This is a genomic window from Synechococcus sp. CCAP 1479/10 (genome assembly GCF_019038515.1).
Classification (GTDB): Bacteria; Cyanobacteriota; Cyanobacteriia; order PCC-6307; family Cyanobiaceae; genus Cyanobium.
Genome location: NZ_JAFKRJ010000001.1, coordinates 55,585 through 109,709, shown reverse-complemented (window position 1 = coordinate 109,709; position 54,125 = coordinate 55,585). Strand labels below are relative to the sequence as shown.

The 54,125-nt window shown below is 67.9% G+C and carries 38 protein-coding genes and 1 pseudogene; 23 read left to right on the top strand and 16 right to left on the bottom strand.

Annotated elements, in window-relative coordinates; translation table 11 throughout:
• Positions 1-185 precede the first annotated feature (185 nt).
• The gene (locus tag KUG39_RS00480; protein ID WP_216912019.1) at positions 186-617 is read right to left on the bottom strand and encodes an RrF2 family transcriptional regulator; all 432 of its coding nucleotides are present in this window, start codon (positions 615-617) and stop codon (positions 186-188) included.
• Positions 618-824: 207 nt separating this feature from the next.
• Here KUG39_RS00480 and KUG39_RS00475 point away from each other — a divergent pair, with 207 nt between their 5' ends.
• From KUG39_RS00475 to KUG39_RS00465, 3 genes are all read left to right on the top strand, one after another.
• Positions 825-1,841 carry a sulfate ABC transporter substrate-binding protein gene (locus KUG39_RS00475; RefSeq protein WP_106222530.1) on the top strand — a complete coding sequence of 339 codons (1,017 nt, stop codon included), beginning with the start codon at positions 825-827 and terminating at the stop codon, positions 1,839-1,841.
• A 134-nt stretch (positions 1,842-1,975) separates the two neighbouring features.
• Positions 1,976-3,043, top strand: a complete 1,068-nt coding sequence (locus KUG39_RS00470; protein ID WP_353617296.1) for a sulfate ABC transporter substrate-binding protein — start codon at positions 1,976-1,978, stop codon at positions 3,041-3,043.
• A gap of 50 nt (positions 3,044-3,093) precedes the next feature.
• Positions 3,094-3,897, top strand: coding sequence for a class II glutamine amidotransferase (locus KUG39_RS00465; RefSeq protein WP_216912018.1), 804 nt, complete (start codon positions 3,094-3,096; stop codon positions 3,895-3,897).
• Here KUG39_RS00465 and KUG39_RS00460 read toward each other — a convergent pair.
• Positions 3,894-4,328 carry a hypothetical protein gene (locus KUG39_RS00460; RefSeq protein ID WP_216918176.1) on the bottom strand — a complete coding sequence of 145 codons (435 nt, stop codon included), beginning with the start codon at positions 4,326-4,328 and terminating at the stop codon, positions 3,894-3,896. The genes KUG39_RS00465 and KUG39_RS00460 overlap by 4 nt on opposite strands.
• Positions 4,329-4,504: 176 nt before the next feature.
• Here KUG39_RS00460 and KUG39_RS00455 point away from each other — a divergent pair, with 176 nt between their 5' ends.
• Entirely contained in the window at positions 4,505-4,960 is a 456-nt protein-coding gene (locus KUG39_RS00455) for a rhodanese-like domain-containing protein (RefSeq protein WP_216912015.1), read from the top strand.
• A 2-nt stretch (positions 4,961-4,962) separates the two neighbouring features.
• A complete protein-coding gene (locus KUG39_RS00450) occupies positions 4,963-6,012 on the top strand; it encodes a homoserine O-acetyltransferase family protein (RefSeq protein WP_216912013.1) in 1,050 nt (349 codons plus the stop codon).
• Here the strand turns inward: KUG39_RS00450 and KUG39_RS00445 are convergent.
• The gene (locus tag KUG39_RS00445) at positions 5,976-6,173 is read right to left on the bottom strand and encodes a hypothetical protein (protein ID WP_216912011.1); all 198 of its coding nucleotides are present in this window, start codon (positions 6,171-6,173) and stop codon (positions 5,976-5,978) included. The genes KUG39_RS00450 and KUG39_RS00445 overlap by 37 nt on opposite strands.
• 539 nt (positions 6,174-6,712) lie before the next feature.
• Here KUG39_RS00445 and chrA point away from each other — a divergent pair.
• The gene (gene chrA / locus KUG39_RS00440) at positions 6,713-8,029 is read left to right on the top strand and encodes a chromate efflux transporter (RefSeq protein WP_353617295.1); all 1,317 of its coding nucleotides are present in this window, start codon (positions 6,713-6,715) and stop codon (positions 8,027-8,029) included.
• Between the two features lie 9 nt (positions 8,030-8,038).
• Here the strand turns inward: chrA and KUG39_RS00435 are convergent, their stop codons facing one another.
• The gene (locus KUG39_RS00435) at positions 8,039-8,326 is read right to left on the bottom strand and encodes a hypothetical protein (protein ID WP_094583999.1); all 288 of its coding nucleotides are present in this window, start codon (positions 8,324-8,326) and stop codon (positions 8,039-8,041) included.
• A 47-nt stretch (positions 8,327-8,373) separates the two neighbouring features.
• Positions 8,374-9,855 (bottom strand): FAD-linked oxidase C-terminal domain-containing protein, encoded by a 1,482-nt coding sequence (locus KUG39_RS00430; RefSeq protein ID WP_286192817.1) that lies wholly within the window; start codon positions 9,853-9,855, stop codon positions 8,374-8,376.
• A 145-nt stretch (positions 9,856-10,000) separates the two neighbouring features.
• Between KUG39_RS00430 and hemL the strand changes: the two genes are divergently transcribed.
• From hemL to KUG39_RS00380, 10 genes are all read left to right on the top strand, one after another.
• Positions 10,001-11,329: a glutamate-1-semialdehyde 2,1-aminomutase gene (hemL, locus tag KUG39_RS00425; protein ID WP_254949112.1), complete on the top strand. Its 1,329-nt coding sequence runs from the start codon at positions 10,001-10,003 to the stop codon at positions 11,327-11,329.
• Positions 11,326-12,522 carry an ABC transporter substrate-binding protein gene (locus KUG39_RS00420; protein WP_216912007.1) on the top strand — a complete coding sequence of 399 codons (1,197 nt, stop codon included), beginning with the start codon at positions 11,326-11,328 and terminating at the stop codon, positions 12,520-12,522. Before hemL ends, KUG39_RS00420 begins: the two co-directional genes overlap by 4 nt.
• A gap of 7 nt (positions 12,523-12,529) precedes the next feature.
• Positions 12,530-13,459, top strand: coding sequence for a branched-chain amino acid ABC transporter permease (locus KUG39_RS00415; RefSeq protein ID WP_094583995.1), 930 nt, complete (start codon positions 12,530-12,532; stop codon positions 13,457-13,459).
• Between the two features lie 5 nt (positions 13,460-13,464).
• Entirely contained in the window at positions 13,465-14,376 is a 912-nt protein-coding gene (locus tag KUG39_RS00410; RefSeq protein WP_094583994.1) for a branched-chain amino acid ABC transporter permease, read from the top strand.
• Positions 14,373-15,212: an ABC transporter ATP-binding protein gene (locus KUG39_RS00405; RefSeq protein WP_216912005.1), complete on the top strand. Its 840-nt coding sequence runs from the start codon at positions 14,373-14,375 to the stop codon at positions 15,210-15,212. The genes KUG39_RS00410 and KUG39_RS00405 overlap by 4 nt, the downstream gene beginning before the upstream one ends.
• Positions 15,209-15,928: an ABC transporter ATP-binding protein gene (locus tag KUG39_RS00400; protein WP_216912003.1), complete on the top strand. Its 720-nt coding sequence runs from the start codon at positions 15,209-15,211 to the stop codon at positions 15,926-15,928. The genes KUG39_RS00405 and KUG39_RS00400 overlap by 4 nt, the downstream gene beginning before the upstream one ends.
• A gap of 2 nt (positions 15,929-15,930) precedes the next feature.
• Positions 15,931-16,827 carry an ion transporter gene (locus tag KUG39_RS00395; RefSeq protein ID WP_190612092.1) on the top strand — a complete coding sequence of 299 codons (897 nt, stop codon included), beginning with the start codon at positions 15,931-15,933 and terminating at the stop codon, positions 16,825-16,827.
• 309 nt (positions 16,828-17,136) lie between these two features.
• On the top strand, positions 17,137-17,454 hold the full coding sequence (locus KUG39_RS00390) for a hypothetical protein (protein ID WP_094583991.1): 318 nt from the start codon (positions 17,137-17,139) through the stop codon (positions 17,452-17,454).
• A gap of 349 nt (positions 17,455-17,803) precedes the next feature.
• The gene (locus KUG39_RS00385) at positions 17,804-21,157 is read left to right on the top strand and encodes an autotransporter family protein (protein ID WP_216912001.1); all 3,354 of its coding nucleotides are present in this window, start codon (positions 17,804-17,806) and stop codon (positions 21,155-21,157) included.
• Positions 21,158-21,226: 69 nt separating this feature from the next.
• On the top strand, positions 21,227-21,874 hold the full coding sequence (locus KUG39_RS00380; protein WP_286192811.1) for a 3'-5' exonuclease: 648 nt from the start codon (positions 21,227-21,229) through the stop codon (positions 21,872-21,874).
• On the opposite strand, the gene KUG39_RS00375 is transcribed toward KUG39_RS00380, so the two are convergent.
• From KUG39_RS00375 to KUG39_RS00355, 5 genes are read right to left on the bottom strand one after another with little or no spacing between them, the layout of a single operon-like run.
• Positions 21,838-22,695 (bottom strand): metal ABC transporter permease, encoded by an 858-nt coding sequence (locus tag KUG39_RS00375; protein WP_216911999.1) that lies wholly within the window; start codon positions 22,693-22,695, stop codon positions 21,838-21,840. The two genes, KUG39_RS00380 and KUG39_RS00375, sit on opposite strands and share 37 nt — an antisense overlap.
• Positions 22,692-23,480 (bottom strand): metal ABC transporter ATP-binding protein, encoded by a 789-nt coding sequence (locus KUG39_RS00370; RefSeq protein WP_216911997.1) that lies wholly within the window; start codon positions 23,478-23,480, stop codon positions 22,692-22,694. Before KUG39_RS00370 ends, KUG39_RS00375 begins: the two co-directional genes overlap by 4 nt.
• The gene (locus KUG39_RS00365; protein ID WP_216911995.1) at positions 23,480-24,475 is read right to left on the bottom strand and encodes a metal ABC transporter solute-binding protein, Zn/Mn family; all 996 of its coding nucleotides are present in this window, start codon (positions 24,473-24,475) and stop codon (positions 23,480-23,482) included. The genes KUG39_RS00370 and KUG39_RS00365 overlap by 1 nt, the downstream gene beginning before the upstream one ends.
• On the bottom strand, positions 24,472-25,617 hold the full coding sequence (locus KUG39_RS00360) for a WD40 repeat domain-containing protein (protein WP_216911993.1): 1,146 nt from the start codon (positions 25,615-25,617) through the stop codon (positions 24,472-24,474). Before KUG39_RS00360 ends, KUG39_RS00365 begins: the two co-directional genes overlap by 4 nt.
• A gap of 7 nt (positions 25,618-25,624) precedes the next feature.
• Positions 25,625-26,611: a CobW family GTP-binding protein gene (locus KUG39_RS00355; protein ID WP_216911991.1), complete on the bottom strand. Its 987-nt coding sequence runs from the start codon at positions 26,609-26,611 to the stop codon at positions 25,625-25,627.
• Between the two features lie 119 nt (positions 26,612-26,730).
• Here KUG39_RS00355 and KUG39_RS00350 point away from each other — a divergent pair.
• A pseudogene (locus KUG39_RS00350) lies at positions 26,731-26,907 on the top strand (FAD-dependent oxidoreductase); the annotation flags it as partial.
• Positions 26,908-27,269: 362 nt separating this feature from the next.
• On the opposite strand, the gene KUG39_RS00345 reads toward KUG39_RS00350, so the two are convergent.
• Positions 27,270-29,387 (bottom strand): hypothetical protein, encoded by a 2,118-nt coding sequence (locus tag KUG39_RS00345; RefSeq protein ID WP_216911989.1) that lies wholly within the window; start codon positions 29,385-29,387, stop codon positions 27,270-27,272.
• Between the two features lie 550 nt (positions 29,388-29,937).
• On the opposite strand from KUG39_RS00345, the gene KUG39_RS00340 reads away from it, so the two are divergent.
• Positions 29,938-31,419, top strand: a complete 1,482-nt coding sequence (locus KUG39_RS00340; protein ID WP_216911987.1) for an NAD(P)/FAD-dependent oxidoreductase — start codon at positions 29,938-29,940, stop codon at positions 31,417-31,419.
• On the opposite strand, the gene KUG39_RS00335 is transcribed toward KUG39_RS00340, so the two are convergent.
• Positions 31,347-32,114 carry a potassium channel family protein gene (locus KUG39_RS00335; RefSeq protein ID WP_353617293.1) on the bottom strand — a complete coding sequence of 256 codons (768 nt, stop codon included), beginning with the start codon at positions 32,112-32,114 and terminating at the stop codon, positions 31,347-31,349. The genes KUG39_RS00340 and KUG39_RS00335 overlap by 73 nt on opposite strands.
• Before the next feature lie 112 nt (positions 32,115-32,226).
• Between KUG39_RS00335 and KUG39_RS00330 the strand changes: the two genes are divergently transcribed.
• Positions 32,227-32,613: a hypothetical protein gene (locus KUG39_RS00330; RefSeq protein ID WP_198960035.1), complete on the top strand. Its 387-nt coding sequence runs from the start codon at positions 32,227-32,229 to the stop codon at positions 32,611-32,613.
• Positions 32,614-32,669: 56 nt separating this feature from the next.
• On the top strand, positions 32,670-33,185 hold the full coding sequence (locus KUG39_RS00325) for an HdeD family acid-resistance protein (RefSeq protein WP_094583980.1): 516 nt from the start codon (positions 32,670-32,672) through the stop codon (positions 33,183-33,185).
• A gap of 10 nt (positions 33,186-33,195) precedes the next feature.
• Here the strand turns inward: KUG39_RS00325 and ggt are convergent, their stop codons facing one another.
• Both ggt and KUG39_RS00315 read right to left on the bottom strand, forming a co-directional pair.
• Positions 33,196-35,028, bottom strand: a complete 1,833-nt coding sequence (gene ggt / locus KUG39_RS00320; protein WP_216911985.1) for a gamma-glutamyltransferase — start codon at positions 35,026-35,028, stop codon at positions 33,196-33,198.
• Positions 35,025-38,774 carry a hydantoinase B/oxoprolinase family protein gene (locus tag KUG39_RS00315; protein WP_216912031.1) on the bottom strand — a complete coding sequence of 1,250 codons (3,750 nt, stop codon included), beginning with the start codon at positions 38,772-38,774 and terminating at the stop codon, positions 35,025-35,027. Before KUG39_RS00315 ends, ggt begins: the two co-directional genes overlap by 4 nt.
• Before the next feature lie 334 nt (positions 38,775-39,108).
• Here KUG39_RS00315 and KUG39_RS00310 point away from each other — a divergent pair, with 334 nt between their 5' ends.
• Complete coding sequence (locus KUG39_RS00310) at positions 39,109-50,637, top strand: beta strand repeat-containing protein (RefSeq protein ID WP_216918174.1); 11,529 nt, start codon at positions 39,109-39,111, stop codon at positions 50,635-50,637.
• Between the two features lie 139 nt (positions 50,638-50,776).
• Complete coding sequence (locus KUG39_RS00305) at positions 50,777-51,334, top strand: hypothetical protein (protein WP_094583978.1); 558 nt, start codon at positions 50,777-50,779, stop codon at positions 51,332-51,334.
• Between the two features lie 768 nt (positions 51,335-52,102).
• On the opposite strand, the gene KUG39_RS00300 is transcribed toward KUG39_RS00305, so the two are convergent.
• Positions 52,103-52,594, bottom strand: coding sequence for a YajQ family cyclic di-GMP-binding protein (locus tag KUG39_RS00300; RefSeq protein WP_216911965.1), 492 nt, complete (start codon positions 52,592-52,594; stop codon positions 52,103-52,105).
• A gap of 60 nt (positions 52,595-52,654) precedes the next feature.
• Here KUG39_RS00300 and KUG39_RS00295 point away from each other — a divergent pair, with 60 nt between their 5' ends.
• Positions 52,655-53,143 (top strand): MAPEG family protein, encoded by a 489-nt coding sequence (locus tag KUG39_RS00295; protein ID WP_286191168.1) that lies wholly within the window; start codon positions 52,655-52,657, stop codon positions 53,141-53,143.
• Positions 53,144-53,165: 22 nt separating this feature from the next.
• Here KUG39_RS00295 and KUG39_RS00290 read toward each other — a convergent pair whose 3' ends face one another.
• Positions 53,166-54,080 (bottom strand): SPFH domain-containing protein, encoded by a 915-nt coding sequence (locus tag KUG39_RS00290; protein ID WP_216911963.1) that lies wholly within the window; start codon positions 54,078-54,080, stop codon positions 53,166-53,168.
• Positions 54,081-54,125: the final 45 nt, after the last annotated feature.

Here is a 54,125-nt window from a genome sequence, read left to right as displayed (position 1 = left end):
AACGCTTTGGGGGGGGGGGGTTCAGGGCAGAGCGGACGGCCAGCCTTCGGCTGGCGACAGGCATTCGCCGACAACAGCACATGGGGAGCCTGCGGGGACCCCAGAACCATACCTCACATTCCCCATCGGCAATGTGGTCTATTTAACGGTCCGGCGCGGTCCGACCGGAGTCAGGGCCGGTCCGCTCAGATGAAGTACATCGCCTGGGCCTGGGCCAGGTGATCCCGCTGGTCCAGCAGGTCCTGCAGGGTGGTGCCCGAGAGGATGGCGCGACGCGCCTCTTCGAGCCGTTCCTCCAGCCGGCCCAGCACCTCGAATTCCGGGGTGGCGCTCTCGCCGCCGGCGCGGGGCGAGACATCCCCCTCCAGACAACTGACGATGTCATCGACACGGATCTCGGCCGGCGGCCGGGCCAGCTGGTAGCCCCCCTTCGGCCCGCGGATGCTGCGCAGGATCTGGCCCCGGCGCAGGCTGGCGAGCATCTGCTCCAGGTAGCGGTCAGGGATGCCCTGGCGCTGGGCGATCTCCGCCACCTGCAGCACGCCGCCGCGGGAATGGATGGCGGCCAGCTCCATGAGCGAGACGAGGCCGTATCCGGTTTTCGCGCTGAAGGCCAAGGGAATCCACGGTTGTCTTACGGGGATTGTGGCAGCCACCACCCCCGGACCAGCCAACGGCCAGGCACCGGGGGGATGTCATCCGCCCTACATCGCCGCGGCGGCGCTACGGATAGGTTTCACCAGTTCACCCATCGGACAACCGTGCTTCATCCCTTCTCCTCGCCGGTCCCGCCAGCCGCTCGCCGCCCCTGGCATCCCGGCCTGGTGGCCGCCCCCCTGGCCGTCGCCGTCGCCCTGGGGGGTTCCGGCACCCTGCTGCCCCTGAACGCCCAGGCCCAGCAACCGGCGCCACGGCAGGAACTGCTGCTCGTGTCCTATGCCGTCACCAAGGCGGCCTACGACAAGATCATTCCCCGGTTCACGGCCGACTGGAAGAAGCGGACCGGCCAGACCGTCGTCGTCCGCACCAGCTACGGCGGCTCCGGCTCCCAGACCCGGGCGGTGATTGACGGCCTGGCGGCGGATGTGGTGGGCCTGGCCCTGACGGCCGACACCCTGAAGCTCGAGGAGGCGGGCCTGATCCGTCCCGGCTGGGAGAAGGAGAACCCCAACAACAGCATCATCACCAACTCGGTGGTCGCCTTCTTCGTGCGTCCCGGCAACCCGAAGAAGATCCGCACCTGGAACGATCTCGACAACAAGAACGTGGAGGTGATCACCGCCAATCCCAAAACCTCCGGCGGCGCCCGCTGGAACTTCCTGGGCCTGTGGGGTTCGGTGACGGAGACCGGCGGCAATGAGGCCAAGGCCCGCGCCTTCGTGACCAACGTGTACCGCAACGTGGACACCCTGCCCAAGGATGCACGCGAGGCGACCGACGTGTTCGTCAAACGCAACCAGGGTGATGTGCTGCTGAACTATGAGAACGAGGCGATCCTGGCCAGGAAGAGCGGCACCTGGAAAACCCCCTACATCGTGCCCACCACCAACATCCTGATCGAGGGGCCGATCGCCGTGGTCGACAGGAACGTGGACCGCAAGGGAACCCGCCGGGTGGCCGAGGCTTTCGCCAGGTACCTGTACAGCGAACCGGCCCAGCGGGCCTTTGCCGAGGAGGGATTCCGACCCGTCAACGCCAAGGTGAAGGCCGAGACGAGATCCCGATTCGCTCCGGTCTCGAAGCTGTTCACCGCCCGGGACTTCGGCGGCTGGGACACCATCAACAAGCGCTTCTTCGGCAAGGGAGGGCTCTGGGATTCGATCTTCTCGAAGTCCCGCTGAGCCAGCAGCAGGCCCCCTGAGCGGGGGAGCCGCAGACCAGAGGGGGAGGGAGGGGGCCGGCCACGGGCAAAGGGGGACTGGATAGCCGATCGGGATACCGGTGTATGCTCTGCCGGATTGTCGATCAGTGAACCGTGGTTTCCCCCTTCGCCCGCTCCGCCGCCCCCCTCGCCATCACCGGCCTCCTGCTGGGGGGCCTGACCCTGACCAGCTGCAGCCCCCGGCCCGAGGGTGGCGGCGGTGCCGGTGCCGATGCCGATGCCGGCGGCGCTCCCCAGGAGCTGCTGCTGGTGAGCTACGCCGTGACCAAGGGGGCCTACGACCGGATCCTGCCCAAGTTCGAAGCCGACTGGAAGGCCAGAACCGGCCAGGCCATCAACGTCAAGACCAGCTACGGCGGCTCCGGCTCCCAGACCCGGGCGATCATCGACGGGCTCGATGCCGACGTGGCCACCCTCGCCCTGGCCGGTGACGTGCTCAAGCTCCAGGAAGCGGGCCTGGTGCAGCCGGGCTGGGAAAAGGACCTGCCCGGCGGCGCGATCATCACCCATTCGGTGGTGGCCTTCATCACCCGCGACGGCAACCCCAAAGGGGTCCGGACCTGGGCCGACCTGGCCAAGCCCGACGTCACCGTGGTGACGGCCAATCCCAAGACCTCCGGTGGTGCCCGCTGGAACTTCCTGGGGCTATGGGGCTCGATCAGCCAGACCGGCGGCAGCGAGGCCCAGGCCAAGGCCTACGTCAGTTCGGTCTACCGCAACGTGGAGAACCTGCCCAAGGACGCCCGCGAAGCCAGTGACGTGTTCCTCAAACGCGGCCAGGGCGACGTGCTGCTGAACTACGAGAACGAGGCGATCCTCGCCAAGCGCAGCGGCGACCTCAAAGCCCCCTTCATCGTGCCCGAGGTCAACATCCGCATCGAGGGCCCGGTGACCGTCATCGACCGCAACGTGGATCGCAAGGGCACCCGCAAGGCCGCCGAGGCCCTGGCCACCTATCTCCAAAGCGAGCCGGCCCAGGAGATCTTCGCCGAGGAGGGCTTCCGTCCGGTCAGCCCCGGGGTCTGGAGCCGGGTGAAGGGCCGCTTCGCGCCGGTGAAGCAGCTGTTCTCGGCCGGCGACTTCGGCGGCTGGAAGCAGATCAATGACACCTTCTTCGGCAAGGACGGGGTCTGGGACCAGCTGTTCAGCAGCTCCCGCTGATCCACAGTCGCCGGGACGGGGACAATGGGGGCCTCGGTGGACCTCGGGTGATGTGTGAACTGCTGGCCCTCAGCGCCAACACCCCCACCGACATGCGCTTCTCCTTCCATGGCCTCACCCGCCGGGGGGGCGCCACCGGCTGCCACGGGGATGGCTGGGGGGTGGCCAGCTTCGACCCCGATGGCCGCGGGGTGCATCTGTACCGGGAGGACGCCCCGGCCGCCTTCTCGCCGATCGCCGCCCAGGTGGCCAGCCTGGATCTGCGCTCCCACTGCTCGATCGCCCACATCCGCAAGGCGACCCAGGGGGTGGTGGCCCTGGAGAACTGCCACCCCTTCCACCGGCGCTGGCAAGGGCGGGAATGGGTGTTCGCCCACAACGGCAACCTGCTGGGGCCTCTGCCGCGGACGCAGCTGTTCGTTCCGGAGGGATCCACCGACAGCGAAGTGGCCTTCTGCTGGATCCTGGAGCAACTGAACGCCGCCGGTGCCGATCCGGCGGACCTGGACGCCATCTTCGGCACGCTGGTGCAGTGCTCCCGGCAGCTGGAACAGCAGGGCACCTTCAACTGTCTGATCAGCAACGGCAGCTGGCTGTTCGCCCACGCCAGCAGCCGCCTGCACCGCATCACCCGCCGGGCCCCGTTCGGCCGGGCCACCCTGGCCGATGACGACCTGAGCGTCGACTTCTCCGAGCTGGCCGGCGTCGACGACGTCGTGACGATCGTCAGCACCGAACCGCTGACCAGGGATGAGGAATGGCTGGCGCTTCAGGCCGGCGAGGCCGTCCTGCTGGTGGGGGGTGAAGTGGTGCGGCACCAGCCCCCTGGAGCGCCTGTCGCCCCCATCCCCTAAGCCAGGCAGAACACGTGGCGGTAACCCAGGTCGAGCAGGTCCTCCGCCAGCTGAACGGCTGACGCCTGCATCGAGCCGCCACTGCCCCGTCCGAGACAAAGCAGGGGCCAGGCCACGTCGGGCAGCAGGGCGCGGATCCGATCCGGCTCCATGTCCGCCTCCAGCTGGACGGCTCCCTGGAGGGGATCACTGAGCGGATGCTTTCGTTGCACCAGGGTGGCTCCCTCCCAGAGCAGACGGCGCACCTCCAGGGGCTGAAGATCCTGGCGCTTGGCGCGTGTGAGGTACTCCCGATCGCAGAGGGAGTCCTGACGCTCCCGGAACCCATCGTGGTCGTGGTGATAGCCCATGCAGAACGGAGGCAGAGTCCTTTTCGCCTGCAGCATGGCCTGCATCAGGGGAGCAGCCTGTGCGTTCAGGCCTTCGGCCATGTGTTCACAACCACGAAGGAGTGCGAGTAAGGGACTTCAGGAATCCTGCCGAACAGCAGGATCCTTTTTCATGGGTGGCGCCCTGGCGGAAAGCCTGTTTTCAACGGTTTGTTGCCCGGATTACCGTAGTTAAGACCTTCGGGCCTGAAGATTGGGGCACCGCAGCAAGGATCTCCATGGCAACCGCCCTCCAAAAAGCAGAATCCACAGGCCATTCCGGTGATCTCCTCTCCCCCCGGCAACTCCTGCGCCTGCTGGCCGGCTCAGGCCCCAACGGCCCGGATGCACCGGAAGTGATCATCGATCTTCGCCCCAGGAGCCGCTATCGCCACAGCCATGTTCCCGGGAGTCACAACATTCCCAGCGGCTGGCTGATCAGCGGCGAGCTCCCCGACGGTGACCTGATCCTGGTGGGCGACAGCACCCAGCATTCGGCATCGACGATCGACCATCTCCAGGCGCTGGGCCATGCCCGCCGCATCCGCCATCTCGCCGGCGGCTTCGGGGCCTGGCAACACCAGCACCTGCCCGTGACCGGACGGCAACGTCAGGGGTGGCCCCAGCTCTTCCGGGGGATCCCGGGGCTCCGCCCGAGCCGCCTGCTCCGCCCGGCCTCGCCGCAGGAGGCCTGACCTTGACGACCACCCGAACGACCCCTCGCGCCGTCCATCGGCAGGTCCTCGAGCTGTTCGGCGAGCAGCCGTTGCGGCTGGAATCCGGGGAGACCCTAGGGCCGATCACCATGGCCCATGAGAGCTGGGGGCGGCCCGATGCCGCCCGCAGCAACGGGGTGCTGCTCCTGCATGGATTCAGCGGCGACAGCCACGCCGCCGGTCCGGCGGGCCCCGGCCACCCCAGCCGTGGCTGGTGGGATGGGCTGATCGGCCCGGGCCGGGCGATCGACACCGACCGGTTCTTCGTGGTCTGCCCGAACGTGCTGGGGGGCTGCCAGGGCAGCACCGGCCCCGGCAGCCCGGCCCCCGACGGCAGGCCTTGGGGGAGTCGGTTCCCCGCCCTCACGATCCGCGATCAGGTGGAGGCGGAGGTGGCCTTCAGCGACAGGCTCCAGATCCGGCGGTGGCGGGCGGTGATCGGGGGCTCCATGGGCGGCATGCGCGCCATGGAATGGGCGATCGCCCATCCCGGGCGGCTGGAGCGGCTGGTGCTGCTGGCCACGACAGCCCGCTGCTCCGAGCGGACCAACGCCTGCCACCGCAGCCAGATCGACGCCATCCAGCGGGATCCGGCCTTCCTGGGCGGCGACTACTACGACCATCCCGGCGGCGGGCCCCGGACGGGACTGGCCCGGGCCCGGACCATCGCCCGGCTCACCTACGGGGGCATCGAGGAAGGAGGCGCCGAGAGCGGGGGCGTCGAGGAAGGTGGCGGGTTTGTGGAGCGCTTCGATGCCAACAGCTACCTCGTTCTCACCCAGGCCATGGCCGGCCATGACGTGGGCCGCGGGCGCGGCGGGGTGGCCGCGGCCCTGGCCCGGATCAGCGTCCCCGCCCTCGTGGTGTCGGTGAGCTCCGACCGGCTCTTCCCGCCCCACAGCCAGCGGGAGCTGGCCCGGGCGATCGGTGGGCCCGTCCGCTTCAGCGCGATCGACAGCCACCACGGCCACGACGGCTTCCTGACGGAACAGGATCAGCTGGCGTCGATCCTGCGCCAGTCGCTGGCCTGACGCCAGCGGGCCAGCGAGCGGGAGAGGGACGGCAGCGCCGGGTTTCCATCGGCCGAGCGCAGCAGGGCCAGGCCCAGGACAAGCAGTGGCACCCCGATCAGCAGTGGGGCCGTCAGCAGACCCAGGGCCAGCAGCAGGGTCGGGCCGAAGTTGTTGGGCACCGGAGGGAGGCTCTGGGGGTGAACGACAGGGGCCTCAGGAGAACCCTGTGAGAAGAATGACTGTGACACGAATTGTGATCAGCGACAACATCGTCCTACCGACAATCGACCGAGGGGAACGTCACTCGAACCACAGCGTGATGTGGGCCTGGATCATCGATCGAACAGCCAGCCGCAAAGCAGACAGAACGCCGCGATGAGGACGAACAACTGGGGGGAGAAGCCGATCACCTGGCCAACCAGCACACCCGCCAGCATCACCATCCAGGCCCGCCAGTTCGTCCACGGACTGAAGAAGGAGCCCCCACGGACTGGCTCGGCCGGCGGGTTCTGCAGCTTCCTTTCGCCAGTCTGTTCACCAGCCCTTACACCAGCCCTTTCGTCAGTCCTCTCGCTGGGACCATCGCTCCCTGCCATCGCCAAACCTTTCCCTCCATCCTGCTGCCCATCGATGGGCGGGATGTAAGTGGAAACACATCCGCTCAGTGACGCCGGGGATATCCCGCTGACTACGTTGTGAGCCTTCGCGGTGCCGATCGGTGCTGAAGGATCCGTTCAGCCTCGCCACCGCCGCCCGCTTCTGGCTGCGGCTGGGACTGGTCAGCTTCGGCGGGCCGGCCGGCCAGATCGCCCTGCTCCATGCCGAACTGGTGGAGCGCCGGCGCTGGCTGTCGGAGCGGCGCTTTCTGCACGCGCTGAACTACTGCATGCTGCTGCCGGGGCCGGAGGCCACCCAGCTGGCCACCTACCTGGGCTGGCTGATGCACGGTCTGGGCGGCGCCCTGATCGCCGGCGGCCTGTTCCTGCTGCCCTCGGTGGTGGTGCTGCTGAGCCTTTCGGCGATCTACGCCCTCTGGGGCCAGCTGCCTTTGCTGGCGGCGGTGTTCTGGGCCCTCAAGCCGGCGGTGCTCGGGATCGTCCTCCAGGCCGCCTGGCGGCTGGGGCGGCGCACGCTGCACAACCCCGCCCTGGTGCTGATCGCGGCGGCGGCCTGTCTGGCCCTGGCCGTGGGCCGGGTGCCCTACCCCGCCCTGATCATCGCCACGGCCCTGGTGGGTTGGATCGGCGGTCGGCTGCAGCCGGCCCTGTTCCGGGGCCGCTCACCCCATGCCCCCGGCGCGCTCGGGGACGCCACCCCACCGGAGGCTGCCCTCCACGGCGACGACACCCCCACCCCCACCCACGCCCGCTTCCACTGGCGCCGCCTCGCCCTCACGCTGCTCGGGGGCGGGGTGGCCCTCGGCCTGCCCCTGACCCTGCTGACGCTGGCGGGGGGCTGGGACGGCCAGCTGGCCACCATGGCCCGGTTCTTCACCAAGGTGGCCCTGGTCAGTTTCGGGGGCGCCTATGCGGTGCTCCCCTTTGTGGCCCAGGGGGCGGTGGACACCTACGGCTGGCTGGACGCCGCCCAGATGGTGGACGGCCTGGCCCTGGGCGAGACCACACCGGGGCCCCTGATCATGGTGGTGGCCTTCGTGGGCTTCATGGGCGGCTGGAACGGCAGCGGCACCCTGTCGGCCGGCGTGGCGGCCGCCCTGGTGGTGGTGTGGTTCACCTTTCTGCCCTCCTTCCTGTTCATCCTGGCCGGCGGCCCCCTGGTGGAGGCGAGCCGCGAGGACCTGCGCGTCGGCGCCCCCCTCACCGCCATCACCGCCGCCGTGGTGGGGGTGATCCTGAGCCTGGCGCTCTACCTGGCCGGACCGGCCCTGGCCCCCGGCGGCAGACTCGACGGCGGCGCCGTGCTGGTGCTGCTGGCGGCGGTGGTGCTGCTGGGCCGGGGACTGGGGGCCCTGCCCGTGATCGGCGCCGCCACCGCGGTGGGCCTGGGGCGCTGGTGGCTCAGTGGGGGCGGCTGAAGCCGGCGATCAGGGGATCATCCCGCAGACGAACAGCTTGTTCACCACCGGGCCGGCGACCTGGTCGATGAAGCCCTGACGCAGCTGGGGATCGTCGTTGAGCATGTCGAGCACGCGCTGCTCCTGGGACCCACGCCGCTCGCTGCGGGCGGCCCAGAGCTGCTCGCAGCTGGATTTCTGATAGCGCTCGATCACCTTCTTGGCCACCAGGTTGACGACCGGGGACTGGGCCTGGGCGGGGGTGGCAGCAGCCAGCACGGCCGCCACACCCAGGCTGGCTATCCGACGGATCTTCATGGATTGGGGGAGGCGGAGTGCCCTGCAACGTAGGTCCGCCGCCCCGCTCAGAAGACGTCGAGGGGCTCCAGGCTCGGCGACTCCACGCCACCGGCGGGGAGGGCATCGAGATGCACGGTGAGGGACGACGCCTGGCGCCGGGCCGATTCGCCGCAGCTGCGCGGGGTGGGGAAGATCTTGCCGGGGTTGGCCAGGCCCGCCGGGTCGAAGGCCTCGCGCACCAGGCGCATGGTGGCCAGGTCGTCGGGGGCGAACATCCAGTCGAGGTAGCAGCGCTTGTCGCTGCCCACCCCGTGCTCGCCGGTGATGCTGCCGCCCGCGTCGATGCAGAGGCGCAGGATGTCGGCCCCCAGTGCCTGCACCCGGTCGGTCACGCCGGGCTCATCGGCCCGGTACAGGATCAGGGGGTGGAGATTGCCGTCGCCGGCATGGAAGACGTTGGCCACCGGCAGGTCGTAGCGGCGGCTGAGCTCCTCGATCGCCGCCAGCACCCCGGGCAGGGCGCTGCGGGGCACGACGCCGTCCTGCACGTAATAGGTGGGGGTGATGCGGCCGACGGCGGCGAAGGCGGACTTGCGCCCCTTCCACAGCAGGGCGCGGTCGGCCTCGCTGGAGGCGCGCCGGATCGTGCGGGCCCCGGCCTGGCGGCAGAGCTCACCGGCGATCTCCACGGCGGCCGTCACCTCCCGCTCCTGGCCGTCCAGTTCGATCAGCAGCACGGCGGCCGCATCGCGGGGGTACTCATCGCGGCCGAACAGATCGTCGACGGCGTTGATCGTGAAGTTGTCCATGATCTCCATCCCGGCGGGCAGCACACCGGCCGCCGTCACCAGACGCACCGCCTCACCGGCGGCCTCCATGGCGGTGAAATCGGCCAGCAGCACCGCCACGCTCTGGGGCGCCCGCAGCAGCCGCAGGGTGATGGCGGTGGCGATGCCGAGGGTGCCCTCGCTGCCGATGAACACCCCGCGCAGGTCCAGCTCGGGGGTCTCGGCCAGGCCGCTGCCCAGGGTGGTGACCGTGCCGTCGGGGAGCACCACCTCCATCTCCAGCACGTGGTTGCTGGTGACGCCGTACTTGAGGCAGTGCACGCCGCCGGAGTTCTCGGCCACGTTGCCGCCGATCGAGCAGACCACCTGGCTGGAGGGATCCGGGGCGTAGTAGAACCCGTCGCCGGCCACCGCCCGGGTGACCCAGCCGTTGATCACCCCCGGCTGGACGGTGATGCGCCGGTTGGCCAGATCGATATCCAGGATCGAGCGCATGCGGGTGGTGGCGATCACCAGCGCTCCGTTCTCCGCCAGGGCGCCGCCCGAGAGGCCGGTGCCGCTGCCGCGGGCCAGGAAGGGCACGCCGCGGCGGTGGCAGAGCCGCAGGATGGCGGCCACCTGCTCGGTGGTTTCCGGAAGCACCACCAGCGGGGGCTGGGCCCGGTGCAGGGTGAGTCCGTCGCAGTCGTAGGCCAGCAGCTCCTGGGGCGCCGCCACCACGGCCCGCGCCGGCAGCAGGGCGCGGCAGTCACGCTCCATCGCGGCCCAGTCGATCGTCACGGAAGGGGTCCGGTGGGCCGGTGAAGGGGGTGCCATTGCTTCCGAACTTACCGACGCCCGGCACCCCGGCACCCTTCTGGGTCAGGATGGGAAACGAATGCGTCCACCTTCCGCGGATCCCGCCTTGAGTTCGGCCACCCCTTCAGCGCCCGCCTCGGCCCCTTCCCTCCTCACCACCCGATCCGAGGAGATCTTCGCCGCCGCCCAGACCCTGATGCCCGGGGGCGTCAGTTCCCCCGTGCGGGCCTTCAAGTCGGTGGGCGGCCAGCCGATCGTCTTCGACCGCGTCAAGGGGGCCTACGCCTGGGACGTCGACGGCAACCGCTACATCGACTACGTCGGCAGCTGGGGGCCCGCCATCTGCGGCCACAGCCACCCGGAGGTGATCGCCGCCCTCCACCAGGCCCTGGAGAAGGGCACCAGCTTCGGCGCCCCCTGCGTGCTCGAAAACGAGCTGGCCGAACTGGTCATCGCCGCCGTGCCGTCGGTGGAGATGGTGCGCTTCGTGAACTCCGGCACCGAGGCCTGCATGGCGGTGCTGCGGCTGATGCGCGCCTTCACCGGCCGGGAGAAGGTGATCAAGTTCGAGGGCTGCTACCACGGCCACGCCGACATGTTCCTGGTGAAGGCGGGCTCCGGGGTGGCCACCCTCGGCCTGCCCGACTCCCCCGGTGTGCCCCGCGCCGTCACCGCCGGCACCCTCACCGCCCCCTACAACTGCCTGGAGTCGGTCAAGCAGCTGTTCGCCAACAACCCCGGTGAGATCGCCGGGGTGATCCTGGAGCCGGTGGTGGGCAATGCGGGCTTCATCACCCCCGAGCCCGGCTTCCTCGAAGGCCTGCGCGAACTGACCAAGGAGAACGGCGCCCTGCTGGTGTTCGACGAAGTCATGACCGGCTTCCGCATCAGCTACGGCGGCGCCCAGGCCCGCTTCGGCGTCACCCCGGACCTCACCACCATGGGCAAGGTGATCGGCGGCGGCCTGCCGGTGGGGGCCTACGGCGGCCGGGCCGACATCATGGCGATGGTGGCCCCCGCCGGCCCCATGTATCAGGCGGGCACCCTGAGCGGCAATCCCCTGGCCATGACCGCCGGCATCAAGACCCTGCAGCTGCTCAGCCAGCCCGGCACCTACGAGCGGCTGGAGACGATCACCAAACGGCTCATCGACGGCATCCGCGCCGCCGCCGCCGAGGCGGGCATCCCCTTCTGCGGCGGCAGCATCAGCGCCATGTTCGGCTTCTTCCTCTGCGAGGGGCCGGTGCACAACTTCGAGCAGGCCAAGGCCGCCGACACGGTCCGCTTCGGCCGCCTCCACCGCGGCATGCTCGAGCGCGGCGTCTACCTGGCACCGAGCGCCTTCGAGGCCGGCTTCACCTCCCTGGCCCACAGCGACGCCGACATCGACGCCACCATCGACGCCTTCCGCGACGTCTTCCTGTCGCTGGCGTGAGCGTCGGTCGTCTCCTGGGGGTCGGCACCGGGCTGCTGACCCTGACCCTGCTGGCGGGCTGCGCCGCTGACCCCGGCAGCAAGCGCGTCGACGTGGCCGGCGGCGTGCCGGTGGGGGCGGTGCTGGCCCTGACGGGCAACGCCAACGTCTACGGCCAGGACCAGAAGATCGGCCTGGAGCTGGCGCTGCAGCACCGCAACGGTGCCGGCGGCATCAACGGCAACCCCCTGAAGCTGGCGCTGGAGGACAGCGGCAGCGACGAACCGGGGGCCAACGCAGCCTTCACCCTGCAGATCAACCGGGGCGTGCTGGCCCTGATCGGCCCCACCCTCTCCCAGCAGGCCTTCTCCGCCGACCCGATCGCCCAGCGCCGCGGCGTGCCGGTGGTGGCCCCCTCCAACACCGCCACCGGCATCCCGGAGATCGGTTTCTTCATCAGCCGGGTCTCGGCCCAGAGCTCGGTGATCGCACCCCTGGCCATCGAGCGGGCCCTGAAGATCAAGCCGGGCCTGAAGCGGGCGGCGGTGTTCTACGCCCAGGACGACGCCTACAGCACCGCCGAGACCACCATCTTCCAGAAGGCCCTCAAGGACAAGGGCCTCGATCCGGTGACGGTGCAGCGCACCCAGCTCAACGACCAGGACTTCCAGAACCAGATCAGCGCGGCCCTGCGGGAGAAGCCCGACCTGATCGTGCTGTCGCTCCAGGCGGTGGACGGCGGCAACCTGATCCGCCAGCTGCGGGAGCTGGGTTACAAGGGCCTGATCGTGGCCGGCAACGGCATGAACACCCCCAACATCTATCCGATCTGCCAGAAGTACTGCGACGGTCTGCTGATCGCCCAGGCCTACAGCCCCGAACTCGACACCCCCGCCAACACGGCCTTCCTCAAGGCCTTCCAGGCGGCCAAGGGCGGCGCCATCCCGCCCCAGCTCACGGCCCAGGCCTACACGGCCCTGCAGGTGATCGGCGACGCCCTGGTGCGACTGGACAAACGCCAGCCCCTGAAAGGCGCCACCCTGACGGCGGCGCGCAAGGCCCTGATGGAGGAGATCCTGGCCGGCACCTACGCCACCCCCCTGGGGGAGATCCGCTTCACCCCGGAGGGTGAGGTGATCCAGAGCCAGTTCTTCGTGGCCCAGGTGCGCATGGATCCGGGCGGGCGCAGCGGTCGCTTCGCCCTGCTGAAGTGATCGCCGGGTGGACCTGCTCCAGATCCTGGTCAACGGTCTGTCGGTGGGGGCGGTCTACGGGCTGTTCGCCCTCGGCTACACCCTGGTGTTCTCGGTCCTGGGGGTGATCAACTTCGCCCATGGGGCGGTGTTCACCCTGGGGGCCTACTTCACCTACCTGCTGATCGGCGGCGCGGTGGGAGCCAACGGTCTGCTGGCCGGCTTCCAGCTGCCCTTCGCCCTGCCCTTCTGGGGCGCCCTGCCCCTGGCGGGGCTGGGGGCGGCCCTGGTGGCCCTGCTGGTGGAGCGGGTGGCCTTCCGCCCCCTGCGCCGCCGCCGGGCCGATCCGCTGCTGGCCCTGATCACCAGCTTGGGGGCCGGGGTGATCCTGGTGAACCTGATCCAGCTGCTGGTGGGGGCGGAGAGCTACGCCATCCCCACCGGCGCCCTCGGCGGCCTGCCGGCCTCCTTTCCCCTGCTGGGCGCCCGGGTGCGCACGGTCCAGGCCCTGCTGCTGGGGATCGCGGTGCTGCTGCTGGCCCTGCTCACCCTGTGGCTGGAGGGCAGCCGCAACGGCAAGGGGCTGCAGGCGGTGGCCGAGGACGCCGAAACCGCCCAGCTCCTCGGCATCGACAGCACAGCCATGGTGCGCCTGGCCTTCGGACTCAGCGGCTTCCTGGCCGGGGTGGCCGGCGGCCTGGTGGGGCTGAGCGTCAGCATCGCCGGGCCCTACTTCGGCATCGGCTACGGCCTCAAGGGGCTGGCGGTGCTGGTGCTGGGGGGGCTGGGCAGCGTGCCGGGGGCGGTGCTGGGCGGGCTGATCGTCGGGCTGGCGGAGGCGTTCGTCCCAGCTGACTGGTCGGGCTACAAGGATGCGGTCAGCTACGGATTCCTGTTCCTGGTGCTGCTGCTGCGGCCCCGGGGGCTGCTGGGCCGGCCGCTGCCCACCAAGGTGTGAGGGCCATGGACGCCGCCCTGCTCGAACAGATGCTGCTCGGCGCCCTGCTGGCGCTCTCGGTGTATCTGCCACTGCGCTGCGGACAGCTGTCGCTGGCCACCCCGGGCTTCTATGCGGTGGGGGGCTACGTGGCCGCCCTGCTCTCCACCGGCGTCCCCGCCTTCGCCGGCAGCGGCGCCACCTCACCGTTGCCGGCCCTGCTGGCGGAGATGGTGCTGGGCGGGGCCCTGGCGGGGCTGATCGCCCTGGCGATCGGCGGACCGGTGCTGCGCTTGCGGGGGATCTACCTGGCCATCGCCACCATCGCCCTGGTGGAGATCCTGCGGGTGCTCAACCTCAACCTGCCCTTCACCGGCGGCGCCATGGGCATCTTCGGCATCCCCCAGCCCTTCGCCCACGCCGAGGGCTACGTGCTGTTCACCCTGGCGCTGCTGGCCCTGGCCTGCTGGCTGTGCCAGCGGCTGGAGGCCCTGCGGCTGGGGAGGGCGATGGCCGCCATCCGCGACGACGAACTGGCGGCCGCCTGCGTGGGCATCGACACCCCCCGCACCAAGCTGATCGCCTTCGTGGCCAGCGCCGTGCTCGCCGGCGTCACCGGCGCCCTGGCGGCCCATTTCTTCAACTCCTGGAACGCCCGGGCCGGCAGCTTCGACGCCAGCATCACCACCCTGGCCTTCGTGGTGTTCGGCGGTTCCCGCCTGTGGCCTGGGCCGGTGCTGGGGGGGCTGGTGCTCACCGCCCTGCCGGAGTTGCTGCGGCCAGTGGGGGACCTGCGCCTGATCCTGTTCGGCGCGGTGATCCTGCTGGGTCCGCTGTTCTTCCCCCAGGGACTGGTGACGGCGGAGCGGCTGCACTGGCTGGCCGCCCGGCTGGGACGAGGGCGCCACCGCGGCCGTCAGGCTCCCCAGGCTCCATGAACCAGACCCCAGACAGCACCGGCCCCGTTCCCCTGCTGCAGGTGGAGGCGGTCAGCTGCCGCTTCGGTGGCCTGCTGGCCCTCGATCAGGTGAGCCTGGAGCTGGAGGAGGGGGAGATCTTCGGCCTGATCGGCCCCAACGGTGCCGGCAAGACCACCCTGTTCAACGTGATCTCCGGCCTAACCCCCCCCAGCGGCGGCCGCTGCCTGTGGCGGGGCGCGCCCACCGCGGGCCTGGGGGCCAGCGGCCTCAACCGCCTCGGCATCGCCCGCACCTTCCAGAACCTGCGCCTGTTCGAGAGTCTCTCGGTGCGGGAGAACGTGCTGGTGGGCCTGCACCACGCCGCCCGTGCCCCCCTGCTGGGGTCCCTGCTCGGCAGCGGCGCCTTCCGCCGGCAGCAGGGGCAGCTGCAGGAGCGGGCGATGGAGCTGCTGACCCTGCTGGAGCTGGAGGCCCTGGCGGAGCAGCGGGCCGGGGACCTGCCCTACGGCGACCGCCGCCGGCTGGAGATCGCCCGGGCCCTGGCGACGGCGCCGCGACTGCTGCTGCTGGATGAACCCGCCGCCGGCATGAACCCGGCCGAAAAGGACGACCTGCGGCGGCTGATTGGCACGATCCGCCAACACTTCACCCTGACGGTGCTGATCATCGAGCACCACGTGCCGCTGATGATGCAGCTCTGCGACCGGCTGGCGGTGCTCAACTTCGGAAGGCGCATCGCCCTGGGCAGCCCCGCCGCGGTGCGCACCGATCCACGGGTGATCGACGCCTATCTGGGCAGTTCGGGTGGCAGTTCGGGTGGCAGTTCGGGCGGTGCCGGCGGAGACGGCCGATGAGCGCGCCGCTGCTGGAGCTGCGTTGCCTCACCGTGCGCTACGGCGCCCTCACCGCCCTGCGGGGCCTCGATCTGCAGGTGCGGGAGGGGGAACTGGTGGCCCTGCTGGGGGCCAACGGCGCCGGCAAGAGCACCACCCTGCGGGCCATCTCCGGGCTGGTGGGCGCCGCCGCCGGCCAGGTGCTGTGGCGCGGCGCCGACCTGGCGGGGGTGAGCACCCACCGCACGGTGCGCCTCGGCATCGGCCACTGCCCGGAGGGCCGCCGGGTGCTGGCCCGCCAGACCGTGGCCACCAACCTGGAGCTGGGGGCCTGGCTGCGCCGCGACAGGGCCGGCATCGCCGCCGACCTGGAGCGCTGCTACGGCCTGTTCCCACGCCTGGCGGAACGGCGCCGCCAGCTGGCCGGCAACCTCTCGGGCGGCGAGCAGCAGATGCTGGCGATCGCCCGGGCCCTGATGGGCCGGCCCAGCCTGCTGCTGCTGGATGAGCCGAGCCTGGGCCTGGCACCGAAGCTGGTGGCCGAGGTGATGGCCGCCCTGGCGGCGCTGCACGCAGGCGGCCTGTCGATGCTGCTGGTGGAACAGAACGCCACCGCCGCCCTGGAGATCGCCGACCGCGGCGTGGTGCTGGAGGGCGGCGCCATCGGCCTGGAGGGCAGCGCCGACGCCCTGCTGGCCGATGCGGGGCTGCGGGCCTCCTACCTGGGGAGCGGCTGACGATGCTGCAGGTGCCGCTGCTGGAGCCCCTGCTGGTCCCGCTCCTGCTGGTCGGGCTGGTTGCCGTGGCCCTGGTCCTGGTGCGGGTGGTCGGGCGCCCCTGGCTGGAGCGCACCATCCTCGAGACGGACACCCCCTCCGGCAAGGCTTTCGACGCCGTGCTGATGCTGGCGATCGCCCTCAGCGTGCTGGCGGTGGTGCTGGAGAGCGATCCGCTGCTGCGGCAGCGCTGGGCCGGCGCCTTCCTGGGGCTGGAGTGGGGCTTCACCCTGCTGTTCAGCCTCGAGTACCTGCTGCGGCTGCGGCTGGTGGCCGAGCCGCGGCGCTACGCCACCAGCTTCTTCGGGCTGGTGGACCTGCTGGCGATCCTGCCCACCTACCTGGGGCTGCTGATCGGTGGCGGCCAGCTGTTCCTGGTGGTGCGGGTGCTGCGGCTGCTGCGGGTGTTCCGGGTGCTGAAGCTGGGGGCCTACCTGCAGGAGGCCGAACTCCTCTGGAGCGCCCTGATCGCCGCCCGCCGCAAGATCACCGTGTTCCTGCTGGCGATGGTGACGCTGGTGATCCTGATCGGCGCCTTCATGTACGTGATCGAGGCCGGCAACGACGGCTTCCGCAGCATCCCGGTGGCCATCTACTGGGCCTGCGTCACCATCACCACGGTGGGCTACGGCGACGTGGCCCCGGTGACGCCGCTGGGGCGCTTCATGGCCTCGGTGGTGATGCTGATCGGCTACAGCATCATCGCCGTGCCCACGGGCATCCTCAGCGCCGAGATCGGCCTGTCGGTGCTGCGGCCGCCGCAGGAGGACCAGACCAGCCCGGTGGTGTGCGGGACCTGCCTCAAGGGCGGGCATGACCCGGATGCGCGCCACTGCAAGTTCTGCGGCGCCGAACTCTGAGTGACGGGGGGTGATGGCGCCGTGATGGTGCCAGGCCATTGTTATGGTGTGATGTCGTGGTAAACGCCGCATTCCGTTGCCGTCCATCCATCCACCCCAGCTCACGCCAGCGGAAGGGCTGGCGTGAGCGATCATCCTTTCTCCCTGTGGCTGAAACGCCTGGGACATTCCCGGAACCAAGGCCGATCAAGCCAGCGCCCTGAGCCTCAACCGCGCCGGAACGACCGCAAGGCCCGGCGCCCGCGCAAAGGGAGCCCCCGAAGTCCGGGGACACCGCGATGGCGCCTGGCGGTGCTCGGCGCTTCGGGGTTGATCCTCGTTGTCACCATCGGACTGCTCGGCAAGCTGGCCTTCTCAAACGAACCCTCCCCCGAGCTGGCCATGAAGGACCGGCGGCCGGAGCAACAGGCGGATTGCGAGCAACTGGTGAAGAACAAGCTGCTGCATCCAGCCAGCTACAAACTGACCAGCCCGTTTACGAAAACCGGCGATGACGGCGCGCAGCGCACCTTCGCATGGACGTTCACCAGCCGGAGCAAGGATGGCGGGACGGGCAGGGGTTCCGCCGTCTGCAAAGCCAGCAACCACCTGCCGATCGCGACCATCGAAGTCCGGCAGGTCGAGTAGGCGGGGCGGATCGGCTTCCTGGAGCGGCTGAAGAGGCTGCTGGTGCCGCTGCTGCTGGTGCCGCTGCGGCGGGGCGGCCACCAGGCCAACGCCCGCCACGGAAAGCACTGCAGGGCCTCCCTGGGGCAAGCCCATCCAGAGACCGCCGCATCCGGAGCCCCGGGCCCGGCCATCACCGCCACCGGCTGCTGGAGCGCAGCTAACCACAACCTGCGTTTTCATTACATCTTGAGCAGCAAGAGATCAACAAAGATCACATCGAACAGGCGAGAGTTGTGGACAACTCGCACCCCGATACGATGCCGGAAGCGGCCATCGGCGGATGAAAAAAGCAGGGAATCAGAGACAGATGGCCAGCGTTCAGGATGAACAACTCGGTCAGCCCATCGGCCAACGCATCGGGCACCCCGGTGCCAGTCATGACAACCGGAAGGCTCCGGATCGACGGCGGGGCTGGCAGGCGCTGATCAAGGACACGGCCCCCGGCGCCCTGGCCCTGCTGGTGGCTTCGGCGTTCCTCAGTCCGGTCGAGCCTGCCGCTGCCGCGCCGCTGGAAGTGACGTTCAACGGCACGATCTACACCGTCGATCTCTCCCAGTGTTTCGCGCCTGGCAGGATCCTGGGCTGCAATGGAGCCACGGACTTTCGGCAGAGTTCCTGGTTCGGCAATTCTCAGCTGGCCCAGAGTCTTTCGGCAGCCACAGGAGACCAGCTGGGACTTCCCAATCCTGCCCTGGGAACTGGCCTGGGGCCCAATTTTGTCTGGCAGTCAGGAAGCCCTGCCCAGTTCAACGAAAGCGCGCTTCCTTTCGATGGATTTGTGTGGGATCCGGTCCTGAACATTTCCTATTCCAGAGGGGGAAGCTGGAACAGCCTCACCGGCGCGTCCACGTACAGCACCGTGTGGCTGGCCAAGGAAGTGGTGGCTCCGCGGCCCCTGGCCGGTCCCATCCTGCCGGGTAACAACGGCACCAGCGTCAACACCACCTCCAGCCTGCTCGCCGGCAGGCTTCTGCCCCAGTTCAAGGGCGGCACCCTGGCGGTGTCGGCCTCCGGCAGGACGGTGGCCAACAATTTCAGTCTGGATGACTCCAGCACCAATGCCATCGATGCCGCTGGCAACAACGCCACCTTCAGTGGTGTGTTCGCGGATCAGGCCGGCCTGCAGGGCAGCATCAACTTCAGAAACTCCGGTGCCAACGGAGCTGTTGTGCTTCTCAGCGGCCAAAGCACCTATCAGGGCCTCACGTCCATCTGGGACAACGCCACCGTGGACATCGGCATCACCAATGCCCTGCCCACCAGCACCGAGCTGATCCTCTTTGGCAATGGACGCCTCCGCCTCAGGGACAACAACCAGACCATTGAGGCCCTCGGTGGTGCCGGTGCCATCGAACTGGGAGCCGGCAACCTCACGCTGAACCTGAATGCCCCGTTCACGCGGAACTCCAGTGTGGACATCAGCGGCAGCGGCAACCTGATCAAGGACGGCAGCTACACCCAGGTGTTCAGTGGCGACTTGGGCCACACCGGACAGACGCTCATCAATGGAGGAAGCCTGATCCTCAACGGCACCAGCACCTCGGATGTGCTGATCCAACCCAATGCGCTGCTCGGAGGCAACGGCGTCATCAGCGCCAATGTCCTCAACTTCGGCACGGTGTCTCCGGGTCAGCAGAGCATCGGCACCCTGACCATCAACGGAGGCTCCTATCTCCAGGACACCTCCGCCACCCTGGCCATCGATGTGGCCGGATCCGGCCAGAGCGATCTGCTGCAACTGACGGGTTCTGGCACCGGGCAGTTTCTCCTTCTGGAGGGAAACCTGCGTCTGACGAGCTTTCAGGGAGCCCCCATCACCCCCGGGATGGTCTACACCGCCGTGACCGTTCCACTTGGCACGGTCGGCGGGGACCCGGGCCTTTTTGCCGATACCGGCGGCGTGGCGGGAACCAGCGGCTTCCGGTTCGTGCGTGATGAGGACGCGGCCTTCACCTTGCTCGCCAATGGCACGGCCGTCGCCGATCCCGACAAACTGCAATTCGGCTGGCTGCAGCTCAGCCCGACGGGCTCGGTGATCCCCACCAACACCCCGCCTGGAATCGCCACGATCGCTGCCGTGAAGCCGACGGGTGGCGCCCTGACCCTGGCCATCACCGGAACCATCCCCACCCTGCTGCAGCAGTGCACGGCGAACACCGGCAATGCCGCTGCCTGTCAATTCAACCTGACCGTGGGTGGTTCCTCAGGAGCCAACGGGCCCAATGGCAACAGCATCCCCACGGCCAAAGCCCTGGATGCCGGCATGTCTTCGGTGTACGCGGCCGCGAGCCAGGGCCTCCGGGGTGGTTTTGCCATCCCCACCATCAATGGCGGCTTCAGTGGCTACAGCAGCAACCAGGCCCTGGCGGCTGCTGTCACACCGGATTTCATCGCGGTCTATGGAGCCCTCTACAGCCTCCCCACCCGGGCCCAGCTGAACCAGGCCCTCCACTCCATCACCGCCGAGCCCTATGCCTCGATGCAGACGGTGGCCCTGGCGGCGCTGGAGCAGTTTCGCCGCCAGACCCTCTCCCTGGGCGACAGCAGCCAGGCCATCCGGCTGTTCACCGAAGCGGAGGTGTGCCGGGCCGCGGACGGCACCTTGATCCCCGCCGACCGCGATCCACGCCCCCTGGACTGCCAGCCCCTGAAGATCCCCCAGGCCAGCCGCTGGTCGCTGCTGATCGATGCCACCAATACCCAGGCGAGCATGACCGGCACCAACGATCTCTCCTCCCTCGACTACAACATCTTCCAGAGCAGCTACGGCCTCCAGTACGACGTCTCCAGGCAATGGAGCGTGGGAGCCAACTTCGGCTATGGCCAGGCGAATCTCTACAACATTCAGTATGCCAACGCCTCCATCAGCTCGGACACCTACAGCGGCAGCCTCTGGGGCCTCTATCGACCGTCCAGACCCTGGAAGATCAAGGGAATGGTCGGTTACACCAACTTCCAGTCCAGCGCCAACCGCAGCATCAACTTCGGCAGCCTTGACCGCATCGCCACCGCCAGCTTTGGCGGTACGGGCTTCACCACGGCCCTGCAGGCCGAATACGACTGGATCCTCTCGGCGGACAAGGCCGATCGCAACGCCGTCCGGCTCAGGCCCAACGCCACGGTGGCCTACAGCCGTTACAACCAGGCGGGCTTCTCCGAATCGGGCGCCCAGTCGCTCAACCTGAGCGTCGACGGTCACAGCGCTGATTCCCTCGTCTTCGGCATCGGCTTCACCCTGGAAACCCCCCTGCAGCTGAGCAGCAGCACCCGCCTGATCCCACGGCTCTCGCTGGGCTACGCGTATGACACCGACGCGGGCACCCATCCCGATCAGGAGCAGCAGCTGACGGCCTCCTTCGCGGAGGTCCCGGCCCTGGGGGCGATCGACGTGCAGGGCCAGAACCGCGGTGCCGACGACCTGACCGTCGGTCTGAACGTGGAACTGGAAACCTCCGACCAGTTCTCCCTCTACGCCGGGGTGGCCGGATCCTTCCGAAGCAACGTCAATGAGCTCAGCTACGGCTGCGGCCTGCGCTGGCGCTTCGGGGGGCCGCCCCGGGCTGCTGTCGCCAAGGGCGGGACCGTTGCCGCACCGGCCCCGGAAGCACCCGTGCCCATGCCCTCCGAACCCGTCACACCGACCATTCGCGGCCTCTGGTGAGCAGGATCGGGAGAACTCCGCCCGTCATGCCGATGGAGGACTCCAGCCGCAGCGAAGAACTCAGGGCCCTTGGCTGGCCGGAGCCGGAGGCGCCGCTACCGCCAGCTCTGGACCCACCGCAGCCGCTGGGGCGCCGCCAACCTGGACCGTGATGAGCGCCGGTTCCTGCGCCGGGGGGAGGACGCCCTGATGGCGGTCTGTCAGGACTGCTTCGTGGCGCTGGATTTCGAGACGGCCGATCAGGGCCGGGACAGCGCCTGCTCGATCGCCCTGGTGCGGGTGGAGGGACGCACCATCGTGCGCCGCGAGCACCACCTGATCCGGCCGCCGCGCCGGACGTTCCAGTTCACGTCCATCCACGGGATCAGCTGGTCGCAGGTGGCCGATGCGCCCAGCTTCGCCGAGCTCTGGCCCCAGCTGGCGGCCTGCCTGGATGGGGCGCAGTTCATCGCCGCCCACAACGCCAGCTTCGATGCCGGTGTGCTGCGGGCCTGCTGCGAGCAGGCCGGCCTGCGCCCCCCGGCCCAGCCCTTCGTCTGCACCGTGCAGGTGGCCAGGCAGGCCTGGAATCTGCGGCCCACCAAGCTGCCGGATGTGTGCCGGCATCTGGGGCTGCCGCTCCAGCACCACGATGCCCTCTCCGATGCCGAGGCCTGCGCCGGCATCGTGCTGGCGGCCGGTCAGGAGGTGACGGCCGGCTTGGCCCGCAGCCGCTGAGGCCGCCCCCTCAGGCTCCAGAGCAGGGCCAGCAGGAAGCCGAAGAACTGCACGATCACCACGCAGGGGCCCGACGGCAGGTTGGTGAGGCCCGAGCCGAGCAGTCCCAGCACCGCGCAGCCGCCGCCGATCACCGAAGAGAGCACCAGGTAGGTGCCGAAGCGCCGGCTCACCAGCCGGGAGGCACAGGCGGGGATCACCACGAAGGCGCTGATCAGCAGCACCCCCACCGCCTTGATCGACACCGCCACCACCACGGCGAGCAGCAGGATGAAGGCGATACGGTGCCACTGGCTGCCGACGCCGAAGGCCCCGGCCAGATCGGCATGCAGGGTGACCAGCACCTGGGCCCGCAGGCTCACCAGCAGGTAGGCCACCGCCGCCACCAGCAGAACCGCGATCAGGGCAAGGTCCAGCCAGGAGATGCCGAGGATGTCGCCGAACAGCAGTTGCTGGATGCCGCCCTTGTAGGTGGTCACCAGGCTGAGGGCCACCACGGCGAAGGCCAGGGAGGTGGAGTAGACGATGTTCAGCAGGGCATCGGTGGGGAGCTGGCTGCGCTGCACCAGCAGGTTCACCAGCAGGGCGAACAGCACCGCGAACGGGATCAGCACCAGGGTGGGGTTGAGCCCCAGCAGGATGCCCAGGCTGATGCCCAGCAGGGCGGAATGGCCCAGGGCATCGCTGAAGAAGGACAGCTGGCGCAGCACCGCGAAGCTGCCCAGCAGGCCGCCCAGGGCCCCGGTGAGCAGCCCGCCGACCAGGGCCCGCTGCATGAACGGCTGGCCGATCACGGCGCTGAACGGGGAGAACTCCGTCATCCGATCCGGGGACGGCCCATGGGTGCCTGGCGCCGGGGATGGCTGGGAAGGTCGGCCGGGTCGTAGAGGCGCTCCAGCTGGGCCCGGGACAGGGCCAGTTCGGGATGGCCGCTGCAGCGCAGCTGGCGGTTGAGGCACAGCACCTGGTCGCAGCTGCGCCGCACCATGTCCAGGTCGTGGGAGACCTGCAGGACGGTCCAGCCCTCACTGCGGCGCAGGTCGAACAGCAGGCTGTGGAACTGCTCGGTGGAGGAGGCGTCCAGGCCGGCCTGGGCCTCATCCAGCACCAGCAGGCGCCGTGGCCGCACAACGCAGAACGCCAGCAGCACCCGCTTCAGCTGCCCCCCCGAGAGCTCGCTCAGCAGGCGCTCGGCCAGGGGACCGCAGCCCGTCTTGGCCAGGGCGGAGTGCACGGCGGAGCGGCGCGCGCCGCCGCCGCTCCAGGGCAGACGCGGGCCAGGCGGATCCCAGCCGAAGCCGACGAACTCGGCCACGGTGAGGGGCAGGCGCCCCTGAAGCGGCAGGGCCTGGGGCAGGAAGGCCAGCTGGGAGCGGACCTGGGCCGGCAGCTGGCCGGCGGGGCCCAGCCGGTGGCCGAGGATCCGCACCTCCCCGGCCTGGCGGGGGATCAGGCCCAGAATCGCCCCCACCAGGGAACTCTTGCCGGCCCCGTTCGGCCCCACCAGGGCCGTGTCGCTCTCGGCCGCGAGCTGGAAGCTGACGTCGTCCACCGCCAGCACCCCATCGCGCAGCACCCGCAGGCCCTCGACCTCCAGCACGGCCATCAGCGGAAGGCGCTCACCAGATCGGTGACATTGCGGCGCATCACTTCGGCGTAGGTGGCCGCGTTGCGGGAGGACTCCTCGGTGCCGGTCTCCATCGGATCGAAGACGCTGATGCGGATCCCCAGATCCCCGGCCAGGGCGTTGAAGGAGCGGTTGCCTTCCTGGGGTTCACTGAGCAGGGCCCGCAGCTGGGTGCGCTTCACCGTCTCCGCCACCCGGGCCAGATCCGCCGGCGAGGGGTTCTGCTCCGGCACATCCACCAGGTAAGCGGCCTTGAGGCCGTAGCGGTCGGCGAAGTAGGGGGCGAAGTCGTGCAGGACCACGAAGGTCTTGCCCCGGAAGGGCGCCAGCTGCTTCTCGAATTCCGTGTTGAGCTGGCGCAGCTGGCCGCTGAAGGCGGCGGCGTTGCGGCGGTAGCCGTCGGCGCAGGCGGGATCGGCGGCGATCAGGCCGTCACGGATGTTGTCCACCTGCTGGGCGGCGCGCACCGGATCGAGCCAGATGTGGGGATTGATCGGGCCGTGGTCATGGCCGTGGCCGTGACCGTGGTCGTCGTGGCCGTGGTCGTCGTGGGCCTTGGCCTTGGCCTCACCGCTCGCCTCCGGGTTCTCCAGGGTGGCGATGCCACGGCTGGAGTCGATCACCTTCAGGTCGGGGTTCTCGGCCCCCTTGACCAGCTTGTCGAGGAAGGACTCCATCTCCAGACCGTTCTTGACCAGCACCTTGGCGTTCTTCAGGGCGGCCACATCCCCAGGCCTGGCCTGGAAATCGTGGGGGCCGCTGGCGGCTGGGATCAGGGCGGTCACCTCGGCGCAGTCGCCGGCCACGGCCCGGGTGAACAGGGTGATCGGCAGGAAGGTGGTCACCACCCGGGGGCGATCGGCCCGGCCGGCCTGGGCTTCCGGCGCCTGCACGGCGGAGCGGCAGCCCAGCAGCAGGGCGGACAGCCCCGCGGCCAGGGCCAGGACGGGACGACGGACGGGGGGCTGGGTCATGGGGCGAAACCTCCGGAACGGGGTGGGCGGGAAGGCTGGGGGCGGGAAGGCTGGGGGCGGGAAGGCTGGGGGCGAGAGCGGACGGATGGGGGCAGGCTGACGGGCCAGAGCCACCACTGCCCCTGGTCGCCGCCGGCGACGAGGTGGCGGCCATCGGGTCGCCAGCTGAGGCAGGTGATCCCCTGGCCGTCGCCCTCGAGCAGCTGCTGCAGGCGGCCGCGGCCATCCCAGAGCGCCACGGTGCCATCGCTGGAGGCGCTGGCCAGCAGGCTGCTGCCGGGGGCGAAGGCCACGGCGTTGACGCGACCCTCGTGCAGCACCAGGGGCTCGGGCTTCCAGCCCTTGGCGCCGCGGTCCTGCTGGCTCCAGAGCACGGCGATGTCGGTGGAGGCCACGGCCAGCAGGGGGGCCAGGCGCCCCGGCTGATCGCACCAGGCCAGGGAGCGCACCTTGCCAGGGAAGCCGCTGAACTGCCAGCCGCGGCCGGCCGCGCCGTCGGGCCAGAGCATCAGCGAGCCGTCGAGCTGGCCACTGGCCAGCAGGGTCCCCTGGTCGGACCAGCCCAGGGCCACGCCGGCCGAGCCGGTGGCGCAGCGCTGGGGCAGGTCGCCGGGATCGTCCGGCCGCCAGAGGAGCATCTCGCCGTGGCAGGCGGCCGCCAGCCGCTGGCCATCGCGGCTCCAGGCCACCGACAGCACCGTACGCTCCAGCTCCTGGCTCTCCTCCCGCAGCGCGCGGGCGTCCCCGTCCCAGAGCCTCAGCCGCCGGCCGGCCCCCAGCGCCAGCAGGGCGCCCTGGGGCCGCCAGGCGGCCGCATCCAGCCAGCCGGCCTGCAGCGGCACCGGATCGAAGGCCATCGGCCGCACCCCCGTGCCGCCCATCTCCCAGAGCAGCAACTCGCCGCTCTGGCCCGCCGCCATCAGAAAACGGCCGTCGGGACTGAAGCCGAGCACATCGAGGCTGCTGTCCCGCTCGCCGCGCAGCAGCTCCTCGCAGCCCGCCCGGAAATCAAGCAGCAGCAGCTCCCCACCGGCCGTGGCCATCGCCAGGAACTCGCCATCGGCCGACCAGGCCTGGGCGGTGATGGCGTTGCCGCAGGTGCCACAGAGACGTTCCTGCACCAGGGCCTGGGGGGGCGCCATGGCCGGATCAGGCGACACAGGCCTCAAAACCGGCCCGCAGGGCGGGTTCATCGAGATCGCGGCCGATGATCACGAACTCGGTTTTTGGGGTTTCATCCGCCCGCCAGGGACGGTCCCGGGCGCTGTCGATGAGCATGTGCACCGACTGGAAGACATAGCGGTGGCTCTCGCCATCGATCTGGAGGATGCCCTTCATGCGGAACAGATCGGGACCCTGCTCGCTCACCAGCCCATCGACCCAGCGTTCCAGCTTCCCGTAACTCATCGGCCGCTCTTCGATGAAGGCCACCGAGCTCACGGCATCGTCGTGTTCGTGGTCATGGTCGGAGGCAAGGAAATCCGGATCGATCTCCAGGGCCCGCTCAAGCTCGAAGGCCCCCACGCCCAGGATCTGGTCCATGGCCGCATCGGCCCGGCAGGTGGGAATCACCCGGGCCAGGGGATTGATGGCCCGGGTGCGCTGGCGGATGGCCTCGAGCGCTTCAGCTTCCACCAGATCGGTCTTGTTGAGCAGCAGCACATCGGCGAAGGCCAGCTGTTCCTGCACCTCCTCGCTCTCCCAGTGCTGCTCCACATGCCGGAGATCGACCAGGGTGACGACGGCGTCGAGCCGAAGCTGGTCCCGCAGGTCCTCATCGACGAAGAAGGTCTGGATCACGGGGGCCGGATCGGCCAGGCCGGTGGTCTCGATCACCAGGTGATCGAAGCGGTCACGGCGCTTCATCAGGTTGCCGATGATACGGATCAGATCGCCGCGAACGGTGCAGCAGATGCAGCCATTGTTCATCTCGAAGATCTCCTCATCGGCATCGATCACCAGCTGGTTGTCGATGCCCACCTCACCGAATTCATTGACGATCACCGCCACCTTGAGACCGTGCTCGTGGGTGAGGATGCGGTTGAGCAGCGTCGTCTTGCCGGAGCCGAGATAGCCGGTGAGGACGGTGACGGGCAGGCGATCCCGATCAGGGGCCGCGGAAGGGGCCGAGCGCATCGGAGCAGAACCCAAAGGGCCGGTCATGGGAATCATTTTCAACCTAGCAGCTTCGGTCTCTCTTGGCCGCCGTGGTGGACTGCCTACGGCTCCGTCCTGAGGTTCAGCCCCAGGGCGCCATGGCCGAATGGCCCCACGTGGTGATCGTGGGCGGTGGCTTCGCCGGGCTCAAGGCCTGCCATGTGCTGGCGGGACAGCCGGTGCGCGTGACCCTGATCGACAGGCGCAACTTCAACCTCTTCCAGCCCCTGCTCTACCAGGTGGCCTCCGGTCAGGTGTCGGAGGCGGATGTGGCGCCTCTCAGCTCGGGTCCCTGCTGGTGGAGCATGGACTGGTCGATGCCGATCCCTGAAGGGGTCCCTGGTACGCCAGGCCGCCTGGGGTGATGATCTTCGCTGGCCAACCCCGAACCGCCAACAGCTCAGACAGATCATCCAGCCGATCGAAGCCTGTCGCTGTGCCCCCTTCACCGCCATCGGCAAGCCCTGAACGCTGGGGGGCAACCTGGCGGGCTGTTGGTCACCCATCCTCAACCACAGCCCCAGGCTCGTTGATCACATCGATAGGAAGTCAAGAAGGAGCTGTTCTTGATATGGCTGGAGAAGCCAGATGGTGTTGCCAGATGACAGGAGTAAAGAGGGCCTGGATAGATGAGGGTCTAGACATCTTTGGTGTCTTTGGATGCCGCTTTGGCCAAAGCCTGCTCTCGTTCACGCGCAAGTTTTCTGGCTCGGGCGCCAGCGAGATCCATGCCAAGAAGAACGATCACACTTGCCACTAGCCCGACAGCAACCATCCAATTCAGGGCGCTGCCAACATTGATCACATGCCCGCCGACGAGGGCGGGAGCAAACCAGATGGCGATAAAGACTGGAGCCAAAGCCATCGCAAAGAAAAACCACATGTCATTCAGAATTTTTGTGTCGGCCGAAGTCGGATTGAAACGCCGAATCCAGGAGGAGACCGGTGCACCTGACTCAACACCTGGACGAACTCCGAAAAAGTTACTCAGCTCATGAGAACCCCACCGCTCCCATAGCCACCGCAACACACGACTTGATGCGTAGATCGTGATAAGGGAACCGCAGGTTGCGAACCAGACTTCTCTGCTAGGCGGCACTGGGGTCGTATGTCGAATCACGCCCGGAAACAGGACATTGACTCCGCTGGTCATCTGCGCAAAAGTCCACATGCACAATGCTCTCCAGGCCCCGGCATGGGACAAAACCACGGCCAGAGCAGAGCCTGTCGCAAGCAAGTTCGCTACGGACAAGGACCTCACACGCCATCTCCGCCGAACCTTCCCGGTAACATAGGAACCCGTAGGCAGAGCACTCAGTGACTTCCACGGCTCACCAGTAACATGCACAAGAGCCCAAGATACAAGGGAAACAAATTCTTCTGTATTCCGCCAATAGGTCGTGTGATCTCTTGCCAGAGAGCGTTCATTCACGATTTCAATTGACTCTGGCCCAATCACGTCAGACTCATGATCCATCAACGAACCATTGGAAACCGGGTCGTCGGTGGCATAGAGATCCACCCACCATAGGCCCTGCGCCCTGAATTGAGACCCGTACCAGTTAATCGCGTGAGCTGGGTACTCGAAGAGATACATGAACACCAAGAAGATAAAAATGCTGATGCCTGCCATTCCAGTAACCATGGCTCCAAACGTCCCAAGGATCTTCGCTCCAGTCAGCGAGAATCCAATCATCAGGACAGCCGCAAAAGTAAGATAGATTCGGCCGAAGAAACCATCATTCTCCTTGGACATCTGCTCCAGCTCCTCAAGCTTTCGCAATCCCGATCCGAACGTCAAAAGCAAAGCAACTTCAGGTGGACGAGCATGGCGCAGCGCTCGGTGGGCAACCGCGCCACCTTGAGAGTGCGCAATCACGGCCACACGCTTGCATCGCTCCGAAAGCCAAACCAGATCACGATGCACCTGAGCGATCATGGCGGCCTGCTGCATCGGACTCGCCACCAACACCAGACTGTCACCGAGAAAACTTGCCAGCAGACCTTCCATCGCGAGCAGCACTCGGCTCAGACCAGGAATGGGCAGCAAACCAAACATCACGACAGCAGCAATGCATAACTCGAGCAATACAGCTAATGGCAAGGAAAACAACAGCATCAAAAAGTTCTTCAGCAGCGACAGCACTGCAGAAACTCGCGCAAAGCCAGATTGAGCTCTGAAAGCCCTGACCGACCGCCTGACACGAACACCGAAGTGCGACCCCATCGTCCAAGGCACGATGGCGATGAGCCACGTGGCCAGCGTACGAAACCTAGGTGCGGCAAACGACTCAGCCCACCACGACTCGGCCATCAGCCATCGCGACTCATGCAGAGTGCCCTCCCTGTCCAACGCATGGAGCTCAAGAAGGGCATGGGATGGCGCATCATTAAACGTGGTGGTTACCTGGGCATCACGCAGGACGGCACGTGCACATACGAAGTTACCGGCGGCATCATTCACCACCTCCTCCAACGGTTTCAACGGACCCTGTGGCGTATCCATCGACAGGCCAGTGATGAGGCAATTCAGGGTCTCGAAGTGTTTGGTGGTATCAATAGAATTCCCTGGTCCGCTCCAACTCGGCGCCTTACGGGCAAGCCAGTCACGCTCCTGGGAAAAGGTAAGGCCAGTAAACGACCAACTGCGAGCAATTCCATCGAAGCGCTCCTGGAACCAGCGATAAAGTGGCTCTCCAAAGCTGACGAGTGTTGATCCCCGTTTCTGCTGTCCAATGCCATGAACGAACAGCACGCCAAGATCTTGCCTTTCGTCCGAGCTTCCCATCGTTGGAGGGGCAACGACCACAGCAGGCCTGTGCAACGAAAGTGCACGGATTCAGGACACGAGTCCCATCCTATGCCCGTCGCGACGTCCAGCCGAGAAGTCGGTTCAGGTGTTGGCTGGATTGGAGTGGTGTGACAAGGTCGGTGCGTAGCTATTCAAGGTACGTCAAAGGCCCTGTGGAGCCAATGACCTCCAGAGATGAACTCCACTCCTTGCATTCCCGCAGAATGGGACTGACCTGGCAGGAGAGATCAACTGAAGATTAACGACTCCCCACAACTTTTCTTGCATCATCAGACAGCTGGCGTAGCCAGGCCAGAGTAAAAGCAGCGCGTCGCAGCCACGGACCCATGGGAACGGGTTAACCAGGGACATGGCGAGGCAGGGGACGTGATTTTTTTCACGATTCGAAGCAACTTCCTGCAGACCACACCTTCCCTTACCAGTCAAACCGCTGCCATTACTACAACCCCTACCCCAGTGATCTGGATACGTTGAGAGACCCTGGAGGCGTGCGATGGCCCCGGAACGCTTCTTCCTCGAGCTGGATCCGCCCCACGGCGCCATGGCCGACTGGCCCCACGTGGTGATCGTGGGCGGTGGCTTCGCCGGGCTCAAGGCCTGTCATGTGCTGGCGGGACAGCCGGTGCGCGTGACCCTGATCGACAAGCGCAACTTCAACCTCTTCCAGCCCCTGCTGTACCAGGTGGCCTCCGGCCTGGTGTCGGAGGCGGATGTGGCGTCCCCCCTGCGCCAGATGGTGGGCCAGGCCCCCAACATCCAGATCCTGCTGGGCGAGGTGATCGACATCGACACCGAGGCCAGGGAGGTGGTGTTCAACGACCACCGCTACGCCTACGACCACCTGGTCCTCGCCAGTGGATCCGGCAGCACCTACTTCGGCCACGAGGAGTGGCGGCCCCTGGCGCCGCCGATGAAGATCCTCGAGCACGCCGATGAGATCCGCCGCCGGCTGCTGATGGCCCTCGAAGAGGCCGAGCAGACCAGGGATCCCGAACGGCGCCGCTTCCTGCAGTCGGTGGTGGTGGTGGGGGCCGGGCCGGCGGGCTGCGAGCTGGCCGGCTCCCTGATCGAGCTGATGCACCGCGCCGTGGAGCGGGACTTCAAGCAGCTCGACCGGGCCCAGTGCCGGGTGATCCTGCTGGATGCGGTGGATCGGGTGCTGCCGGCGATGGCCGCCAATCTCTCCGCCGACGCCGCGGCCTACCTGGAGCGGGCCGGCGTCGAGCTGCGCCTGAACACCATGGTGGCCGCCATCGAACCGGGCCGGGTGCTCCTGCGGCGCCCCCCGGATGCCACCGGCGAGGCGGACACCGGCGGCGTTGGCCTCGGCGACCTGGAGGCCGCCACGATCTGCTGGACCGCCGGGGTGCGCGCCTCCCGCCTGGGCCGGCTGCTGGCCGAACGCACCGGCGCCCCCGTCGACCGGGGCGGACGGCTGCAGGTGGAGGCCGACTTCTCGCTGCCGGGGCACCCGGAGATCCGGGCGGTGGGCGACCTCTGCCATTACGCCCACACCGGCGACGGCCGGGTGCTGCCGGGCATGGCGGGGCCGGCGGTGCAGATGGGCGGCTGGGTGGCGCGCGACATCCTGGCGGGTCTGGAGGGGCGCCGCAGCGCCCCGTTCCGCTGGTTCGACCTCGGCAGCATGGCCGTGATCGGCCCCTGGTACGCGGTCGCGGATCTGCGCGGGCTGCACGTGAGCGGGCTGGCGGGCTGGATCCTGTGGGCCCTGGCCCATCTGGCCTTCATCCCCGACACCGAGAACCGCATCGCCCTGTTCAGCAAGTGGATGTGGCAGATCGCCACCCGCCAGCGCACGGCCCTGCTGATCACCGGCCGTCCCGACCAGCACCTCGGTGTCGATGTGGGGCTGGAGCGGGCCGTGCCGCCCGATGGCCTTTCTCAGTTGCCGGGGGCGCCCCCCTCCGGCCCCTTGAACCGGTTGATCAGCACCCCCAGGATCACGGCGATGTAGAGCGGCCCGGCAATGCCCAGCACCACGCTGGCCATGCGCGCCGGCGGCTTGGCCGGAGTGATGTCGCCGTAGCCGGTGGTGGTCAGGCTGACGAAGGCGAAGTAATTGATGCGGGCGAAATCCAGCTCCCAGACGCTGTGGGCGCGCGCCCCCGCCTGGGGGCGAACGATGGCGGCCTGGCCATCGGCGGTGTTGGCCAGGAAGCTGCCGGGCTGGATCGTTTCCAGCACGCTGAGCACCAGGCCACCACTGAGGCCGAGCAGGAGATAGCCGGCCACCGCCCCGACCACCACCGACCGGGTGGCCCGGGGCTCCCGGCCCAGGCTCCGCACCAGCCGCACCAGGCTCCAGCCGATGAACAGCGTGGTGATCAGCAGCAGGGGCACCCCGGACAGCCGCCGGGACTCAGGGGTCAGCAGCCAGTACAGCTGGAGAAAGGGGTTGGTGCATCCCAGCGCCAGGAACAGACGGTCGCTCCAGGAACGCCCGACCCCGCCGGCCAGGCAGCCGCTCAGTTCCACGGTGGTGAGGACCGTGATCAGGAGGTAGCTCACCGATCCGACCAGGCTCAACGTCTGGGGAAACGCCAGGCTGAGCATCACCAGCACACACAGCACCAGCAGCCGGCGGTAGAAGCGATGCCGCCGGCGCACCAGAACCTCCGGCGTCGCGGGCGCTGCCGAAGGTCGGATCACGGAGGCGATGGATCAGAACCGACAACGTACGTCGGAAGTCTGCGGCGGCCAGCGGCCCCGAGGCGCGGATCCGCCCAGCGCATCGATACTGGACACACCCGCAAGGACCCCGATGGCCTTCCGTTTCCGGCCCGCCGCCCGCCTGCTGCCCGCCGCCGCCGGGCTCCTGCTGGCGGTGGCCCCCCTGGCCCCGGTCCTGGCCCAGGGGATCCCCTTCAACGAGATCCGGGCCCTCAACCTGGCCCGCAACGCGGCCGTGCTCAGCAACGGCGGGCTGACGGTTTACACCCCGGCCAACTGCATGTTCAGCACCTCGGCGGCCAGCAATCCCTGCCTGGTGCGCAACGACGCCGACGGTTTCGTCTACCGCTTCCTCGGAGGCCCCCCCGGCTGGGAGGCCAAGGGCCTGCCGGCCACCACGGAAACGGAGATCAGGATCGCCCCGGACGGTCGCACGGTGGTGGCGATCCTCTACAACGGCCCGCCCCGCACCCGCTGAGCCCGGCGGTCGGCCAGGGGAAAGCGGCCTAACCTCCAGCCAGCCTCTCCAAGCCCTTGTCCGTCCCCGCTTCCCCCACCCTGCGCTGGGTCACCGCCGGCCTGCTGCTGGTGGCGGCCGTCCTCTGCCTGGCGCTTCCCTTCGTGTCGGCCACCCTGCTGACCATCGCCCTGGGCGGGGTGGCCGCGGCGGCGGGCGTCTCCCAGCTGCTGCGGCTCACCTCGGCCGATGACACCCGCAGCAAGGTGTTCCGCGCCATCTCCGGGGTGCTTTATGTGGTAGGCGGCATCGGCCTGGTGGCCTTCCCGGTGGCCAGCACCGTGAGCCTGACCCTGTTCATCGGCGTGCTGCTGGCCGTCGAAGGGGTGATGGAACTGGCGGGCGCCGCCGCCGGCGCCGGGCCGGCCCGGGGCCTGGTGCTGCTCGATGGCATCGTCACCGTGGTGCTGGGGGGGATGCTGATCGCCGAGTGGCCCTCCGACAGCCTCTGGGCCATCGGCACCCTGTTCGGCTTCGGCCTGGCCTTCTCCGCCTTCAACCTGATCACCGCCCCCGCGGCTCCCCAGGCCTGAGGGCTGGGCCTCATTCCGCCACGGCCAGGCCTTCGGCCCGGCGCGGATCCACCGTCCCCAGGCTGCCGCCCCCCGCCAGCACCTCGACGCTGTTGGCTGCCCCCATGGCCGGGGCCCGGCGGACGCTGTGGCCCATGGCCTCCAGCAGGCGGAGGCTGTCGGGGCTGAGACCCTCCTCCGCATCGATCCGATCGGGCCACAGCTGGCTGTGGATGCGGGGGGCGGCCACGGCACCGGCCAGGTTGAGGCCGTGCACGATCCGGTTGAGCAGCACCTGGAGGATGGTGGTGATGATGCGGCTGCCGCCGGGGCTGCCGGTGGCGAGCCAGGGGCGGCCATCGGGGCGGAACACCAGGGTGGGGGCCATCGAGCTGAGCGGGCGCTTGCCCGGCGCGATGGCGTTGGCCGTCCCCTGGCGCAGGCCGAAGGCGTTGGCGCTGCCGGGCAGGGCGGTGAAATCGTCCATCTCGTTGTTGAGCAGGAAACCCATCCCAGGCACGCTGATGCCGTTGCCGTAGGGGAAGTTGAGGGTGGTGGTGAGGGCCGCCAGCCCGCCCTGCCGGTCGGCCACCGAGAGGTGGGTGGTGTTGGTGCCTTCTGTGGCGGCGGCCGCCTCCAGCGCCGGGTCCGGGGTGTGGCGACGGGGATCGATGCGGCGGCGCAGGCCGTCTAGGTGGGCCGGCGACAGCAGCCGTTCCACCGGCACCGGCACCTTGTCGGGGTCGCCGAGCAGGGCGTTGCGGTCGCGGTAGGCCAGGTTCATGGCCTCGGCCGTGGGGTGGAGGCTGGCGGCACCGTTCAGGCCGGTGGCCGCCAGGTCGAAGGGTTCGAGGATCCCCAGCAGCTGCAGCAGGGTGAGTCCGCCCCCGGGCGGCGGCATGGTGAGCACCGGGTGGCCGCGGAACTCGCGCCGCAGGGGCCGCACCAGCTGGGCGCGGTAGGCGCGCAGATCGCTGTGGGTGATCAGGCCGCCACCCCGCTCCATGGCGCCCACCAGGGCGGCGGCCACCGGCCCTGTGTAGAAGCCCCGCTCCCCCTCAGCGGCGATGCGCTGCAGGCTGGCCGCCAGTTCGCCCTGGCGCAACACGGTGCCCGGCACCGGCGGCGGCAGGAACAGGCGGCGGGAGACGGAATCGGCCTGCAGCCGCGGAGCGGCGGCGGCCAGGGAATCGCTCAGCTCACGGCTCACCGGGAAGCCCTGGGCCGCCAGCCGGATCGCCGGCGTCATCACCTGGGCCAGGGGCAGGCGGCCGTAGCAACGCTGGGCCAGGGCCAGGCCGGCGACGCTGCCGGGCACGGCGGTGCTGAGCAGGCTGCGGGTGGCACGGGCCCGGTCCACCTGGCCGTCGGGGCCCAGGAACATGGTGGCCGTGGCCGCCGCCGGGGCCGTCTCGCGGAAATTCACCGCCACCGCCATGCCGCCGCCGATGGCCAGCTCGGGCCCGGCCGCCGGGTTGCCACCAGAGGCCCCGTCCAGGCAGCCCCGCTGGCGGGCCGGCGAGGGGCCGGGCAGCCAGAGCAGCAGGAAGCCGCCGCCGCCCAGGTTGCCGGCCTGGGGCAGGGTGACCGCCAGGGCGAAGGCGGTGGCCACCGCCCCATCCACCGCATTGCCCCCCTGGCGCAGGATCGCCGCCCCCGCCGCCGAGGCCAGCGGCTCCTGGGCCGCCACCAGCCCCCGGGCCGACCACTGGGGCCGGAAGCGCTGCTCCCCCTCCAGCAGCACGTTGCTCTCCGGGGCGGCGGGCGGCGCCGCTGCCTGGGCCCACGCCAGCGGCACCGGCAAAGCACCCAGCCCCAGCAGCAGCAGCACCGACCCGGCGGCTCCCTGGCGAACGGCGCTCACAGTGAGGCTCCCGCGCCACCGGCATCCGGGGCACCGAAGCCACCGCCGCCGGGGGTGGCGATCTCCAGCAGATCGCCCGGCCCCACTTCCACCTGGTCGCAGCCGGCCAGCTCCTCGTGCCGCCCATCGGCCCGCTCCAGCCGGTTGCGCCCCACCGTGCCGTCACCGCCCCCGGCCAGACCGAACGGGGGCACCCGGCGGGAGCCCGAGAGGATGGCGACGGTCATCGGCGCCAGGAAGCGCAGCCGCCGAACCACCCCGTCACCGCCCCTCCAGCGGCCAACGCCACCGCTGCCTCGACGGATGGCGAAGCGCTCCATTCGCACTGGGAAGCGGTCTTCGAGGATCTCCGGATCGGTGAGGCGCGAGTTGGTCATGTGGCTCTGGACGGCATCGGCCCCGGCGAAGCCGTCGCCCCCCGGCCGCACGCCGGCGCCGGTGCCGCCGCAGATGGTCTCGTAGTACTGGCGCTGGGCATCACCGAAGCTGAGGTTGTTCATCGTGCCCTGGGCGGCCGCCATGACCCCCAGGGCCCCGAACAGGGCGTTGGTGACCGCCTGGGAGGTTTCCACGTTGCCGGCCACCACCGCCGCCGGCGGCAACGGGTGCAGCAGGCACCCCTGGGGCACCACCAGCTCGATCGGTTCGAAGCAGCCAGCGTTGAGCGGGATCGGGCGGCCCACCAGGCAGCGGAAGACGTAGAGCACCGCCGCCTTGGTGATCGCCAGCGGGGCGTTGAAGTTGCCCTCCAGCTGGGGGGAGGTGCCGCTGAAGTCGATGCGGGCCCGGCGGGCGGCCCGGTCGATGCGCACGGCCACGACGATGCGGCTGCCGTTGTCGAGCTCGACGCTGTGGTCACCGTCACTGAGGCGGGCGATCGCGTCACGCACAGCCTCGGCCGCATTGGCCAGCACATGGCCCAGGTAGGCGCTCATCTCGCCGGTGCCATCACGGCTAAGCAGCCGCCGCAGTTCGCTCTCCCCCAGCCGGTTGGCGGCCACCTGGGCCTGGAGGTCGGCCAGCAGCTGCTCGGGGTTGCGCACCGGGTGGGGGCCGGCGGCCAGCCGCTCACGCCAGGCGGCCGCATCGAACTGGCCCTGGCGCAGCAGGGGCACGTGGCGCAGCAACAGCCCCTCCTCCTCGATCCGGCGGCTGAAGGGGGGCATCGAGCCCGGGGTGAGGCCGCCCACATCGGCGTGGTGGCCGCGGCAGGCCACGAACAGCAGCGGCGTCGCCCCGCCCTTGGGGGGGAACACCGGCGTGATCACGGTGATGTCGGGCAGGTGGGTGCCACCGTCGAAGGGGTCGTTGGCGGCGTAGGCGTCGCCCGGCGCCAGCGGCGGCAGGCTGCCGGCGGCCACGGCGGCCAGCAGGCTGGCGACGCTGTCCCCCATCGAGCCGAGGTGCACCGGAATGTGGGGGGCGTTGGCCACCAGCCGGCCGGCGCCATCGAACAGGGCGCAGGAGAAGTCGAGCCGCTCGCGGATGTTCACCGAACGGCTGCACTGGCGCAGCCGTTCCCCCATCTGCTCGGCGATGGCGGCAAAACGATGGTTGTAGAGCTCCAGCCGCACCGGATCCACCGCCCCGGCAACGCTGCCGGCCAGCGCCGCACCAGCGGCCGGCGCCTGCCGCTCCAGCAGCAGTTTGCCCCCCGCCAGCACCCGGCCGCCCCAGCCGGGCTCCAGCACCGTGGTGCCCGTGGGCTCCACCACCAGGGCCGGGCCGGCAATGCGCTGACCCGCCGCCAGCTGCTCCCGCCGCCAGAGGGGCACCTGGCGCCAGACCATCCCGGCGCCGGCTCCGTGCTCTTCCGCCAGGCAGAGCGGCACCCATTCGCAGGGCTCGGGCGGATCCGCCGCCTCAGGGAGTTCCGCGGGCCTGATGGCCCCCGCCGAGGTCTCGGGGGCCGGGGCGCCCACCTCCACCTGCAGCCGCTCCACCACCAGCGGCTCATCCGGCACCACGAAACCGAAGCGCTGCCGGTGGCTGGCCTCGAAACCCGTACGCAGCGCCAGCACCCCCTCGGGCGAACCGGCGGACCAGGGCAGTTCCAGCCCCTGGTCGCTGCCGCAGTAGCGCAGCTCCAGGCGGGCCTGCCAGCGCGGCGCCTCGCCGGGCGCCAGATCGCCGCTGGTGCGCAGCTCGGCGGTGGCTTCGACCACCAGCGCCCCGATCTCCCGCTCCAGCAGGGGAAGCAGGGCCGGCTCGAGGGGTTGCCGCAGGGTGCGCTCCCGCAGCAGGGAGGGGCGGGCCAGGCCGATGCCATAGGCCGAGAGCACCCCGGCCAGGGGATGGAGCAGGACCCGGGTGAGACCGAGGGCGTCGGCCAGGGGGCAGGTGAGCTGGCCGCCGGCGCTGCCGAAGGTGACGAGCACGGCGCCGCGCAGGTCGTGGCCGCGCTGGATCGAGATGCGCCGGATCGCCTCGGCCATGCGCTCGATGGCGATCGTCAGCGCCCCCTGGGCCGCCGCCTCCGGCCCCGCCACCCCCAGCTGGCGGGCCAGGGCCTCGAAGCGCTCGACCACCACCCCCCGATCGGCCGGCTGGTCGCCGCCAGGGCCGAACAGCCGCGGCAGCGCGTCCACAGGCAGCCGACCCAGCAGCAGGTTGGCGTCGGTGATCGCCAGGGGACCCCCGCGGCCGTAGCAGGCGGGACCGGGGTTGGCGCCGGCCGAGCGGGGGCCCACCTGCAGGCGCCCGTCCCGCACCTGCAGCACCGAGCCGCCGCCCGCCGCCACCGTGTGGATCGGCAGCATCGGCGCCAGCAACCGCAGGCCGTCGATCTCGGTGTCGTTGCTGCGCTCCCAGGCGGCCTCGCCGCGGCTGCCATCGAAGTGGAAGACGTCACTGGAGGTGCCGCCCATGTCGAAGCCGAGGATCGGGCCATCACCGAATCCGGCCGCCTCCGCCACCGCGACGGCCGCCACCATGCCGCCGGCGGGGCCGGAGAAGATCGTGTCCTTGGCCTGCAGCAGGGCTGGCGCACGCAGGGCTCCGGCGGAGGTCATCACCCGCAGCGGAATGGCCGCCCCGATGGCAGCGCGGACCTGATTGAGATAGGCCCCCAGCACCGGACCCAGGGAGGCCTCGAGCACGCTGGTGTCGAGGCGGGGCACCAGCCGGGGCTGGCGACTGAGCCGGTGGGAGAGCACCACCGGGGCGAAGCCCCGTGAGGCCAGCCAGCTCCCGACGGCCAGCTCATGGACCGGGTGACGGCCGGCGTGGAGCAGGGCCACGGCCACGCTGCCGAAGCCGTCGGAGCGGGCCTGGGCCAGGGAGTGCTCCAGCACTGCATCCAGCTGCAGAGGCTCCAGTTCCACCCCATCCGCCGCCAGCCGGCCGCCTACTTCAATGACCCGCAGGGGCGGGGGCTCGGCCCGCCGGATCTCCAGGGCAAAGAGGTCGGGGCGGTGCTGGTCACCGATGCGCTGCAGGTCGGCGAAGCCGCGCGTCACCAGCAGCAGCACCGTCGCCCCCTGGCGCTCCAGCAGGGCGTTGGTGGCCACGGTGGTGCCAAGCCGCAGCTCCGCCACGAGGCCGGGGGGAATGGGCTGGTCTGGCGACAGCTCCAGCAGCTCCCGCAGGGCGGCCACGGCGGGATCCTGCGGAGCGGTGCCATCAGCCGGGCGAGGCGGATCGGAGAGCCGCTTGCGCACCAGCAACTCGCCCCCGGGCGTGCGGGCCACCACATCGGTGAAGGTGCCGCCCCGGTCAATCCAGAAGCGCCAGCCGGCTCCGGTCACGACGGCCGTCGCGGGCTGGAGGGACAGGCAGACACCGGAGTGCACGGCGGAATGTCTCCCCAAGCATGGGGGCTGGGATGGCCCGATGGGAAGACAGGCCTGGCGATTCGCCCACCCCGACCCAGGCTTCAGGTATGCCCATGGATGGAGTCCGGGGAAGAATGATGTAAGCCTCGATACACGACATGACGCCTCGGTGATAGGCGCATAGACCGGAAGACAGACGATACAGACTATAAATAATAAGAGATGTTACAGAGAAGGAGGTGGGGAATGTCGGATGAAGATTCGGGTTAGGTTTTGGTGAATTTTCTTTGATGGTGGATGAAGGCCCATGGCTAGTTCGTCCTACGCGATCAATTTCAACGGCCTTCTGACGGAGCAGGGAGAACAGCAGGTCTTCACCTTTGATGGTGTCATCGGCGACAGAATCGTCTTCGACGGCATCGATGCCGATCCAGTCTTCGAGAACATCTCCTACAGCCTGATCGACCCTTCCGGGGCCACGATCTTCACCAACTTCGGCCACACCGCCGACACGGCCCCGGCCACCCTCACCCTCAGCGGGACCTACCAGATCGTCATCCGAGGCGACGCCAGCACCACCGGCGACTACAACTTCAGCCTGCTCAAGCTCAATCAGGCCCCCATCCTCCCCCTGGGCGCCACGGTCACCGATGCCCTTACCCCGGGGATCAGGAGCAATGTCTATCGTCTGAATGGCACCAAGGGCCAGCGTCTCCAGTTCGACAGCCTGCTCGCGCCCCCCACCAGCACCACCTGGGTTCTCTACGGCCCCGGCAATCAGGCGCTCAACTCCTCCGGCACCTCCAGCGGCACGGATTTCAGCGTCACGCTGCCCGCCGATGGCGAGTACTACCTGGTCTTCGATGGCACCAATGCCACCGCCAGCGTCAGCTACAGCTTCCAGGTCAACGACATCAGTGATCCACCGCCCGCTTCCCCCACCGCCTTCCCATTCAGCCAATCGGGTTCGGTGAGCGGATCTCCGGTTGATTTCACCTTCACGGCGGCCGCCGGAACCCTGCTCTATATCGACAGCCTCGACCCAGACTTTGACAGCGTCTCCCTCCAGATCCTCGATCAGGGCAACGGCAACGCCTCCATCTACAGCGCCAACGCTACCTCTGATTCCTCAGCCGGTCTCATTCTGCCGCGTTCGGGAAGCTACACCGTCCGCGTCAATGGGTCGGGCGATTACAACTTCCGGATCCTTGATCTGAGCGCCAACGCCACGGCGCTGACCCTGGGCAGCACCGTCACCGAGACCGTGACCCCCACCGCAGGAGCACGGATCTTCAGCTTCAGCGGCGCCGTGGGGCAGCAGCTGTTCTACGACGCCCTCGATTCGGATTTCGACAGCGTTCAGACGTTTCTGATCGGCCCCAGCGGCACCAGTCTCACCAACCTCTTTTTCGTCAACGCCTCCAGCGACAGCGACGTCTTCACCCTCAGCGAATCCGGCACTTACTATCTCGTCCAGCACTCCACCGCGCAGACGGCGACGGATTTCAGTTTCCGGTTGCTGCAGCCACCGGCCACGGATCTGGCCTTCGATACGGTCACCAGCAGCACCTTGGTCCCCCTCGGAACCGAGCTGTACCGCTTCACCGGCACGGCAGGCCAGCGCCTCGTCTTCGACAGCCAGTCACCATCGGCGTCCAGTGCCAGCGTCCTGCTGCGTGGTCCCAACGGTGAGGCGATCACCAGCGGCAACCTCGCGTCAGACTTCGAGATCACGCTGACGCGCACGGGCAGCCACATTCTCTATATCGACAGCACCAGCACGAGCAGCCTTCCCTACAGCTTCCAGCTCGTCACCCCCACCACCACCAGCACACCGCTGACCCTGGGCAGTGCCGTCAGCGGCTCGATCACCGAACTGGGCGAGCAGGACATCTACACCTTCACCGGCACCGCCGGCCAGCGCCTGCTTCTCGACGCCACCGTCAACAACAGCAGGGCCTTCTTTGCCACCCTGCGCAGCCCCAGCGGCGCCCTGGTGATCAATTCTGCCGATACCGATTTCGACAGCAGCCTGGTCACCCTCACCGAAACCGGCACCTATCAGCTGTCCATCGAAGGCCAGGTCGGCAGTGCCACCAGCACGGGCAACTACAACTTCCAGTTGATCGATGCCTCGGCCGCAGCGATCCTCCCGCTGGATACCGTCACCCCAGGCACTCTCACCCCTGGGGCTGAGAGTGAGTTCTACCGCTTCACAGCAGCGGCAGGCCAGCGTTTCGCTTTTGACAGCATCAGCGGAACCGGTCCGACCGTTCGAGTCTTCGATGCCGGCAACACCCAGATCGGCAACGGCTCCCTCGGCTTCGACTTTGAGTTCACGACGCCGGAAGCCGGCTCCTATCTGCTCCAGATCGACGGCAACGGCTTTGCCACCAGTCCCGTCAGTTACAGCTTCAGCCTGGTCACCCCCACCACCACCAGCACGGTGCTGACCCTGGGCAGTGTCGTCAACGGCTCAATCGGTGAACTGGGCGAGCAGGACATCTACACGTTCGCCGGCACCGCGGGCCAACGCCTGCTGTTCGACGCCACCGTCAACAACGCCAGGGTCCTCTTCGCCACCCTGCGCAGCCCCAGCGGCGCCCTGGTGATCAATTCTGCCGATACCGATTTCGACAGCAGCCTGGTCACCCTCACGGAGACCGGCACCTATCAGCTGCTCGTCGAGGGCCTGGTCGGCAATCCCAACAGCACGGGCAGTTACGACTTCCAGCTGATCGATGCCGCTGCCGCACCCATCCTCACGCTCGATAGCGTCACCACAGGAACGCTGACCCCTGGGGCGAAGAGTGAGTTCTACCGCTTCACCGCCGCGGCGGGCCAGCGCTTCGCCTTTGATGCCATCACCGGCAGCGGCCCGAACTTCCGGGTCTTCGATGCCGGCAACACACAGATCTTCTCTGGCTCCATCAACTTCGACTATGAGTTCACCACGCCGGAGGCCGGCACCTACCTGCTCCAGATCGAGGGCAACAGCAACACCGCCACTCCCGTCAGTTACAGCTTCCAGCTCGTCACCCCCACCACCACCAGCACGCCTCTGACCCTGGGCAGTGTCGTCAGCGGCTCGATCACCGAACTGGGCGAGCAGGACATCTACACCTTCAGCGGCACAGCCGGCCAGCGACTCTTCTTCGACGCCACGGTCAACAACACCAGAAGCATCCTGGCCACGCTGCGTAGTCCCAGCGGGACCTCCCTCAGTTTCCTGGACGCCGATTCCGACGGCAGTCTGATCACCCTCACCGAACCTGGCAGCTATCAGCTGATCGTCGAAGGCCAGGTCGGCAATCCCAACAGCACGGGCGACTACGACTTCAAGCTCATCGATGCCAGCAATGCCCCCCTGATCACCCTGGGCACGGCCATCACCGGCACCCTCAGCCCAGGGAGAGAATCGGATTTCTATCGCATCTCCGGCACCGCGGGCCAGCGGCTCACTTTCGACAGCCTGGCCGCCGCGACGGGGGCCAACTGGCGTCTGTTCGACCCCAACAACGTGACGGTGGCGGGATCCAGCGTTGGTGCCGGCACGGATTTCACGGCCTTTCTGGATGCCACCGGCACCTACCTGCTGCAGATCGACGGCAGCAGTGCCAGCGATGTCAGCTACAACTTCAATGTAACGGGCACCATCGACCCGCCGCCCGCCGCACCCACCGCCTTCCCCTTCAGCCAATCGGGGACGGTATCCGGATCTCCGGTCGATTTCACGATCACCGCAGCCGCCGGGAAACTGCTCTATGTCGACAGCCTGGACCCGGATTTTGACAGTGTTTCCCTGCAGATTCTCGATCAGGGCAATGCCAACACCGCCATCTACTCCGCCAATGCCGGAAGTGATTCAAGTGGGGGTTTCGCTCTGCCGCGTTCGGGAAGCTACACCGTCAGGATCAACGGAACCGGTGACTACAACTTCCGGATCCTCGATCTGAGCGCCAATGCCACGCCGCTCACCCTCGGCGCCGCCTCCAGCGGTCCCCTGGCGGCCGCTGCCACACAGATCTTCAGCTTCAGCGGTAGCGCAGGCCAGCGGCTCTACTTTGACGCGCTCGAAGAAGATAACGACTCCCTCAACCTGGTGCTGCTGCGCCCCGATGGAAGCTCGGTGCTCAGCAGCAGTGGGGAAGCGGACAGCTTTCCGACCTTCAGCCTCACGGAACCGGGCGCCTACCACCTTCTGCTGATCAACAATGCAACGACGGCGGCCGACTTCAACTTCGCTCTGAGGGATGTGGCCGCCGCCACGGCTCTGCCCTTCGACACCGTCACCAACGGCAGCCTTTCCCCCGGCCAGGAAACCGACCTCTTCCGCTTCACCGGCACGGCTGGCCAGCGACTCGTGTTCGACAGCCAGACCGCCGGTTTCCCCAGCGCCACCTGGCGGATCATCGGACCGGCCAACCAGTCCGTGGCTAACCAGAACATCAGCACCGACCTGGAGCTGAACCTCACCGCCGATGGCACCTACGTCCTGGCGATCGATGGCTCCAGCACCACCACGGTCAACTACGGCTTCAGCCTGATCACCCCCTCCACCACCACAACCGCCCTCAGCCTCAACAGCCCCGTCTCCAGCTCACTGAGCGAGATGGGAGAGCGGGACATCTACACCTTCACCGGAACGGCGGGCCAGCGGCTCTACTACGACGCCCTCACCAGTGACTTCACCAGGAGCTTCCCCGTTCGCCTGATCGACCCAACCGGCGACATCGGTCTGCTGAACCAGCAGCACTACTTCGACAGCAACACCCCCTTCACCCTCACCGAAACCGGCACCTACCAGCTGCAGCTCGAGAGCACCTCCTCCTTCTCCCTCGACACCGGCGCCTACAGCTTCCAGCTGCTTGATCTGGCCGCCGCCACAGTGCTGCCCTTCGACACCGTCACCAACGGCACCCTTTCCCCCGGCCAGGACACCGATCTCTACCGCTTCAACGGCACGGCCGGCCAGCGACTCGTCTTCGACAGCCAGACCCCCGGATTCCCCTCCGTCAGTTGGCGACTCTTCGGACCGGGCAACCAATCCCTGGCCAACCAGAACATCACCAGCGACCTGGATCTCACCCTGAGCGCCGATGGCACCTACGTCCTGGCGATCGATGGAGCCAGCGCCACCAACGTCAACTACAGCTTCAGTCTGGTCACCCCCACCACCTCCACCACCGCCCTCAGCCTCAACAGCCCCGTCTCCAGCTCGCTCGCCGAAATCGGCGAACGGGACATCTACACCTTCACCGGATCGGTGGGCCAGCGGCTCTACTACGACGCCCTCACCAACGACACCAGCAAGAGCTTCCCCGTTCGCCTGATCGATCCCACCGGCGACATCGTCTTTCTCAACCAGCAGCACTACGCCGACAGCAACACGCCCTTCACGCTCACCGAGGCCGGCACCTACCAGCTGCTGGTTGAGAGCACAGCGACCTTCTCCCTCGACTCGGGCGCCTACAGCTTCCAGCTGCTCGATGTCGCCGCCGCCACTGCTCTCAATTTCGACACCGTCACCAACGGCACCCTTTCCCCCGGCCAGGACACCGATCTCTACCGCTTCACCGGCACGGCCGGCCAGCGGCTCGTCTTCGACAGCTTGACCCCCGGATTTCCCTCCGCCGCCTGGCGTCTCTTCGGACCGACCAACCAATCCCTGGTCAACCAGAACATCACCACCGATCTGGAGCTGAACCTCACCGCCGATGGCACCTACATCCTGGCCATTGATGGGGCCAGCGCCACCAGCGTCAACTACAGCTTCAACCTGATCACCCCGACGTCCGCCCGAACCGGTGCGCCCAACATCATCGTCGCCGACCGCACAGGGAACACCAACACGCCGATTCCGCTCAACATCGCCGCCAGCTTCGCGGCCAGCGATGGCAATGATCAGCGCAGCATCCTGATCTCCGGCGTGCCCAGCGGAGCTCTCCTCTCAGCGGGGACCAACAACAACAACGGCACCTGGACCCTGACGCCCGCCCAGCTCGCAGGGCTGACCATCACGGTGGCCAATGCCGCCAACTTCGCGCTCACCGTGACGGCCACCAGCGCCGAAACGACCGGTGACACGGCCACCACCACGGCCACGTTCTCCGTCATCGTCAACGTCGCCACCGGCATCACCGTCACCCCAACCTCGGGCCTGGTCACGACAGAAGCCGGCGGCAGCGCCACCTTCACCGTGGTGCTCGACAGTCAACCCACGGCGAACGTCACCGTCGGCATCGCCAGTTCCGACGCCACCGAAGGCAGCACCAACGTTTCCTCGCTCACCTTCACGCCGGCTAACTGGAACGTCGCCCAGACAGTGATCGTCACGGGCGCGGATGACAACATCATCGATGGCACGGTGGCCTATTCGATCGTCACCGCGGCGGCCACCAGCAGCGACCCCAACTACAACGGCTTCAACGCCGCTAACGTCAGTGTCTCCAACACGGACAACGACACCGCGGGGGTCACGGTTGCGCCCACCGGTGGGTTGTTCACATCGGAGGGCGGCGGCACGGCCGGCTTCAGCGTGCGCCTCACCAGCCAGCCGTCGGCCAACGTCAGCATCAGTATCGCCAGTTCGGACAGCACCGAAGGCTCCACCAACGCTTCTTCCATCACCTTCACCCCGGCCAACTGGAATGTCTTCCAGTTCGTTACAGTCACAGGCGTCGATGATGGCGTTGTGGATGGAAATATCGTCTACACGATTCTCACTGGGGCGACCACCAGCACTGACACCAACTACAGCGGGCTTGCCGTCGCCGATGTCGGTGTCACCAACGTTGACAACGACGCCGCTTCCTTCTCGATCAGCGACGTCTCCATCACCGAGGGCAACAGCGGCACCACCACCGCCGTCTTCACCGTCACCCTCAGCAATGCCGTCGCCGGTGGGGCTTCGGTTTCCTACGCCACCGCCAACGGTACCGCCATCGCCGGTACTGATTACGTCGCCACCTCCGGCACCCTCAACTTCACCGGCACCGCCGGTGAACAGCGCACCGTCTCCGTCACCATCAACGGCGACACCACGATCGAATCCGACGAGTTCTTCGTCCTCAACCTCTCCGCTCCCACCAACGGCGTCACCCTTGCCGACTCCCAGGGCGTCGGCACCATCACCAATGATGATGCGGCTCCCCTCCCCGTCGTCACCCTAGCTGTGTCTCCGGGCAGCGTCACGGAGAACGGCGCCAGCAACCTTGTCTATACCTTCACCCGCACAGGCGCCACCACCAATCCACTCACCGTCAACTACGCCATCAACGGCACCGCCACCAATGGCACTGATTACGGCCTGATCGGCAACAGCGTCACCTTCGTTGCCGGCTCGGCCACCGCCACCGCCACCGTCACCGTTGATCCGACCGGCGACACCGTCCTTGAGCCCAACGAAACCGTTTCCCTCACCCTCACCGCCGATCCCACCTACACCATCGGCACAGCCGGCGCCGTCATCGGCACCATCACCAACGACGACGCCGCTTCCTTCTCCATCAGCGACGTTTCCATCACCGAGGGCAACAGCGGCACCACCACCGCCGTTTTCACCGTCACCCTCAGCAATGCCGTCGCCGGTGGCGCCTCAGTCAACTACGCCACTGCCGATGGCACCGCCACCGCTGGCTCCGACTACCTCGCCGCCTCCGGCACCCTCAACTTCGCAGGCACCACCGGGGAAACCCAGACCATCTCCGTAACCATCAACGGCGACACCGCCTTCGAGCCCAACGAATCCTTCTTCCTCAACCTCTCGGCCCCCACCAACGGCGTCACCATCGCCGACTCCCAGGGACTCGGCACCATCACCAATGACGATGCCGCTCCACTCCCCGTCGTCACCCTCGCCGTCTCACCTGCCAGCGTCACAGAAAACGGAACAACGAACCTCGTCTATACCTTCACCAGAACCGGCGCCACCACCAACCCCCTCACCGTCAACTACGCCATCAACGGCACCGCCACCAATGGCACTGATTACGGCCTGATCCCCACCTCCGTCACCTTCGCTGCCGGCTCGGCCACCGCCACCGTCACCGTTGATCCCACCGCTGACGCGATCCTCGAGCCCGACGAAACCGTCTCCCTCACCCTCACGGCCGATCCCGCCTACGTCGTCGGTACAACCACCACCATCACCGGCACCATCGCCAACGACGCCGCCGCCTCCCTCTCCATCAGCGATGTCAGCCTCACCGAGGGGGATGCCGGCACCAAGATCGCCGTCTTCACCGTCACCCTGAACCAGGCCGTCGCCGGTGGAACTTCCGTTACCTACGCCACCGCCAACGGCACCGCCACCGCAGGCTCCGACTACGTCGCCACCTCCGGCACGCTCAACTTCACCGGCACCAGCGGTGAAACCCAGACCATCTCCGTCACCATCAACGGGGAGAGCAGGGTCGAACTCAACGAAACGTTCTTCCTCAACCTCTCCACCCCCACCAACGGCGTCACCCTCGCCGACGGTCAAGGCCTCGGCACCATCACCAACGACGATACCGCCAGCCTGAGTATCAACAACGTCAGCAGGGTGGAAGGCAACAGCGGCATCACCAGCTTCGTCTTCGATGTCACCCTCAACAACGCCGTTGATGTTCCTCTCAGCGTTGGCTATGCCACCGCCAATGGCACCGCCACCCTTGCCAACAACGACTACCAGGCCGCCAATGGCACCTTGAACTTCGTCGGCACGGCCAGTGAAACCCAGCAGATCACCGTCAATGCCCTGGGCGACACCACGGTCGAGGCCAACGAAACCTTCGTCGTCAACCTCAGCAACCTGCAGGCCTCCGGACGGAACGTCACCCTCGCCAACGCCCAGGCCACAGGCACCATCACCAACGACGACGGTGCCTCCTTCTCCATCAACGACGTCTCCGTCACCGAGGGCAACAGCGGCACCAAGACCGCCGTTTTCTCCGTCACCCTCAACAACGCCGTCAGCGGTGGCTCCTCCGTCAGCTACGCCACTGCCAACGGAACCGCTACCGCCGGCTCCGACTACCTCGCCACTTCCGGCACCCTCACTTTCGCAGGCACCGCCGGCGAAACCCAGACCATCTCCGTCACCATCAACGGCGACACCGCCTTCGAACCCGACGAGACCTTCTTCCTCAACCTCTCGGCCCCCACCAACGGCGTCACCATCGCCGACTCCCAGGGCCTCGGCACCATCACCAATGACGACCCTGCTCCCCTGCCCGTCGTCACCCTCGCCGTCTCCCCCGCCAGCGTCACTGAGAACGGTGCAACGAACCTCATCTATACCTTCACCAGAACAGGCGCCACCACCAATCCACTCACCGTCAACTACGCCATCAACGGCACCGCCTCCAATGGCACCGATTACGGCCTGATCCCCGCCTCCGTCACCTTCGCTGCCGGTTCCGCCACCGCCTCCGTCACCGTTGATCCCACCGCTGACGCGATCCTCGAACCCAACGAAACCGTCTCCCTCACCCTCACGGCCGATCCCGCCTACGTCGTCGGTACCACCACCGCCGTCACCGGCACCATCACCAACGACGACGCCGCTTCCTTCTCCATCAGCGATGTCTCCATCTCCGAGGGCAACAGCGGCACCAAGACCGCCGTGTTCACCGTCTCCCTGAGCCAGGCCGTCGCCGGTGGGGCTTCCGTCTCCTACGCCACCGCCAACGGCACAGCCACCGCCGGCTCCGATTACCTCGCCGCCTCCGGCACCCTCACCTTCACAGGTACCGCCGGCGAAACCCAGACCGTCTCCGTCACCATCAACGGCGACACCGTCTTCGAGCCCGACGAGACCTTCTTCCTCAACCTCTCCGCCCCCACCAACGGCGTCACCATCGGCGACTCCCAGGGCCTCGGCACCATCACCAATGACGATCCCGCTCCCCTCCCCGTCGTCACCCTCGCCGTCTCCCCCGCCAGCGTCACGGAGAACGGAGCAACGAACCTCATCTATACCTTCACCAGAACCGGCGCCACCACCAATTCCCTCACCGTCAACTACGCCATCAACGGCACCGCCTCCAATGGCACCGATTACGCCCTGATCCCCGCCTCCCTCACCTTCGCCGCCGGCTCGGCCACCGCCACCGTCACCGTTGATCCCACCGGTGACAGTGACGTTGAACCGGATGAAACCGTCAGCCTCACCTTGCTGGCCAATGCGGCCTACGCCATCAGCAACACCGGGGCCGTCACGGGCACCATCACCAATGACGACGTCGGCAACAGAGCTCCGGTGTTCGTCGCCGACCCGGCCAAAACCATCCGGCCCGGCCAGACCGCCACCTTCACCGGCGCCAGCCTCGTGGCCAACGACACCGACCCGGATGGCAATCCCCTCTCGGTGAGCCAGTTCTTCACTGCCACCAGCCAGGGCGGTTCCGTTGCCAACACCGGCTTCGACACCTTCACCTACACCCCGGCCGCCGGCTTCACCGGCACGGACATCTTCTCCTACGTGGTCTCCGACGGTGCCGGCGGCTTCACCAATGCCACCCTCGCCATCAGCGTCGTCAATACCGCTCCGGTGTTCGTCGCCGACCCCGCGATCACCATCCGGCCGGGGCAGACCGCCACCATCAACGGTGCGACGCTCCTGGGTAATGACACCGATCCCAATGGCGATCCCCTCTCGATCAGCCAGTTCTTCACTGCCACCAGCCAGGGCGGTTCCGTCGCCAACACCGCCTTCGACACCTTCACCTATACCCCGGCCGCCGGCTTCACGGGCACCGACACCTTCTCCTACGTGATCTCCGATGGCTTCGGCGGCTTCACCAATGCGTCCCTTGCCATCAACGTCGTCAATGGCGCTCCGGTGTTCGTCGCCGACCCCGCGATCACCATCCAGCCCGGGCAGACCGCCACCATCATCGGCGCCAACCTCCTGGCTAACGACACCGATCCCAATGGCGATCCCCTCTCGGTCAGCCAGTTCTTCGCCAACACCAGCCAGGGCGGTTCCGTCACCAACACCGCCTTCGACACCTTCACCTATACCCCGGCCGCCGGCTTCACGGGCACCGACACGTTCTCCTACGTGATCTCCGACGGCTTCGGCGGCTTCACCAATGCGTCCCTTGCCATCAACGTGCTGGCCAAACCGAGGGTCTCCCTGGCGGTATCTCCAGCCAGCGTTGCCGAGAACGGAGCAACGAACCTCATCTATACCTTCTCCCGCACAGGGGCCACCACCAATCCCCTCACCGTCAACTACACCGTCAACGGCACCGCCACCAACGGCAGCGATTACGGCCTGATCGGCAACAGCGTCACCTTCGCCGCTGGGTCGGCCACCGCCACCGTCACCGTCGATCCCACCGGTGACAGCGTCGTTGAGTCCGATGAAACCGTCTCCCTCACCTTGCTGGCGGATGCGGCCTACACGGTCGGCACGGCTGGGGCCGTCACAGGCACCATCACCAATGACGATGCGGGCCAGGTCATCAACGGAACCCGCAACCGGGAGACCCTTACGGGTACCGATGGCGACGACGTGATCACCGGACGCCAGGGGGCCGACACGATCCGCGGCAATGGCGGTGCCGACCGATTCGTCTACACGAGCATCGTCGACGCCGGTGACACGATCATCGACTTCAACAGGGCCCAGGGCGACAAGGTGGATCTCAAAGGGGCGTTGGCCAGCGTGGGGTACACGGGCTCCACCCCCATCACCGATGGCTATCTCAGGTTCGTCGGCAGGGGCAGCGACACCCTGCTGCAGATTGATCCCGATGGATCCGGGCTGGCGGCCGCGAGGAACTTCATTCTGTTCAAGAACGTTGACCTGGCCACCCTCAGCCAACCGGACAATTTCATCGTCTGACCGCCCCCCTGCAGGGCATCGCCCTGACCACGTTCCCCATCGCCGAAGTTCGCGCCCGGCCCGGGAGAACTAAAGACCAGATGAGCGCAACTTGAGCTAAGCTGAAAATGATCTCACCCGATCGCCCGCCTTCCCCACCATGACCAGCTCCATCCCCAGACTCGTCCTGCTGACGACAGGCTTGGCACTCGGTGTGGGGCTGGCCCAGCCTGCCCCGCTCAAGGCAGCGGTGGTGGCCTACACCTTCGACATCCTGATTGATTCGGGGCCGCTGCAGCCCAACAGCTACTCCGGCTCGTTCGCCTACGACACAAACACCTTCAACCTCACGTCATTTTCCTTCAATTTTGAGGGTACGCAGTACGACGAGACGGATGATCCTGATGCCTCTGCCGTCTTCGATAACGGTGTCTTCTTGGGGCTGGAGTATTCCGTAGGTTCGTTTCCTCAATTCTCATTTGTCCCCGGATTCTTTGATTCCAGCGACGCCTCCTTTGCCTATGACCTGGAAGCCTCGGCCGGCCGGGGCGGAGCTGGCTCCCTGACCTTCACCCGCATCGGCCGCCCGGATATCTCCGCCGTTCCCGGACCCCTGCCGCTCCTGGGAGCTGCCGCCTGCTTCGGCTATAGCCGCAAGCTCAGGCAGCGGATGAAGATCTCCATCGCTCCCGGTTCGTCCCACAGCCCGATCGACTGACGGAATCCACGGCAACGGTGTTGATCCCTGGCCCAGAATACTCAGACTGATGCCGAATTGCCTTTCGGCTGCATCAGATCTGCATCAGCAGTGAAGATCCGACAACACTGACTGCCATGCCAGCCATCTTCTACAAAGATGGAAATAGCGGCGGCGCAGTCACAATGAAAAGGCCGGGTTATCGATCCTATTCATCCATTGCTGTTGGGATCTTTACTGCAATCCTGCTGGCTCCGCAGGCGGCGCTGGCCCTGGATGTCAAGTTCGTGCTCGACGGTGTCATGGGCGTCTTCCGTGGCCTGGAGGCAGGGCAGACCACCGAGGTCCCTCCCGCGGAAGCCTGGCTGACCTTCACCCCGTCGAACAGTGCACCAGAGGGTCTCTACGGCAGGGCACCCATCTGCCAGCTGCCGGATTGTGGCTTCATCTCCGTGGATGCCAGCGGCAGGGATCTCACCAGTCCGGCCCGCTTCCATGGTGTCAACGGGGGCTGGCAACTGTTGATCACGCCCTCACCGTCAGAGCCGTCCGCAGGGGCCGGCTGGCCCCTCCAGGGATCACTGATTTACTGCCCCGGCTATGAAAGCAACGGCGATGCCGACGCGTGTCCGGATCCCACCCCCGACACCGAGCCCCGGACCGGACCGTTGACACCGATGCCCCACGGTGATCCCACCGACGATGCCGTGCCCGGACCCCTGCCCATCCTTGGGGTCGCCGCCGCCTACCGCTGCAGCAGGCGCCTGCGCAAGCGGCTCCGCAGCCGCCTCAGCGGTAGTTCTCAAACTGCAGCGGAACCTCCAGGTCCTCCGCCCGCAGCAGGGTGATCACCTGCTGGAGGTCATCCTTGTTCTTGCCGGTGACGCGCAGGCTCTCGCCCTGGATCGCCACGGTCACCTTCTTGACCTCATCGCGCACCTTCTTGCTGAGCTTCTTGGCCAGCTCCTGGCTGAGGCCCTTGCGCAGCTTCACCACCTGCTTCACCCGGTTGCCGCCCACCGGCTCGGGGGTCTGCAGGTCGAAGATCTTCAGCGACAGGTTGCGCTTGGTGGCCTTCTGGCGCAGCACATCGACCACTGCATCAAGGGTCATGTCGCTGGCGGTGGTGATCGTCAGGCTGGCCTCCTCCACCTCGATCTCGGTGTTGCTGTCCTTGAGGTCGTAGCGCTGGCCCACCTCCCGGCGCACCTGATCGACGGCGTTCACCAGCTCCTGGCGGTCGAAGTCGGAGACGACGTCGAAGGAATAGCTGTCGGCCATGGCGCGGGCGAAGGCAAGGCAGCGCCAGCCTAGAAAAGAGACCCCAGCCGCCCCCTACCGATGGCCACCTTCCTGCCCAGCCCCCTCCTGGCGGCCAGCATCGCCCTACCGGTGCTGCCGGCGGCCGCCGGCGGGCCCTTCGCCTGGTCGCTGGTGCTCTCCGGAGCCGTGGTGGTGCTCAGCCTGATCCCCCTGGGGGCCGCCCGTTCCCAGGCCGACTTCACCCCCTCCGACCTGGCCGCCCCCCGGGCGATGTTCGAGCGGCTGCCGGCCTGGGGCAAGCGGGCCAACTGGGCCCATCAGAACAGCTTCGAGGCCTTCACCCTGCACGCCCCCGCCTGCCTGCTGTGCCTGCTGGTGGCCCCTTCGGTGCTGGCGGCCGCCCCGTGGGTGCCCCTGCTGGCCTGGCTGCACCCTGCCCTGCGTCTGGGCTACATCGGGGCCTACGTAGCCAACATTCCCCCCGTGCGCAGCCTCTGCTGGGCGGGGGGCATTCTCTGCACAGCCCTGCTGTATTCCGAAGGCCTGCGGGCGGTGCTGCGCAGCTGAGGGCAAGGACGGCGGACGGGCCTCAGCTGCCGCCCTTCTCCTGCAGCCCCTTGAGGGCCGCCAGCAGCGAGGCCGGGCTCTGGGGATCCACCATCAGCACCGATCCGCCGTGGGAGCGGGCCATCTCCTGGCCCATGGCCATCCAGTCCTTGGCCAGCAACAGCCGCAGACCCTCGGCCGCCGCCGGATGGGCCTCGATCACGGCCGCCAGCTGGGTGGCCGACTCGGCCCGCGCCTTGGCCAGCAGCAGCTGCTGCTTGGCCTGGGCATCGGCATCGAGCAGCACCGCCTCCTGCTTGGCCTTGGCATCCAGCACCAGGGCCTCGGCGCGGCCCCGGGCCGCGTTCACCTGGGACTCCCGCTCCCCCTCGGAGCGCAGGATCGCCGCCCGCTTCTCCCGCTCGGCCGTCATCTGCTGCTCCATCGCCTGCTGCACCCCCTGGGAGGGCTGGATGTCACGCAGCTCCACCCGGGTCACCTTGACGCCCCAGGGATCGGTGGCCTGATCCAGTTCCTTGAGCAGGGTTTCGTTCACCTCCTGCCGGGTGGTGAAGGTCTGGTCGAGGTCGAGCTTGCCCATCTCGGCCCGGATCTGGGTGAGCACCAGGTTGACCATGGCCGCCTGCAGGTTGTCGACGGCGTAGTAGGCGCGGGCGTGCTCCAGCAGTTGCCAGTACACCACCGCATCCACCTCGATCGAGACGTTGTCGCGGGTGATGCACTGCTGGGGGGGGATGTCGAGCACCCGCTCCTTGAGCGATTCGTGGCTCACCACCCGCTCCATGCCGGGGATCACCAGCGAAAGGCCCGGGCGCAGCTCCCGGTCGTACTTGCCCAGGCGCTCCACCAGCATCGAGCGACTGCTGCTGGTGACCTTGATGCCACTGATGCCCAGACCTCCGAGCACCAGGAGCACCGGAATGAGGAGCACTTCCATGCCGGCTTCTTCACTGGCGCCACGCTAGGCAGGATGGGGGCGATG

Excerpts from the sequence above, each read along its gene's own strand:
- KUG39_RS00465 (WP_216912018.1), top strand. The coding sequence starts at position 3,094 with ATGTGTGAACTGCTGGCCCTCAGCGCCAACACCCCCACCGACATGCGC.
- KUG39_RS00460 (WP_216918176.1), bottom strand. The coding sequence starts at position 4,328 with ATGGCCGAAGGCCTGAACGCACAGGCTGCTCCCCTGATGCAGGCCATG.
- KUG39_RS00455 (WP_216912015.1), top strand. The coding sequence starts at position 4,505 with ATGGCAACCGCCCTCCAAAAAGCAGAATCCACAGGCCATTCCGGTGAT.
- KUG39_RS00435 (WP_094583999.1), bottom strand. The coding sequence starts at position 8,326 with ATGAAGATCCGTCGGATAGCCAGCCTGGGTGTGGCGGCCGTGCTGGCT.
- KUG39_RS00430 (WP_286192817.1), bottom strand. The coding sequence starts at position 9,855 with ATGGAGCGTGACTGCCGCGCCCTGCTGCCGGCGCGGGCCGTGGTGGCG.
- KUG39_RS00410 (WP_094583994.1), top strand. The coding sequence starts at position 13,465 with ATGGACGCCGCCCTGCTCGAACAGATGCTGCTCGGCGCCCTGCTGGCG.
- KUG39_RS00405 (WP_216912005.1), top strand. The coding sequence starts at position 14,373 with ATGAACCAGACCCCAGACAGCACCGGCCCCGTTCCCCTGCTGCAGGTG.
- KUG39_RS00400 (WP_216912003.1), top strand. The coding sequence starts at position 15,209 with ATGAGCGCGCCGCTGCTGGAGCTGCGTTGCCTCACCGTGCGCTACGGC.
- KUG39_RS00395 (WP_190612092.1), top strand. The coding sequence starts at position 15,931 with ATGCTGCAGGTGCCGCTGCTGGAGCCCCTGCTGGTCCCGCTCCTGCTG.
- KUG39_RS00385 (WP_216912001.1), top strand. The coding sequence starts at position 17,804 with ATGGCCAGCGTTCAGGATGAACAACTCGGTCAGCCCATCGGCCAACGC.
- KUG39_RS00375 (WP_216911999.1), bottom strand. The coding sequence starts at position 22,695 with ATGACGGAGTTCTCCCCGTTCAGCGCCGTGATCGGCCAGCCGTTCATG.
- KUG39_RS00370 (WP_216911997.1), bottom strand. The coding sequence starts at position 23,480 with ATGGCCGTGCTGGAGGTCGAGGGCCTGCGGGTGCTGCGCGATGGGGTG.
- KUG39_RS00365 (WP_216911995.1), bottom strand. The coding sequence starts at position 24,475 with ATGACCCAGCCCCCCGTCCGTCGTCCCGTCCTGGCCCTGGCCGCGGGG.
- KUG39_RS00360 (WP_216911993.1), bottom strand. The coding sequence starts at position 25,617 with ATGGCGCCCCCCCAGGCCCTGGTGCAGGAACGTCTCTGTGGCACCTGC.
- KUG39_RS00355 (WP_216911991.1), bottom strand. The coding sequence starts at position 26,611 with ATGCGCTCGGCCCCTTCCGCGGCCCCTGATCGGGATCGCCTGCCCGTC.
- KUG39_RS00340 (WP_216911987.1), top strand. The coding sequence starts at position 29,938 with ATGGCCCCGGAACGCTTCTTCCTCGAGCTGGATCCGCCCCACGGCGCC.
- KUG39_RS00330 (WP_198960035.1), top strand. The coding sequence starts at position 32,227 with ATGGCCTTCCGTTTCCGGCCCGCCGCCCGCCTGCTGCCCGCCGCCGCC.
- KUG39_RS00310 (WP_216918174.1), top strand. The coding sequence starts at position 39,109 with ATGGCTAGTTCGTCCTACGCGATCAATTTCAACGGCCTTCTGACGGAG.
- KUG39_RS00305 (WP_094583978.1), top strand. The coding sequence starts at position 50,777 with ATGACCAGCTCCATCCCCAGACTCGTCCTGCTGACGACAGGCTTGGCA.
- KUG39_RS00300 (WP_216911965.1), bottom strand. The coding sequence starts at position 52,594 with ATGGCCGACAGCTATTCCTTCGACGTCGTCTCCGACTTCGACCGCCAG.
- KUG39_RS00295 (WP_286191168.1), top strand. The coding sequence starts at position 52,655 with ATGGCCACCTTCCTGCCCAGCCCCCTCCTGGCGGCCAGCATCGCCCTA.
- KUG39_RS00290 (WP_216911963.1), bottom strand. The coding sequence starts at position 54,080 with ATGGAAGTGCTCCTCATTCCGGTGCTCCTGGTGCTCGGAGGTCTGGGC.